Annotated in this window: 56 protein-coding genes, 4 tRNA genes and 1 pseudogene (1 of these 61 running past the window's edge); 20 read left to right on the plus strand and 41 right to left on the minus strand. The window is 59.6% G+C overall.

Features of this window, described 5'->3' with window-relative positions; all coding sequences use genetic code 11:
- Nucleotides 1-218: 218 nt before the first annotated feature.
- The 11 genes from AKL25_RS07280 to AKL25_RS07330 all read right to left on the minus strand — a co-directional run bounded on the left by AKL25_RS07280 (nt 219) and on the right by AKL25_RS07330 (nt 9,866).
- Nucleotides 219-295 (minus strand) — tRNA-Asp (locus AKL25_RS07280).
- A gap of 27 nt (nt 296-322) precedes the next feature.
- Nucleotides 323-398 (minus strand) — tRNA-Val (locus tag AKL25_RS07285).
- 48 nt (nt 399-446) lie between these two features.
- Entirely contained in the window at nt 447-719 is a 273-nt protein-coding gene (locus AKL25_RS07290) for an HU family DNA-binding protein (protein WP_050476996.1), read from the minus strand.
- Nucleotides 720-1,004: 285 nt separating this feature from the next.
- Entirely contained in the window at nt 1,005-3,413 is a 2,409-nt protein-coding gene (gene lon / locus AKL25_RS07295; protein WP_050476997.1) for an endopeptidase La, read from the minus strand.
- A gap of 297 nt (nt 3,414-3,710) precedes the next feature.
- The gene (gene clpX / locus AKL25_RS07300; RefSeq protein ID WP_050476998.1) at nt 3,711-4,976 is read right to left on the minus strand and encodes an ATP-dependent Clp protease ATP-binding subunit ClpX; all 1,266 of its coding nucleotides are present in this window, start codon (nt 4,974-4,976) and stop codon (nt 3,711-3,713) included.
- A gap of 332 nt (nt 4,977-5,308) precedes the next feature.
- Nucleotides 5,309-5,935: an ATP-dependent Clp endopeptidase proteolytic subunit ClpP gene (gene clpP, locus AKL25_RS07305; protein ID WP_050476999.1), complete on the minus strand. Its 627-nt coding sequence runs from the start codon at nt 5,933-5,935 to the stop codon at nt 5,309-5,311.
- Between the two features lie 53 nt (nt 5,936-5,988).
- On the minus strand, nt 5,989-7,335 hold the full coding sequence (gene tig / locus AKL25_RS07310) for a trigger factor (protein WP_050477000.1): 1,347 nt from the start codon (nt 7,333-7,335) through the stop codon (nt 5,989-5,991).
- Between the two features lie 208 nt (nt 7,336-7,543).
- Nucleotides 7,544-8,887, minus strand: coding sequence for an amidase (locus AKL25_RS07315; RefSeq protein ID WP_050477001.1), 1,344 nt, complete (start codon nt 8,885-8,887; stop codon nt 7,544-7,546).
- Nucleotides 8,888-8,890: 3 nt separating this feature from the next.
- Complete coding sequence (locus tag AKL25_RS07320; RefSeq protein ID WP_420840708.1) at nt 8,891-9,337, minus strand: CreA family protein; 447 nt, start codon at nt 9,335-9,337, stop codon at nt 8,891-8,893.
- A gap of 132 nt (nt 9,338-9,469) precedes the next feature.
- Nucleotides 9,470-9,667 (minus strand): DUF1653 domain-containing protein, encoded by a 198-nt coding sequence (locus AKL25_RS07325; RefSeq protein ID WP_050477003.1) that lies wholly within the window; start codon nt 9,665-9,667, stop codon nt 9,470-9,472.
- A 112-nt stretch (nt 9,668-9,779) separates the two neighbouring features.
- Nucleotides 9,780-9,866: transfer RNA gene (locus AKL25_RS07330), tRNA-Leu, on the minus strand.
- Nucleotides 9,867-10,228: 362 nt separating this feature from the next.
- Here AKL25_RS07330 and hpnC point away from each other — a divergent pair.
- A complete protein-coding gene (hpnC, locus tag AKL25_RS07335; RefSeq protein WP_050477004.1) occupies nt 10,229-11,038 on the plus strand; it encodes a squalene synthase HpnC in 810 nt (269 codons plus the stop codon).
- Between the two features lie 105 nt (nt 11,039-11,143).
- On the opposite strand, the gene AKL25_RS07340 is transcribed toward hpnC, so the two are convergent.
- Together AKL25_RS07340 and AKL25_RS07345 are read right to left on the minus strand one after the other, a co-directional pair.
- Nucleotides 11,144-11,488: a hypothetical protein gene (locus AKL25_RS07340; protein WP_050477005.1), complete on the minus strand. Its 345-nt coding sequence runs from the start codon at nt 11,486-11,488 to the stop codon at nt 11,144-11,146.
- A 240-nt stretch (nt 11,489-11,728) separates the two neighbouring features.
- Nucleotides 11,729-11,935: a hypothetical protein gene (locus AKL25_RS07345; RefSeq protein WP_050477006.1), complete on the minus strand. Its 207-nt coding sequence runs from the start codon at nt 11,933-11,935 to the stop codon at nt 11,729-11,731.
- 172 nt (nt 11,936-12,107) lie between these two features.
- Between AKL25_RS07345 and AKL25_RS07350 the strand changes: the two genes are divergently transcribed.
- Nucleotides 12,108-12,184, plus strand: a tRNA-Met gene (locus AKL25_RS07350).
- A gap of 175 nt (nt 12,185-12,359) precedes the next feature.
- Complete coding sequence (gene dbpA / locus AKL25_RS07355) at nt 12,360-13,766, plus strand: ATP-dependent RNA helicase DbpA (protein ID WP_050477007.1); 1,407 nt, start codon at nt 12,360-12,362, stop codon at nt 13,764-13,766.
- Nucleotides 13,767-13,849: 83 nt separating this feature from the next.
- Here dbpA and AKL25_RS07360 read toward each other — a convergent pair whose 3' ends face one another.
- A complete protein-coding gene (locus AKL25_RS07360) occupies nt 13,850-14,686 on the minus strand; it encodes an HDOD domain-containing protein (protein ID WP_050477008.1) in 837 nt (278 codons plus the stop codon).
- A gap of 390 nt (nt 14,687-15,076) precedes the next feature.
- On the opposite strand from AKL25_RS07360, the gene hpnD reads away from it, so the two are divergent.
- The 4 genes from hpnD (at nt 15,077) to AKL25_RS07380 (ending at nt 18,984) form a co-directional block, all read left to right on the plus strand.
- A complete protein-coding gene (gene hpnD, locus AKL25_RS07365) occupies nt 15,077-15,910 on the plus strand; it encodes a presqualene diphosphate synthase HpnD (RefSeq protein WP_050477009.1) in 834 nt (277 codons plus the stop codon).
- Between the two features lie 85 nt (nt 15,911-15,995).
- Nucleotides 15,996-16,355 carry a YxeA family protein gene (locus AKL25_RS07370; protein WP_050477010.1) on the plus strand — a complete coding sequence of 120 codons (360 nt, stop codon included), beginning with the start codon at nt 15,996-15,998 and terminating at the stop codon, nt 16,353-16,355.
- Complete coding sequence (gene hpnE, locus AKL25_RS07375) at nt 16,339-17,691, plus strand: hydroxysqualene dehydroxylase HpnE (RefSeq protein ID WP_050477011.1); 1,353 nt, start codon at nt 16,339-16,341, stop codon at nt 17,689-17,691. The genes AKL25_RS07370 and hpnE overlap by 17 nt, the downstream gene beginning before the upstream one ends.
- A gap of 150 nt (nt 17,692-17,841) precedes the next feature.
- Nucleotides 17,842-18,984 (plus strand): alpha-hydroxy acid oxidase, encoded by a 1,143-nt coding sequence (locus AKL25_RS07380; protein WP_050477012.1) that lies wholly within the window; start codon nt 17,842-17,844, stop codon nt 18,982-18,984.
- An 87-nt stretch (nt 18,985-19,071) separates the two neighbouring features.
- On the opposite strand, the gene AKL25_RS07385 is transcribed toward AKL25_RS07380, so the two are convergent.
- The 8 genes from AKL25_RS07385 to mltG all read right to left on the minus strand — a co-directional run bounded on the left by AKL25_RS07385 (nt 19,072) and on the right by mltG (nt 25,814).
- Nucleotides 19,072-19,755: an ankyrin repeat domain-containing protein gene (locus AKL25_RS07385; protein ID WP_050477013.1), complete on the minus strand. Its 684-nt coding sequence runs from the start codon at nt 19,753-19,755 to the stop codon at nt 19,072-19,074.
- A gap of 10 nt (nt 19,756-19,765) precedes the next feature.
- The gene (locus AKL25_RS07390) at nt 19,766-20,545 is read right to left on the minus strand and encodes a TatD family hydrolase (RefSeq protein WP_050477014.1); all 780 of its coding nucleotides are present in this window, start codon (nt 20,543-20,545) and stop codon (nt 19,766-19,768) included.
- A gap of 83 nt (nt 20,546-20,628) precedes the next feature.
- Complete coding sequence (locus AKL25_RS07395; RefSeq protein ID WP_050477015.1) at nt 20,629-21,165, minus strand: response regulator transcription factor; 537 nt, start codon at nt 21,163-21,165, stop codon at nt 20,629-20,631.
- 25 nt (nt 21,166-21,190) lie between these two features.
- A complete protein-coding gene (locus AKL25_RS07400; protein ID WP_050477016.1) occupies nt 21,191-22,447 on the minus strand; it encodes an ATP-binding protein in 1,257 nt (418 codons plus the stop codon).
- Between the two features lie 76 nt (nt 22,448-22,523).
- Nucleotides 22,524-23,027 (minus strand): GNAT family N-acetyltransferase, encoded by a 504-nt coding sequence (locus AKL25_RS07405; protein WP_050477017.1) that lies wholly within the window; start codon nt 23,025-23,027, stop codon nt 22,524-22,526.
- 57 nt (nt 23,028-23,084) lie between these two features.
- Complete coding sequence (locus AKL25_RS07410; protein WP_050477018.1) at nt 23,085-24,113, minus strand: DNA polymerase III subunit delta'; 1,029 nt, start codon at nt 24,111-24,113, stop codon at nt 23,085-23,087.
- A 45-nt stretch (nt 24,114-24,158) separates the two neighbouring features.
- Entirely contained in the window at nt 24,159-24,767 is a 609-nt protein-coding gene (gene tmk / locus AKL25_RS07415) for a dTMP kinase (protein WP_050477019.1), read from the minus strand.
- A 66-nt stretch (nt 24,768-24,833) separates the two neighbouring features.
- Nucleotides 24,834-25,814: an endolytic transglycosylase MltG gene (mltG, locus tag AKL25_RS07420; protein ID WP_050477020.1), complete on the minus strand. Its 981-nt coding sequence runs from the start codon at nt 25,812-25,814 to the stop codon at nt 24,834-24,836.
- 97 nt (nt 25,815-25,911) lie between these two features.
- Here mltG and ygfZ point away from each other — a divergent pair, with 97 nt between their 5' ends.
- From ygfZ to AKL25_RS07435, 3 genes are read left to right on the plus strand one after another with little or no spacing between them, the layout of a single operon-like run.
- A complete protein-coding gene (gene ygfZ / locus AKL25_RS07425; RefSeq protein WP_050477021.1) occupies nt 25,912-26,979 on the plus strand; it encodes a CAF17-like 4Fe-4S cluster assembly/insertion protein YgfZ in 1,068 nt (355 codons plus the stop codon).
- Between the two features lie 16 nt (nt 26,980-26,995).
- Complete coding sequence (locus AKL25_RS07430) at nt 26,996-27,283, plus strand: DUF4936 family protein (RefSeq protein WP_050477022.1); 288 nt, start codon at nt 26,996-26,998, stop codon at nt 27,281-27,283.
- Nucleotides 27,274-28,095: an NRDE family protein gene (locus tag AKL25_RS07435; RefSeq protein ID WP_050477023.1), complete on the plus strand. Its 822-nt coding sequence runs from the start codon at nt 27,274-27,276 to the stop codon at nt 28,093-28,095. The genes AKL25_RS07430 and AKL25_RS07435 overlap by 10 nt, the downstream gene beginning before the upstream one ends.
- A 513-nt stretch (nt 28,096-28,608) precedes the next feature.
- On the opposite strand, the gene AKL25_RS07440 is transcribed toward AKL25_RS07435, so the two are convergent.
- The 4 genes from AKL25_RS07440 to AKL25_RS07455 form a co-directional block, all read right to left on the minus strand.
- A complete protein-coding gene (locus AKL25_RS07440; protein ID WP_050477024.1) occupies nt 28,609-29,928 on the minus strand; it encodes a dicarboxylate/amino acid:cation symporter in 1,320 nt (439 codons plus the stop codon).
- A 350-nt stretch (nt 29,929-30,278) separates the two neighbouring features.
- Complete coding sequence (locus tag AKL25_RS07445) at nt 30,279-30,704, minus strand: GNAT family N-acetyltransferase (protein WP_050477025.1); 426 nt, start codon at nt 30,702-30,704, stop codon at nt 30,279-30,281.
- 2 nt (nt 30,705-30,706) lie between these two features.
- Nucleotides 30,707-31,201, minus strand: coding sequence for a PaaI family thioesterase (locus AKL25_RS07450; protein WP_050477026.1), 495 nt, complete (start codon nt 31,199-31,201; stop codon nt 30,707-30,709).
- 11 nt (nt 31,202-31,212) lie between these two features.
- On the minus strand, nt 31,213-31,515 hold the full coding sequence (locus AKL25_RS07455) for a Dabb family protein (RefSeq protein ID WP_050477027.1): 303 nt from the start codon (nt 31,513-31,515) through the stop codon (nt 31,213-31,215).
- A 187-nt stretch (nt 31,516-31,702) separates the two neighbouring features.
- On the opposite strand from AKL25_RS07455, the gene AKL25_RS07460 reads away from it, so the two are divergent.
- Together AKL25_RS07460 and AKL25_RS07465 are read left to right on the plus strand one after the other, a co-directional pair.
- Nucleotides 31,703-32,320 carry a 3'-5' exonuclease gene (locus AKL25_RS07460; RefSeq protein WP_050477028.1) on the plus strand — a complete coding sequence of 206 codons (618 nt, stop codon included), beginning with the start codon at nt 31,703-31,705 and terminating at the stop codon, nt 32,318-32,320.
- A 193-nt stretch (nt 32,321-32,513) separates the two neighbouring features.
- Complete coding sequence (locus AKL25_RS07465; protein ID WP_050477029.1) at nt 32,514-34,172, plus strand: MFS transporter; 1,659 nt, start codon at nt 32,514-32,516, stop codon at nt 34,170-34,172.
- Nucleotides 34,173-34,253: 81 nt separating this feature from the next.
- On the opposite strand, the pseudogene AKL25_RS07470 reads toward AKL25_RS07465, so the two are convergent.
- A pseudogene (locus tag AKL25_RS07470) lies at nt 34,254-35,160 on the minus strand (LysR family transcriptional regulator).
- A 191-nt stretch (nt 35,161-35,351) separates the two neighbouring features.
- Between AKL25_RS07470 and AKL25_RS07475 the strand changes: the two are divergent.
- Genes AKL25_RS07475 through AKL25_RS07485 form a run of 3 tightly spaced genes read left to right on the plus strand, consistent with a single transcriptional unit; the run spans nt 35,352 to nt 38,316 of the window.
- Nucleotides 35,352-36,653 (plus strand): CitMHS family transporter, encoded by a 1,302-nt coding sequence (locus tag AKL25_RS07475; protein WP_050477030.1) that lies wholly within the window; start codon nt 35,352-35,354, stop codon nt 36,651-36,653.
- Nucleotides 36,654-36,662: 9 nt separating this feature from the next.
- Complete coding sequence (locus AKL25_RS07480) at nt 36,663-38,003, plus strand: acyclic terpene utilization AtuA family protein (protein ID WP_050477031.1); 1,341 nt, start codon at nt 36,663-36,665, stop codon at nt 38,001-38,003.
- 1 nt (nt 38,004) lies between these two features.
- Nucleotides 38,005-38,316: an AtuA-related protein gene (locus tag AKL25_RS07485; RefSeq protein ID WP_050477032.1), complete on the plus strand. Its 312-nt coding sequence runs from the start codon at nt 38,005-38,007 to the stop codon at nt 38,314-38,316.
- Nucleotides 38,317-38,367: 51 nt separating this feature from the next.
- Here the strand turns inward: AKL25_RS07485 and mchS3 are convergent, their stop codons facing one another.
- The 5 genes from mchS3 to AKL25_RS24140 form a co-directional block, all read right to left on the minus strand.
- Nucleotides 38,368-39,114 carry an MchS3 family protein gene (gene mchS3, locus AKL25_RS23685; RefSeq protein WP_083444609.1) on the minus strand — a complete coding sequence of 249 codons (747 nt, stop codon included), beginning with the start codon at nt 39,112-39,114 and terminating at the stop codon, nt 38,368-38,370.
- An 85-nt stretch (nt 39,115-39,199) separates the two neighbouring features.
- Nucleotides 39,200-39,457, minus strand: coding sequence for a hypothetical protein (locus AKL25_RS07495; protein ID WP_050477033.1), 258 nt, complete (start codon nt 39,455-39,457; stop codon nt 39,200-39,202).
- A 1-nt stretch (nt 39,458) separates the two neighbouring features.
- Nucleotides 39,459-39,716: a hypothetical protein gene (locus tag AKL25_RS07500; RefSeq protein ID WP_050477034.1), complete on the minus strand. Its 258-nt coding sequence runs from the start codon at nt 39,714-39,716 to the stop codon at nt 39,459-39,461.
- Nucleotides 39,713-39,916, minus strand: coding sequence for a hypothetical protein (locus AKL25_RS07505; protein ID WP_050477035.1), 204 nt, complete (start codon nt 39,914-39,916; stop codon nt 39,713-39,715). The genes AKL25_RS07500 and AKL25_RS07505 overlap by 4 nt, the downstream gene beginning before the upstream one ends.
- A 220-nt stretch (nt 39,917-40,136) precedes the next feature.
- A complete protein-coding gene (locus AKL25_RS24140; protein ID WP_157050538.1) occupies nt 40,137-40,292 on the minus strand; it encodes a hypothetical protein in 156 nt (51 codons plus the stop codon).
- On the opposite strand from AKL25_RS24140, the gene purT reads away from it, so the two are divergent.
- The 4 genes from purT to AKL25_RS07525 all read left to right on the plus strand — a co-directional run bounded on the left by purT (nt 40,291) and on the right by AKL25_RS07525 (nt 46,111).
- On the plus strand, nt 40,291-41,502 hold the full coding sequence (gene purT / locus AKL25_RS07510) for a formate-dependent phosphoribosylglycinamide formyltransferase (RefSeq protein WP_050477036.1): 1,212 nt from the start codon (nt 40,291-40,293) through the stop codon (nt 41,500-41,502). The genes AKL25_RS24140 and purT overlap by 2 nt on opposite strands.
- 160 nt (nt 41,503-41,662) lie before the next feature.
- Nucleotides 41,663-43,264 (plus strand): L-aspartate oxidase, encoded by a 1,602-nt coding sequence (nadB, locus tag AKL25_RS07515; protein ID WP_050477037.1) that lies wholly within the window; start codon nt 41,663-41,665, stop codon nt 43,262-43,264.
- A 94-nt stretch (nt 43,265-43,358) separates the two neighbouring features.
- Complete coding sequence (locus AKL25_RS07520; RefSeq protein WP_050477038.1) at nt 43,359-43,637, plus strand: putative quinol monooxygenase; 279 nt, start codon at nt 43,359-43,361, stop codon at nt 43,635-43,637.
- A gap of 146 nt (nt 43,638-43,783) precedes the next feature.
- Nucleotides 43,784-46,111 (plus strand): patatin-like phospholipase family protein, encoded by a 2,328-nt coding sequence (locus tag AKL25_RS07525; protein WP_420840704.1) that lies wholly within the window; start codon nt 43,784-43,786, stop codon nt 46,109-46,111.
- A gap of 24 nt (nt 46,112-46,135) precedes the next feature.
- On the opposite strand, the gene AKL25_RS07530 is transcribed toward AKL25_RS07525, so the two are convergent.
- The 5 genes from AKL25_RS07530 to AKL25_RS07550 form a co-directional block, all read right to left on the minus strand.
- Nucleotides 46,136-46,963 carry an alpha/beta hydrolase gene (locus AKL25_RS07530; RefSeq protein ID WP_050477040.1) on the minus strand — a complete coding sequence of 276 codons (828 nt, stop codon included), beginning with the start codon at nt 46,961-46,963 and terminating at the stop codon, nt 46,136-46,138.
- On the minus strand, nt 46,960-48,264 hold the full coding sequence (locus AKL25_RS07535; RefSeq protein WP_240475676.1) for an MASE1 domain-containing protein: 1,305 nt from the start codon (nt 48,262-48,264) through the stop codon (nt 46,960-46,962). The genes AKL25_RS07530 and AKL25_RS07535 overlap by 4 nt, the downstream gene beginning before the upstream one ends.
- A gap of 210 nt (nt 48,265-48,474) precedes the next feature.
- On the minus strand, nt 48,475-49,362 hold the full coding sequence (gene nadC / locus AKL25_RS07540; RefSeq protein WP_050477042.1) for a carboxylating nicotinate-nucleotide diphosphorylase: 888 nt from the start codon (nt 49,360-49,362) through the stop codon (nt 48,475-48,477).
- On the minus strand, nt 49,359-50,498 hold the full coding sequence (nadA, locus tag AKL25_RS07545; protein ID WP_205627224.1) for a quinolinate synthase NadA: 1,140 nt from the start codon (nt 50,496-50,498) through the stop codon (nt 49,359-49,361). Before nadA ends, nadC begins: the two co-directional genes overlap by 4 nt.
- A gap of 34 nt (nt 50,499-50,532) precedes the next feature.
- The gene (locus AKL25_RS07550; RefSeq protein WP_083444610.1) at nt 50,533-52,131 is read right to left on the minus strand and encodes an ABC-F family ATPase; all 1,599 of its coding nucleotides are present in this window, start codon (nt 52,129-52,131) and stop codon (nt 50,533-50,535) included.
- Between the two features lie 184 nt (nt 52,132-52,315).
- Here AKL25_RS07550 and AKL25_RS07555 point away from each other — a divergent pair, with 184 nt between their 5' ends.
- The gene (locus tag AKL25_RS07555; RefSeq protein ID WP_050477045.1) at nt 52,316-52,912 is read left to right on the plus strand and encodes a DUF1439 domain-containing protein; all 597 of its coding nucleotides are present in this window, start codon (nt 52,316-52,318) and stop codon (nt 52,910-52,912) included.
- Here AKL25_RS07555 and ldcA read toward each other — a convergent pair.
- The 4 genes from ldcA to queE form a co-directional block, all read right to left on the minus strand.
- The gene (ldcA, locus tag AKL25_RS07560; protein WP_240475677.1) at nt 52,899-53,909 is read right to left on the minus strand and encodes a muramoyltetrapeptide carboxypeptidase; all 1,011 of its coding nucleotides are present in this window, start codon (nt 53,907-53,909) and stop codon (nt 52,899-52,901) included. The two genes, AKL25_RS07555 and ldcA, sit on opposite strands and share 14 nt — an antisense overlap.
- Nucleotides 53,902-54,441 carry a tRNA adenosine(34) deaminase TadA gene (tadA, locus tag AKL25_RS07565; protein WP_050477047.1) on the minus strand — a complete coding sequence of 180 codons (540 nt, stop codon included), beginning with the start codon at nt 54,439-54,441 and terminating at the stop codon, nt 53,902-53,904. The genes ldcA and tadA overlap by 8 nt, the downstream gene beginning before the upstream one ends.
- Nucleotides 54,442-54,473: 32 nt before the next feature.
- The gene (gene queD, locus AKL25_RS07570) at nt 54,474-54,920 is read right to left on the minus strand and encodes a 6-carboxytetrahydropterin synthase QueD (RefSeq protein WP_050477048.1); all 447 of its coding nucleotides are present in this window, start codon (nt 54,918-54,920) and stop codon (nt 54,474-54,476) included.
- 125 nt (nt 54,921-55,045) lie between these two features.
- Nucleotides 55,046-55,529, minus strand: the 3' portion of a protein-coding gene (queE, locus tag AKL25_RS07575) for a 7-carboxy-7-deazaguanine synthase (RefSeq protein WP_050477049.1). It continues 152 nt past the right edge of the window; 484 of the gene's 636 nt are visible here — the last part of the coding sequence; its start codon lies beyond the right edge, outside the window — the gene reads right to left on this strand; the stop codon is at nt 55,046-55,048.

Raw genomic sequence — 55,529 nt, forward strand, 5'->3', positions numbered from 1 at the left:
GCTTAGTTTCCTAAGCAGGTTTTTGTATTTTGGCGGAGTGGACGGGCTCGCCTACATGCTGCAGGCCGCTGATGCGCTTGCAAGCGCATCCCTTCGAGCCCCGCCGAGAGCCGCGCAGGCGGCTCTCTCCACTCCGCTGGTGAGACATGCCCGATGGGCATGAAATGGAAATACAAATAAAAAAACCTGCTTAGTTTCCTAAGCAGGTTTTTGTATTTTGGCGGAGTGGACGGGGCTCGAACCCGCGACCCCCGGCGTGACAGGCCGGTATTCTAACCAACTGAACTACCACTCCTAAACTATTGCTGACCGTTTGAGATTCTGGTGGGTGCTGAGAGGCTCGAACTCCCGACCCGCGCCTTGTAAGGGCGCTGCTCTACCAACTGAGCTAAGCACCCGCACCTAACTCAAACAATCACTCGCCATCTGTCAATGACGAAAGACCGCTAGTTTAGCGCATCTTTCAAAGCTTTGCCAGGTTTAAATTTGGGTACTTTCGCTGCCTTGATCTTGATCGCGTCGCCGGTACGCGGATTTCGGCCGGTACGCGCCGCGCGCTTGCCGACGGAAAAGGTACCGAAGCCAACCAGCGTGACGCTGCCGTTCTTTTTCAATGTGGTTTTCACTGCGCCGATGACGGCATCAAGCGCTCGGGCCGACGCTGCTTTGGAGATATCCGCAGACTTGGCAATGTGATCGATCAATTCGGTTTTGTTCACTTACGCCCCTTTAGACAAAGATTGGATTTCGCAACGGCGTCTTCCTCTGTGAATGAAGCCAGACGCTCATCACACGCAATGCAGAAAAATCTGCAGAAGGTATTAAACAAGCCGCAAATCCTTGTGTCAAGCGGTTTACAGAGGAATGACGCAGTGTAAAAAACCGGTCTTAACAAATACGTAAAACATTTTTATCTTTTGCCAACGACATAAAAAAAGCGCTCCGGAGAGCGCTTTTTCAGCTTGCCCGGCAAACCATCGGTTTGCCGGGCAATCAGGACAACATCAGTGTTTCACGACGCTGGGATCTGTCGATTCTTCCTTCGGCGTCACCGCCGCGACAACCGCTTCCTCTTCAGCCAAAGGGGTCGGCTCACGCTCCAGGGCAATTTCCAGCACCTTGTCGATCCAGCGTACCGGCACGATTTCCAACTTGTTTTTCACATTGTCGGGAATCTCGGTCAGATCCTTGACGTTTTGCTCAGGGATCAGGACCGTCTTGATGCCACCGCGATGCGCCGCCAGCAGTTTTTCCTTCAGGCCGCCGATCGGCAACACTTCGCCGCGCAAGGTGATTTCGCCGGTCATCGCCACGTCGGCGCGAACCGGGATGCCGGTAAACACCGACACCATCGCCGTCGTCATCGCAATACCTGCCGAAGGACCGTCTTTCGGTGTGGCGCCTTCGGGAACGTGAATGTGGATGTCGCGCTTCTCGAACACGTCGCTCTTGATGCCAAGCTTCTGCGCGCGGCTGCGCACGACGGTACGCGCTGCTTCGATCGACTCTTTCATCACGTCGCCCAGAGTACCGGTGCGAATCACGCCGCCCTTGCCCGGCATGGTCACGGCTTCGATGGTCAGCAAATCGCCGCCCACTTCGGTCCATGCCAGACCAACGACCTGGCCGACCTGGTTGTCTTTTTCGGCGATGCCAAAATCGAAACGACGCACGCCGAGGAATTTGTCCAGATTGCGCGAAGTCACGGTGACCTTCTTTTCCTGTTTCTTCAGCAGCAGCATCTTCACGACCTTGCGGCAGATCTTGGACACTTCGCGTTCCAGCGAACGTACGCCGGCTTCGCGGGTGTAGTAGCGAATGATGTCGCGGATCGCCGATTCGGCCACGGTGATTTCGCCTTCTTTCAGACCATTGTTCTTGATCTGTTTCGGCATCAGGTAGCGTTGCGCAATGCTGGTCTTTTCATCTTCGGTGTAACCCGACAGGCGAATGACTTCCATCCGGTCCAGCAGCGCCGGCGGGATGTTGAAGGAGTTCGACGTCGCCACGAACATCACATCCGACAAGTCGAAATCGACTTCGATGTAATGGTCGGAGAAGGTGTGGTTCTGTTCCGGATCCAGCACTTCGAGCAAGGCCGACGACGGGTCGCCACGGAAGTCCATGCCGAGCTTGTCGATCTCGTCCAGCAGGAACAGCGGGTTGCGCACGCCGACCTTGGCCAGGCTTTGCAGAATCTTGCCCGGCATGGAGCCGATGTAGGTACGACGATGGCCGCGAATCTCGGCTTCGTCGCGCACGCCGCCCAAGGCCATGCGCACGAACTTGCGGTTCGTTGCACGGGCGATCGATTGCCCCAGCGAGGTCTTACCCACGCCCGGAGGACCGACGAAGCACAGGATCGGCGCTTTCAGCTTGTCGACGCGCTGTTGCACGGCAAGGTATTCCAGAATGCGTTCTTTGACCTTGTCGAGGCCGTAATGGTCGCCTTCGAGGACTTTCTCGGCGTTCGGCAAGTCGTTGTTGACCTTGGATTTCTTCTTCCATGGCAAACCGACCAGCGTGTCGATGTAGTTGCGCACGACGGTGGCTTCAGCGGACATCGGCGACATCAGCTTGAGTTTCTTCAGCTCGGATTGCGCCTTTTCCAGCGCTTCCTTCGGCATCTTGGCGGAGAGGATCTTCTTCTCCAGCTCTTCCAGATCGGCGCCGTCTTCGCCTTCGCCCAGTTCCTTCTGGATGGCCTTGACCTGTTCGTTCAGGTAGTACTCGCGCTGCGACTTTTCCATCTGGCGCTTGACGCGGCCGCGAATGCGCTTTTCAACCTGCAGGATGTCCAGTTCGCCTTCCAGCTGGCCGAGCAGATGCTCATGGCGCTTGGCGACGTTGAAGATTTCCAGGATGACTTGTTTTTGCTCGAGCTTGAGCGGCAGGTGCGCGGCGATGGTGTCGGCCAGGCGGCCGGCGTCGTCGATGCCTGCCAGCGAGCTCAGGATCTCGGGCGGGATTTTCTTGTTCAGTTTGACGTACTGGTCGAACTGCTGAACGATGGTGCGGCGCATGGCTTCCACTTCGGCCTCGTCGCCCAGTTCGGATTCGACTGGTGTCAGATCGGCAACAAAATGGGTGTCCAGCTCGCTGATGTGGTGAATGCGTGCACGCTGTGCGCCTTCGACCAGCACTTTGACAGTGCCGTCAGGCAATTTCAGCATTTGCAGGATATTGGCAACGCAGCCGATTTCGTAGATGTCGTCAGCCGACGGCTCATCCTTGGCGGCGGCTTTCTGGGCGGCAAGCATGATGCTCTTGCCCTGCTCCATTGCGGCTTCCAGAGCCTTGATAGACTTTGGACGACCGACGAATAAAGGGATCACCATATGCGGGAAGACAACAACATCCCGCAACGGCAACAGAGGCAATTGCGTTTGTTCTGTGAGAGTAGAAGTCGTCATGGCGAGCCTTATCAAAAGTTACTGTTAGTGATGTTGGCGCGAGCTGCTAAAACACAAGCCCAAACTGAAATAAAAACACGACAACTTTTTGGCGTAATGCACTTGGCAAAGTAAAAACTGCGGTTGATAAAGTAATAAAAAGACAAGGATTCCGCAAACAAAAAAAGCCACACACGAAGTCGCCCTCGGGTGGCTTTACGATGGAAGCCGAAGTGATGTTCGCGGTTTATTGTACCGCTTTTAGTTGCAACGGATTCCATCCGGTATTTTTTGCTCCCGGATGGCTTCCGCCTGTGATCAGCCTCCCGAAACCTTGGGCTGTTCGTGGTAGATCAGCAAAGGCTTGGCGCCGTTGGTGATGGTGTTTTCGTCGATGACTACCTTGGCGACATTCTGCTGGCTTGGCAGCTCGTACATCACGTCCAGCAGCGCATGTTCAAGGATGGAGCGCAGACCCCGCGCACCGGTCTTGCGCGCCAGCGCCTTCTTGGCGATGGCTTGCAAGGCGGCCGGGCGAATCTCAAGCTCGGCGCCTTCCATTTGCAGCAGCTTGGAATATTGCTTGATCAGCGCATTCTTCGGCTCCAGCAAAATCTGGATCAGTGCTTCTTCGTTCAACTCGTTCAACGCTGCGATCACCGGCAAACGGCCGACCAGTTCCGGAATCAGGCCGAACTTGACCAGATCGTCCGGCTCCGCATGCAGCAGCACTTCGCTGGCGGTCTTCTGGGTCTGGCTCTTGACGCTGGCGCCAAAACCGATGCCGCTCTTTTCGGAGCGTTCGGAAATGATTTTCGTCAAACCATCAAATGCGCCGCCGCAGATGAACATGATGTTGGTGGTGTCGATCTGCACGAAGTCCTGGTTAGGATGCTTGCGGCCGCCTTGCGGCGGCACCGACGCCATGGTGCCTTCGATCAGCTTCAGCAGCGCCTGCTGCACGCCTTCGCCGGACACGTCGCGGGTAATCGACGGGTTGTCGGACTTGCGCGAGATCTTGTCGATTTCATCGATGTAGACGATGCCCTTCTGGGCCTTCTCGACTTCGTAATTGCAGTTCTGCAGCAGCTTCTGGATGATGTTCTCGACGTCTTCGCCGACATAGCCGGCTTCGGTCAGCGTGGTCGCATCGGCGATCACGAACGGCACGTTCAGCATGCGTGCGAGCGTCTGCGCCAGCAAGGTCTTGCCGGAGCCGGTTGGACCGACCAGCAGGATGTTGCTCTTGGCCAGTTCGACATCGTCCTTCTTGCCGAGATGCTTCAGACGCTTGTAGTGGTTGTACACGGCAACCGACAGAATGCGCTTGGCAGTCTGCTGACCGATCACGTACTGGTCGAGCAATTCGGAAATTTCTTGCGGCGTCGGCAAATCCGATTTGGCACCGGCAACCGACTCGACGCTGGAAGCTTCGTCGCGAATGATGTCATTGCACAGATCGATACATTCGTCGCAAATGAAGACCGACGGACCTGCGATCAGTTTCTTGACTTCATGCTGACTTTTGCCGCAAAACGAGCAATAAAGCAGCTTTTCGCCACTGGAAGATTTTTTCTCGGACATATAGGGCAAATGTGAATAGAGTTCGGCTTGATCATACCTGCGATTTCATGATTCGTCACGGAATCGCCATATTTGCGCGCCAGTAAAAGCAGGTTCTAGCCTACTCCATATGCGTCCGCAAACAAAAAAAGCAATGAGGTGGAAATCCGGCCTTAATCTCGGCATTGATACGCACCATCGACACACGGCATTGACAGTGTTTACATGACGGGCGTTGATGCAGTGCAAAAAGAAAATGCCCGAACCGAAGTTCGGGCATTTGCTGAAAACACAAGAAACAAGGCGGTCAGGAAAGGACGGAAACCGTCCATTCAAAACCGCTCATGACGCCATTACGCGCGCTTTTCCAATACCTGATCGATCAGACCATATTCAGCGGCAGCAGCAGCCGACATGAAATTGTCGCGATCGGTATCCTTGCCGATCTGATCGATCGTACGACCGGTCTTCTCGGCCAGGATGGCATTCAGACGTTCACGCAGGTACAGAATTTCGCGTGCCTGGATCTCGATGTCCGATGCCTGACCTTGCGCGCCGCCCAGAGGCTGGTGAATCATGATGCGCGAGTTCGGCAGCGAGAAACGCTTGCCCTTGGCGCCGGCGGCCAGCAGGAAAGCGCCCATCGAGGCAGCCAGACCGGTACACAGCGTGGAGACGTCCGGCTTGATGAATTGCATCGTGTCGAAAATCGCCATGCCGGCCGAAACCGAGCCACCCGGGGAGTTGATGTACAGCGAAATATCCTTGTCGGGATTTTCGCTTTCCAGGAACAGCAGCTGCGCCACCACCAGATTGGCGGTCGCATCATTGACCGGGCCAACCAGGAAAATGATGCGCTCTTTCAGCAGGCGCGAATAAATATCGTACGCACGCTCGCCGCGGCCGCTCTGCTCGATCACCATCGGGACCATGCCGAGCATTTCTGTATCCAGTGCAGACTGCTTGATGAAACCTGTCATGTGCATTTCCTTATGCGTAGTAGTCTTCTCTGATGTTACCCGAGAAGGTCGAATTACGCTTGCGGCTGATTGCCCATCAAGGCGTCGAACGCGACCGATGTCTCGGAAACTTTGGATTTACCCAACACGTAATTGACGACGTTTTCTTCCAAAACAAGAGCTTCGACTTCAGCCAGACGGCGACGGTCGCTGAAGTAGTACTTCAGGACTTGTTGCGGGTCTTCGTAGCTTTGTGCGAAGTCTTCGACTTGCGCCTTGACTTGTTCTTCAGTGGCTTCCAGCTTGTTGACCTTGACGACTTCAGCCAGGATCAGACCCAGGCGAACGCGACGCTCAGCTTGTGCAGCGAACAGTTCGCGCGGCAGTTGCATGCCCTTCGGATCCATGCCGCGTTGCGCCATGTCTTGATGCGCCATTTCAACCAGACGCTCGATGTCTTGCTCGACCAGCGCCTTCGGCACTTCCAGTTCGCTGACCTTGATCAGGGCGTCCATGACGCTGTCTTTGGTCTTGGCCTTGGTACGGGCGCTGACTTCACGTTCCAGATTGCGCTTGATGTCTTCACGCATCTTGGTCAGGTCGCCGTCTTCAATGCCCAGCGACTTTGCGAAGTCTGCGTCGACTTCCGGCATGTGCGCCCATTCCAGCTTCTTCAGCGTGATGGTGAATTCTGCAGTTTTGCCTGCCACGTCCTTGCCGTGGTAGTCAGCCGGGAATGCCAGCGGGAAAGTCTTGGACTCGCCGACCTTCAGGCCGATTGTCGCTGCTTCGAATTCCGGCAGCATGCGACCTTCGCCCAGCACGAACGGGAAGGCATCAGCCTTGCCGCCCTGGAATTCAACACCGTCGATCTTGCCGACGAAGTCAACCGTGGCGCGGTCGCCGTTTTGTGCAACCGGCTCGCCGCCGTCGCCGTGCGCGCCTTGCTCGCCCTTGACGTGGTAGTGCACGCGTTGCTTGCGCAGGATGTCCAGCGTCTTGTCGATCTCGACGTCGGAAACAGCGGAAGTTGTCTTCTCGACTTCAGCCGCGGACAGATCGCCGACCACGACTTCAGGATAGATTTCGAATGTTGCGTCAAATGCCAGCGAACCTTCAGCCACGCCTTCGCTGGTCTTCGGTTCGATCTTCGGATAGCCGGCAACGCGTAAATTATTTTCAACTGCGATGTCGTTGAATGCGCGACCGACCTTGTCGTTCAGCACTTCGGTTTCGACTTGGTAGCCGAATTGAGCGGCGACCATCTTCATTGGCACTTTGCCTGGGCGGAAGCCTGGCGCCTTGGCGGTGCGAGCGCGCACTTTCAGGCGTTTTTCAACTTCAGCCTGCACGTCGGCCAGTGGGAATGTCAGGGTGATACGGCGCTCAAGTTTGCTCAGAGTTTCGACTGCAGTTGCCATGTGAATCGTCCAAAAATTAATAAATTCCGTGGTGCGGCCCGGAAAGAACAAGCATGAAAATCATGCCTTTTGCCCTGCCCGGCCGCGCTAAAGTCCGCTATTTTATACGGAAAAGATGCCGTTGCGCCAAAACGCCCCGGTTCTGTTAATAAAAACGGCCGGCGCCGCCTGCAAAGCGTGCGCCGCCCCTGCCTGCGCGCCTTGCCTGTCAACCCTGCGCCGCGGAGAAAAGCGCCTCTACCGCGCGGCCGATTGCCAGCACGCGCGCATCGTCGCCATGCTGGCCGCAAATGCTGATGCCTACCGGCAATCCGCTTTCAGACGGACACGGCAGATTCAAGGCGCAACCATCCAGGAAATTGATCACGCTCGGATTGCGCAATACCAATCCATTGGTTGCAAAGAAAGTGTCGTCGCTGTCTTGCAAAGCCTGCACCAGCGGCGGCACCACCGGCACGGTCGGCATCAGCCACGCATCGAATACCGACAGACGACGCTGCGCCTGGGCAATGATGCGCCGGCGCGCCGCAAGCAGATCGAGATAATCGGCGGCCGTCTGCTGGGCGCCGCGGCGGATGCGCACCGCCACGCGCTGGTCGTACTGGCCGGCCGAACTCTCCAGCAACTGACGATGCCAGGCCCAGGATTCGGCCGCGCTGAAGCCGCCGCCGGCGTTGATCGCCGGCAACTCTTTCAATTCAGGAAAGGAAAAGCGCTGGATCAACGCGCCGGCACTTTGCAATCGTGACAAGGCCGCATCGAAAGCGGCGCGTACGGTGGCATCCATGCCGTCGCCGACGAAATCATCCGTGACGCCAAACCGCAATCCCGCCAGCGGCACAGCATCCGTTTCCAGAGTCTCGCCCGACAAAATGGCGTCGACGATGGCGCAGCAATCCACGCTGCGCGACAAGGGGCCCGCCGAATCCAAGGTCGTCGACAACGGCACCGCCCCCTGCAGGCTCACGCGCCGCGCGGTCGGCTTGAAGCCCGTCAAGCCGCAAAACGCAGACGGAATACGGATCGAACCGCCGGTATCCGTACCCAGCGCCGCCACAGCCATATCCAGCGCCACCGTCACCGCGCCGCCGGAAGTCGAACCGCCGCTCACCCGCTGCGCGTCCAGGGGATTGCGCGGCGTGCCGTAATGCGGATTCAGGCCGAGACCGGAGAAAGCGAACTCACTCATATTGGTGCGACCGAGCAAAATCGCGCCGGCCTGCCGCAAACGCGCCACCGCAGGCGCATCGGCCTTGGCCGCCGGGGCGTTCGCCAGCGCTTTCGATCCCGCCGCAGTAACCTGCCCCTGCACGTCGAACAGATCCTTGATCGACACCGGCAAACCTGCCAGCAACGACGACACATTGCCGGCGGCCCGCGCAGCATCGCTGGCGCGCGCCGATGCCAGCGCCCGGTCGGCGTCGACACTGATGTAAGCGGCGCCGCCCTGATCGCGATACGAGGCGATGCGTTCCAGCGCCAGCTCCACCAGCTTGACGCTGGTGGTCTGCCCTGCCTGCAATTCTGCTGCGAGTGCCCTGATTGTCTTCATTTCTTATTTCACCGGAATAGGAGTGGATGCGGCGACAGGAACGGCGGTAATCGCATTCATCGGACTACCGTCGATCAGCTTGTCGGAATAGGTCAAATATACCAAGGTGTTGCGCTTGACATCGACCAGCCGCACGATATGCAGACGCTTGAACAGGATCGACATCCGCTCGGAGAATACGTCTTCCTGCTGCGGCACCGTTCCCTTGAACGTCACCGTCGCCGCCACCTGGCGGCAGGCGATGGAAGCCTCCGACTTGTCCTCGGCCAGGCCGACCGTGCCCTTGACGCCGCCGGTGCGAGCACGCGAGACGTAGCACGTCACACCGACTACCTTCGGGTCGTCGTAAGCCTCGACGGCGATGCGATCGTTCTTTCCCAACCAGCGAAACGCCGTGCTGACGTCGCCCAGTTCTTGCGCCCGTGCCGGCAAGACGATAAACGCGGACATCAACGACGCCGCAACGGCCAGATTCAATACTTTACGCATAAGCTTTCCTGCCTGAAGAAGAAATCGACGAAGCCAAGACATTAACAGATGGCGCGCATCCGCCGCATCGAAGAATCACCGGATTCGCAGGTATCAGCCGGCCTCATCCATCGGCGCAAAACGCGGCACGCACTTGCCGTCGACTTCGATGATTTCGTGAAATACCTCTTTCGGACGAATCCAGACCGTACCGTTGGCGGCGCGATAAACAACCATCGGCGTCAGATCCGATTCCAGCGTCGCGTCATGGAGAAACTCGTAAATACCGCCCTTGTAATGCTGGTAGCGCATGCGAACCTCAACAGAAAATTGAATGACCAAAATGAAAACGCCCGGAACAAGATGCGACCGAAGTCAGTACATTCTTGCCGGGCGAACATCACAACATAAACAAAGGGAATGTTGGTGCGAGGGAGGGGACTCGAACCCCTACACCATTGCTGGCGTCAGGACCTAAACCTGGTGCGTCTACCAATTTCGCCACCCTCGCTGAAAGGTGCATCACCGACCGGACTGCGTTGGGACTTTTCAGCGTATTTGCCGGAAAACCAAGCCCTGTCAATGAGGTAGCATTTTTATTGCAGCCCGCTATTCTACTGCAAGCTTGGCAGACTGTCTGCGTTTTTTATACGGCCGTGACGCAATTTTCACGCGGCCGCCGGCGCTTGCTTTGCTGCCAAAACCGGCATGTCGAATCCGCATCGACACGCGCCATCAGCAGATATACAACTCTTCGGAAATCGGCGCCGGCAGATTTTTCCATTACTATTCGGGACAGAAAAAGTCGGCAGCAAGCGCATCGTCTTCGCATCGCTGCGCCCGCCCTCACCTACTCCACCGGATATCCGTTGCATGGCCGTTGACCATTACGAAAATTTCCCCGTCGCTTCGATCCTGCTGCCGGCCCGTCTGCGCCCCGCCGTCAAAGCCATCTATGCCTTCGCGCGCAGCGCCGACGACATCGCCGATGAAGGCGACGCCGAACCGGCGCAACGGATTGCCGCGCTGACCGCCTATGAAGAACAACTGGACCGGATCGAAGCGGGCCAGCCCAGCGTCGCCCCCTTGTTTGCCGCGCTGGCGCATGTCATCCACGAATATGCGCTGCCGCTGACGCCATTTCGCGACCTGCTGTCCGCATTCAAGCAAGACGTGACGACCACCCGCTATCCACACTTCGACGCTCTGCTGGATTACTGCCGTCGCTCCGCCAACCCGGTCGGCACGCTGATGCTGCATCTCTATAAGGCGGCCACGCCTGAGAATGTGCGGGATTCGGACTCCATTTGCTCGTCGCTGCAACTGATCAATTTTTGGCAGGACGTCGCCATCGATTGGAACAAGCAACGAATTTACCTTCCGCTCGACGATCTGCAAAGCCATGGCGTCAGCGAGCAGGATATAGCCGATGCCACCAGCAGCCCGGCCTGGCGCGCATTGATGCAATTTGAAATCGCACGCGCTCGCAGCATGATGATCAAGGGCGCGCCGCTGGCCAAGCGCTTGCCGGGACGCGTGGGTTGGGAGCTGCGCCTGGTGGTGCAAGGCGGCCTGCGTATTCTGGAACGCCTGGAACAAACGCAAGGCGATGTCTTCAGGCACAGGCCGCAACTGCGAGCCTGGGATTGGTGGCTGGTGTTGTCGCGTGCAGTCTGCATGTAGTCGACGCTGGCACGAGTGCCGGGAACGCAAAAAAGCCTCTTCATGGAAGAGGCTTTTTTACGTCGGCGCAACGAGATTTCGTGCTCGCCGCGCCGGAAAGGGAAATTACGAACCCTTGTTCAGATCACTCTTGGGCTGAGGCTGAGACAACTGGGCGTTGCGCTCTGCCGTGGCATCCTTCTTTTCCTGCTTCAGGGCCTGCTTCGCGGCCTTCTTGTCGGCGCGGGCTTGCTGATTGGCGGCCTTCTTTTGCGCCTTGTAATCGGCCTTGGCATCGGCATCAGACTGACGCTTCTGTACATAGGGGTCGCCGGAGACGCCGTTGGCCGTCGAGGCCGGGGCGACCATGCCAGGCGAAGCAGGCACTTGCGTGGTGTTCGCGGTTTGCGCCATGGCGCCGCCGGTCATGGCGAGGAATGCAGCAGCGATAGCGAGTTGACGTGTTTTCATAGGTGAATCTCCTTATTGTGGTTTCAAAATAATTCCGCCGCCCGGCCAGTACCGGAGAGATGCTTCACAATGTCTGTCAGACATCGCCGGACACCGCTCCCACACTGGCTTTGCGAGGGGCATGCAGTAATAGAAACCGGAAATTCAGCTTGGTTCGCCGCCATTTGAAAGCGAATGTTAAAGCGCTTGCATAAAGCACTTTTCACGCGTTCGCGTTGCGCAACCGGATCAGGCTCGTGCTCAACGCTTTTGATGTCTTTTCTTGTAAATCATCTTGGCATCCGCCAGTGCGCGCTCCTGCGTACGCATTGCTTCGTGATCGTCATGCGCAACGAAAAAATCGTTGGCTTGCGCCTTCACCACCATCTTGATCGCATCGGCGTCGTCGACGTCGTACAGTTCCGCGATGAGCGTCGTCACTTCGTCCAGATATTCTTCGTAAGTCATTGCTTGCCTCTCTCTTTGATTGCTCGTGCGCATTGCCCTTGCCCTGCCCGAAGCGCGCAGTGTATGCGCCCCACCCCGCACAAGTCTATCGCTGCGCACAAAATATTTACAGCAAGATCGGGATGAGCGCTTGCTATTCAAATTGATACTCTGTAGACTTCGGCCTCTCAGACGCGGGGTGGAGCAGTCTGGCAGCTCGTCGGGCTCATAACCCGAAGGTCGTAGGTTCAAATCCTGCCCCCGCAACCAATACCGCAACAAGGGCTTGCACATCGTGCAGGCCCTTTTGCTTTGCTTCCGGCCTTTGTGCCGTTGCTGTTGATTCTTTATATCGCGGATGCTGTCGCTGATCGCCTGACTCAAGGCTGCTGACCATGCCGCTCTGTTAGACTTCCCTCACTTCCGTTAGCGCTCAGGTCCAATCATGGTGAACACGACACCCTCGCCCTCCCTTCCTTTTTCGAACCTGGCGCTCATGCCCGCCATGCTCGCCAATCTGGACGCCCTCGGCTATCGCGAGATGACCACGATCCAAGCGGAGAGCTTGCCCACGGCGCTGGAAGGCCGCGACCTGATTGCCCAGGCCAAGACCGGCAGCGGCAAGACCGCCGCATTCGGCATTGCCATGCTGCATCGGCTGAATCCGGCCTATTTTGCAATCCAGGGCCTGGTCGTCTGCCCGACGCGGGAACTGGCCGACCAGGTGTCGAATGAATTGCGCCGCCTCGCGCGCTTCACCGAAAACATCAAGATCCTGACCCTGTGCGGCGGCACCGCCATGCGTCCGCAAATTGCATCGCTGGAACACGGCTGCCATATCGTCGTCGGCACGCCCGGCCGCATCCGCGATCACATCGGGCGCGCCACCATCAACCTCAAAGCCGTCCAGACGCTGGTGCTCGACGAAGCCGACCGCATGGTCGACATGGGATTCTACGAAGACATCGAAGGCATCGTCAGCGCCTGTCCTTCGCGCCGCCAGACGCTGCTGTTTTCGGCGACCTATCCGGACGATATTCGCAAAGCCAGCGCGCGCTTCCTGCACGAGCCGGTCGAGATCAAGGTGGAAGCCCAGCACGACGGTGAAAAAATCGAACAACGCTTCTTCGAAGTCTCGGCCGAACAGCGCAATTTTGCCGTCGCGCGCCTGCTCCAGCACTATCAGCCGGTCTCGACGCTGGCCTTCTGCAACACCAAGATCCATTGCCGCGAGCTGGCGGAAGAATTGCGCGCGCAAGGGTTCAGCGCACTGGCCCTGTACGGCGACCTGGAACAGCGCGAACGCGATGAAATCCTGGTGCAATTCGCCAATCAAAGCTGCTCGGTGCTGGTCGCCACGGACGTGGCCGCGCGCGGGCTCGACATCGCCAACCTGAGCGCAGTCATCAACGTCGACGTCACGCGCGACACGGAAGTCCACATCCACCGCATCGGCCGCACCGGTCGCGGCCAGGACAAGGGCCTGGCGCTGAATCTGTGCATCCCGACCGAAAAGCGCTGGGTGAAACTGATCGAGGAATATCAGAAGGCGCCGGTGCAGTGGTTTGACCTCAATGCGCTGGACACCAATGAAGACAAAGTGCTGCGCGCGCCGATGCGGACCTTGTGCATTCAGGGCGGCAAGAAGGACAAGCTGCGCCCCGGCGACTTGCTTGGTGCGCTGACCGGCGATGTCGGCCTGACCAAGGAACAAGTCGGCAAGATCAACGTATTCGAATTCTCAACTTATGTGGCGCTGGATTACCGCATTGCCGAGAAAGCCTATGCACGCCTGAGCGAAGGCAACATCAAGGGCCGCAACTTCAAGATGCGCCTGATGCGCAGCGCCTGAAGGCAGCCCGAGCGCCAACCTGCAGCAAATAAAAAAAGCAGCCTCGCAGGCTGCTTTTTTATTTTCCCACCGGCGCGATGGCGTCAGATCAGCAACGCCTGCGTCAGCGAGCGGATTTCGTCGGCGGAATCGTCCAGCACTTCGCGCAGCGACTCGTCGCCGATGAATTCGTCGACGATCGTATCCGGCGCACGGCCTGCTTCCAGCAAACTCTTCTGGAACGGCGACGGCACCGGCGACAACTCCTTGGCCAGCAGCAGCACGTCGCCCAGGGTTTCCGGCGGCAACACGCGAATGCCATGCCACAACGACTCCACCGCCGCCACGACGGCTTCCGGAATGCCGAGCTTCTTCAGCACCGCGCGACCGATCATCTTTTCGCCGTATTCCGCCCAGTCTTCGGAATTGCCGTCGAGCAGTCCCGGGAATTCATCCGTGCGCGACAGCAGGTAAAACCCGCCGACTTCATGGACGATGCCGGCGAACATGGCGGTTTCCGGATCCAGTCGCGTCAGCTTCAGTGCAATCACCTGAGCGATCGCGGCGACGTTGGCCGTGTGCTCCCACAATTGCGCCGCCTTGACGCGCATTTCCGGATCGGAGATGTTGCGGCCCAGCTGACGCACGATGACGGCGGTCGTAATCGCGTTCAGGGTTTTGAAGCCGAGACGCATGACCGCCGTGCGAACGTTGTTGATTTCACCGCCGGAGCGGTTGTATGCGGCCGAATTGGCGATCGCCACGGTACGCGCCGACAGCAGCGGCTCGGCCATCACCAGTTTGGCGGCGGCCTCGAGATGGCAATTCGGATCGTTAAGCGCTTGCTGCAGTTTGATCGATGCATTGACGTTGGTAGGGAATACCAGTTCGCCGCGACCGGCCTGCGTTGCAATGCTTCTGAAAGCTTCCAGTCTGTTCATGAAGAATTAGTCTCCTCGCCTTGATATAAGCTACTCACCCCCGCCGCATCCGGCAATCTTCCTGTGAAGAAGCTTGCGCCGGTCCGGCCTCGTGTCTTTTCTGTCGCCTGTCTGCGGATCCGCCGCTGCGACACCGTTGGTATTTTGTGTTTTTATCAACAGCATCCGGATACCTGTCGCAGCAATAAAAGCAATTGCCGCCAGTCATGCCTCGTTGCCCCCAGCTTAATGTACAAAGTCGGCTGCTGCAACCAGATATATCGGGGTCTTTCCCCTCTGTTTTCCGCGTTTAAAACGCGCCCGGCGCGCGAAGCAGATTGCCCTTCGCCCCTCAGTCGGCTAGCATAGCGGCTTCGCGCATTGCGCCCGCTTTCATCGCCATCCCACTTCATGTCTCCTGACGACTATTGCCAGCAAAAAGCTGCCCAGAGCGGTTCCAGCTTTTACTACAGTTTCTTGTTCCTGCCGCCTGAGCGCCGACGCGCCATTACTGCACTGTACGCCTTCTGCCGCGAAGTGGACGATACCGTCGATGAAATAGAAGACGCCGGCGTGGCCCGCACCAAGCTGATGTGGTGGCGCAAGGAAATCGCGGCGATGCTCAACGGAAATCCCAGCCATCCGGTCACGCTGGCGCTGCAGCCGCACGTGGCGACCTACGGCCTCAAAGGCGAGCACCTGCAGGCCATCATCGACGGCATGGAAATGGATCTGGACCAGACCCGCTACCTCGACTTCCCCGGCCTGCAGCGTTATTGCTGGCACGTCGCCAGCGTGGTGGGCATTTTGTCGGCCAGCATCTTCGGCGTCACCCAGGGCGGCACGCTGCTGTTTGCGGAAAAACTCGGACTCGCGTTCCAGTTGACCAATATCATCCGCGACGTCGGCGAAGACGGACGCAAGGGCCGCATTTATTTGCCGGTCAATGAATTGCAGCAATTCAACGTTACCGCGGCCGATATTCTTAATGCTCGCCACAGCGAAAATTTCGAGAAACTGATGCTTTTTCAAGTCGAGCGCGCCCAGCGCGTATATGACGAGGCGTTCGCACTGCTTCCCAAACAAGACCGCCGCGCCCAGCGCCCCGGCCTGATGATGGCGGCGATATACCGCACGCTGCTCAATGAAATCGAACGCGACGGCTTCCATGTCTTGAATCAGCGCATTTCGCTCACGCCGATACGCAAGCTCTGGCTGGCCTGGAAAACCTACATCCGCGGCTGAAATCGCAGCAAATATTGCCCGCCGGGCGACTGAACTTTCAACCTGTCGAAACGTCAATTTACTTTCCGAAATTGGCAGACAGAAGATGAAACGCATTTATGTACTATCCCTGCTCGCGGGCGTCGCTTTTGCCGTTTGCGTCTTGATGAGCCCGGGTTTCAACGCGCTGCTCAAGCGCGTGGGCAAAGACGAGTTTTACGTATACGTGGTAAATCCGGGAAAAAAGATGCTGCCGGATGCCCATGCCGGGGAGCACTATGAATACCGCCTCCCGGCCGTCGAAGAAAACGGCATGCAAAAGACGCTGACGTTCACGGCGACCAAGCAGTTGTCGCTCGACACCTATCTGCGGCTCTATGTGTCCTCGGCCGACCAAGTCACCGCCTGGGAAGAAGTCCCGCTGCAAGAATTACCGGACCGGATCAAGAATGGGAACATCCCCTGATAACAATAAGCAGGATCACATCGCCGTCATCGGCGGCGGCTGGGCCGGCTGCGCCGCTGCCGTCAGACTGGCGCAAGCAGGACGACGCGTCAGCCTGTTTGAAGCCGGCCGCACCCTCGGCGGCCGCGCACGCCGCGTCGACATCGACGGCCGCACGCTGGACAACGGTCAGCACATCTTGCTCGGCGCCTATCGCACCACACTGAAACTGATGAAAACCGTCGGCATCGATGCCGGCCAGACCTTGCTGCGCCTGCCGCTGCAAATGCGTTATCCCGCACATACGGACGGCATGGACTTCATCGCCCCACGCCTGCCCGCTCCCCTGCATGTATTGCTTGCGCTGATCCGGGCCAAAGGACTGACGCGCGACGACAAAATGGCGCTGGCGCGTTTTTCCACCACTGCGCGCTGGATGGGCTGGCAGCTGTACGAAGACTGCAGCGTCGCCGAATTGCTGGAGCGCTATGAACAGACCGAGCGCCTGACCCGGCTGATGTGGACGCCGCTCTGCATCGCCGCGCTGAACACGCCGCCGCAGCGTGCCTCGGCGCAGGTCTTCCTGAACGTGCTGCGCGATAGCCTGGGAGCACGCCGCGCCGCATCGGACATGCTGATTCCGCGCACCGACCTGACCTCGCTGTTTCCCCAACAAGCTGCCGCGTTTGTCGAGCAGCGCGGCGGCGAGGTCCATTGCGGCCACGCCGTTGATGCAATCGCGGCCTTGCAAGAAGGCTGGCAGATCCGTTTCAGGCAAAGCGGGCAGACCGCATCGTTCGACGGCGTCGTCATTGCCGCCGGCCCGGAAGCCGCAGCCGATCTGCTGGAAGGGATCAGCGACACGACCGCGCTGCGCGCCCTGAACTACGAACCGATCACCACCTGCTATTTGCAATACCCGCCGCAGGTCCGCCTCGATCAGGCCTTCTACGCGTTGCTGGACGATCCGCAGCAAGCGGCATGGGGCCAATTCGTCTTCGATCGCGGCCAGCTCGGCGCCGGCGACTCCGCCGACTCCACCGACTCCGGCCTGCTCGCCGTAGTGGTCAGCGCCGCCGGCGATGCGCTCGCGCAGGGCCATGCCGCATTGACCGCAGGCATCACTTCGCAACTCGCGCAACAGTTGCAAAATCCGCTTCTGGAAACGCCGCTGTGGAGCAAGGTCATCTCCGAAAAACGCGCCACGTTCTCCTGCACGCCGGGCCTGTTACGCCCGGACAATAGCGCCATGCCGCCCGGGCTGGCGCTGGCCGGCGACTATGTTGCCGGCGACTATCCCGCCACGCTGGAAGCTGCCGCGCAAAGCGGCATCAAGGCCGCCGAACTGTTTTTATAAGCAGCCGGGCCGTCGCGGCAATGTAAGCGGAGTTTGATTCAGCGAAACTTTTCATCTTTGGCGCCAAAGGGATTCACCCCATGACCGCGTGGTTTGTTCTACGATACGGTCAAAATTCATATTTACGGATTCCATTTTCGGAGAATAAACATGCCCGTCATCACCTGTGTCGAAGATTTACGCGTTCTGGCAAAAAAACGGGTACCCAAGGCGTTTTACGACTATGCCGACAGCGGCTCCTATACCGAAAGCACCTACCGCGCCAACACCGACGACCTCGCTGCGCTGAAGCTGCGCCAGCGCGTCGCCATCAACGTTGACCAACGTTCCACCCGCACCACCATGATCGGCCACGACGTCACCATGCCGGTGGCGATCGCCCCGACCGGCCTGACCGGCATGCAATGGGCCAACGGCGAAATGCTGGGCGCGATCGCGGCGGAAAAATTCGGCATTCCTTTCACTCTGTCGACCATGAGTATCTGCTCGATCGAGGACGTCGCCAGCGTGACCACCAAGCCGTTCTGGTTTCAGCTCTATGTGATGCGCGACCGCGGTTTCGTGAAGTCGATGATCGATCGCGCCAAGGCCGCCAAGTGCTCGGCGCTGGTGCTGACGCTGGACTTGCAGATCCTCGGCCAACGCCACAAGGATCTGAAAAACGGCATGTCGGTGCCGCCGAAACTGACGCTGGACACGCTCATGGATCTGGCAGGCAAGCCGGGCTGGGCGCTGCGCGCGCTGACCGGCCGCAAGACCTTCGGCAACCTGGCCGGCCATATCACCGGCGGCGGCAGCGGTATCCAGACGCTGAGCCAATGGACCGCCAGCCAGTTCGATCCGACCCTGAACTGGGACGACGTCGCCTGGATCAAGGAACAATGGGGCGGCAAGCTGATCCTCAAGGGCATCCTCGACGTCGAAGACGCCAAAATCGCCGCACAAACCGGCGCCGATGCGCTGGTCGTCAGCAACCACGGCGGCCGCCAGCTGGACGGCGCGATGTCTTCCATCGAAGCGCTGCCGGCGATTGCCGAAGCGGTCGGCGACCAGATCGAAGTCTGGTTCGACGGCGGCATCCGCACCGGCCAGGACATCCTGAAGGCCACCGCGCTGGGCGCCAAGGGCACCATGATCGGCCGCGCCTTCCTGTACAGCCTGGGCGCCATGGGCGGCGAAGGCGTGACCAAGATGCTGCAAATCCTGCAGAAGGAACTGGATGTGAGCATGGCGCTGACCGGCACCAGGGACATCAAGGATGTCGGCCCGCAGATTCTGATTCCGCGCCGCTGACAGCAACACTCGCAGCAAAGAAAAATCCCGGCCCACGTCAGACGCGGCCGGGATTTTTTATGACTGCCGGAATGATGGCGATACGGTTTACTGTCCTGGCCGCTGTTGCGACCATGGCGTGTGCTGACCGGTCAATTCCTCGACGACCTCTTTCTGATCGAAATGACGCGCCAGATCCAGCGCGGTCATGCCGTCAACATTCTTCAGGGTGATATCCGCGCCCTCTTCCTTCAGCAACCGCACCGCGAACAAACGGCCGCGCACTGCCGCCAGCATGATCGGCGTCATCTTGTCGTCGGGCGACTCGGCGTCGATGTAGGCGGATGCGTCGAGCAGTTGCTTGATGATGTTGGGATTGCCGTTGATGGCGGCGTAGTGCAAGGCCGCCCAGCCGGGGCGGTTGACTTCCACTTCCTTGTCCAGCAACAGTTTCACCACGCGCTGATTGCCGTAAAACGCGGCGATCATCAGGGCGGTGTCGCCATTCTTCGCCTTGACTTCCAGATCGATGCCCGGCGTATTGAACAGCACGTCGAAGGCTTTCATCGAATCCTCGCGGATGGACAAGGTCAGCGCCGAATAGCCACGCTGCGGCTCGATCACGTTGGGGCCGAGGCCGCGCTTGATCAGCTCCTGCAATTCGCGCGGCGCGTCCATCTTGACGGCAGTGATGTAATCCTCATAAGAACCGGCCTGCGCGGCAGGCGAGACCAGTACGGCTGCCGCCAGTGAGGCAATCGCGAGAAAACGGGTAAGGAGCGACTTCAGCATGCAGCGTCTTTCATTTGGCCATCTTGAACAAAGTGAAAAAGTTCTCGCTGGTGTGACGCGCGACTTCTTCCACCGGGATACCGCGCAAGTCGGCGATGAATTCTGCAACGTGGCGCACCAGTCCCGGCTCGTTGGTCTTGCCGCGGAACGGCACCGGCGCCAGATAGGGCGAATCGGTTTCGATCAGCATGCGTTCCAGCGGAATGGTGCGCGCCACTTCCTGCAAGGCCTTGGCGCTCTTGAAAGTGACGATGCCGGAGAAGGAAATATAAAACCCGAGCTCAATGGCGGCGTCGGCCACTTCCTGCGACTCCGTGAAGCAATGCATGACGCCGGCAACGCCGCCGGCGGCCGGACTGGCGCCCTCTTCGCGCAGGATGCGGATGGTGTCTTCCGAGGCCGAGCGGGTATGGATGATCAGCGGCTTGCCGGTGATGCGCGAAGCACGGATATGTGTGCGAAAACGTTCGCGCTGCCATTCAAGATCGCCTTGCAGGCGGAAATAGTCGAGGCCGGTTTCGCCGATGGCGACGATGCGCGGATTGTCGGCCAGTTCGACCAGTTTCTCGACGCTGGGCTCCGGCGTGTCTTCATAGTCGGGATGCACGCCGACTGAAGCGTAGATGTGTGGATGCTGTTCCGCCAGCGCCAGGACTTGCGGAAATTCAGGAAGGTTCACCGATACGCACAAGGCGTGGCTGACGCGGTTCTCGGCCATCTTGCCGAGAATATCCGGCAGACGGGCGACGAGTTCGGGAAAATTGATATGGCAGTGGGAATCGATATACATGATGGGCGCTATTTTACGCCATCACCCCGGCACAGTCCCTGCGGCGTCCCGGTTCGGCGATGCCTGCCCGTTCTCAGGGCGGGCTACTTCGCCACCGGGCGCTTGGCCAGCTTGCGCTGCAGCGTACGGCGATGCATGTTGAGCGCGCGCGCGGTGGAAGAGATATTGCCCTGATGTTCGGTCAGCACGCGCTGAATGTGTTCCCACTCGAGACGCTCGACTGATAATGGCGCAGCGCTGTCGGCGATGTCGCTGCCGACATCGTTGGCGCTGTGCTCCAGCGCTGAAAGGATGGAGTCGAGATTGGCCGGCTTGGCCAGATAATTGTCGGCGCCCGCCTTGATGGCCTGCACCGTGGTGGCGATGCTGGCGTAGCCGGTCAGCACCAGCAGACGCGCATGCGGCAGTTGCTGCCGCAGCGATGCAATCCACTGCAAGCCCGAATCCTGCTGCAATTGCAGATCGATCGTGGCGTAGGCGAAATCGGTGGTTGCTGCAGCCTTCATCGCCTCTTCGCCGCTATGCGCCACCGTCGCCGTGAAGCCCCGGCGCGACAGCGAACGCGCCAGCGTCGAGGCAAAGACGTCGTTGTCGTCCAGGATCAGGAAGGCTGTGCTCATTGTCTGTTTTCCTGCGAAGGCCGGTTTATAAAGAAATCGTCAAGGTCGCGCTGACGCCGCGCATGCCGTCGGAAGCCAGCGCCAGCTTCGCACCGAGCTGCCGCGCCGTGGCAAAGGCCAGCATCAGTCCTATCCCCTTGCCGCCGGTGCTGCTGCGCACCGGCTCATAGCCGAGCCGTTTGAGCAGGTCAGGCGCAATGCCCGGCCCGTCGTCAACGACGCGAATCATTGCTTCACCGCGCTGCATGCTCAGCGTCATGTCGATTTTCCCACCTTCATTGACGGCTTGCGCGGCGTTGTCCAGCAGTGTCAGCAAGATCTGTCCGACCAGTTGCTGGTTGTTCACCGGTCCCGTTTCGGCGGGCAAAGACAGATGTATCGACACGGCCGGATGGCGCAAGCGCCAGGCATCGACGAAATGCCGCAGCCAATCCGTCAGCCGCACCGGCGCCGAGATGTCGGCATGCCGCACCTGTACGTCCATGCCCATGCGATCAAGTGCGGTTTTGCAGGCAGCGATCTGTTCTTCCACAATGGCCAGATCGTCGCGGTACATCGTCAAGGCGCCGTTACGCCCTGCCTCAATCCTCAACTCTCCCGCGATCACCGCGACTGTCGCCAGCGGCGTACTCATTTCATGCGCGGCGCTGGCAGCCTGCGTTCCCAGCGCGACGATGCGCTCATCCTGCAATTGCTGCTCGCGCGCCTGCGCCAGTTGCGCGTCGCGGGCGCGCACCGTCGCCGACATGCGCGTCACGAACCAGGTGATCAGCGCCGCCGACACCAGAAAATTCACCCACATGCCCGCCAGGTGATACGCCATCGCCTGATCGTGGTCGTGGATGTGCAGCGGCTGATACAGATAAGTCAGCCCGGAATAACAGGTAAAAGAATACAGCGCCAGCATGAAGGCGTAACGCGGAGCGAGGATCGCCGCGGCAACCGCCAGCGCAGGCAGATAAAAGGAAACGAAAGGATTGGTCGCCCCGCCCGTGAAGTACAGCAAGGCCGACAAGCCGCTGACATCGACGAAAAGCTGAAAAAACAGCTCCGGCTCGCGCACCGGATACGCCAGACGCATGCGCCACCAGGTCAGGCCGTTGAACGCCAGCATCAGCGCCAGCACCGCACATAGCGGCGTCAGCGGCAGACTCAGTTCCATCCCCAGATACGCGCCGGCAACCAGCAAAACCTGCGCCAGCGTCGCGATGCAACGCATCCAGAACAGGCGCAGCAAGATTTGGTGCTGCGGCAAGGGGCGGGAAAGGGAAAGTATCGGCATGAGGGAATTATATGTCGCCCTGCTCGCGATGCGGTTTGCACCTGCCGGCAGGAAACTTGCCAGCTGTCATCTTCTGCTAGGCCACGCGCTTGCCCAGAATCACCAGATCCCGCTCGATGCCATCCAGCGTCGCCACGCGCGGCATGTCGGCCCAGCGCTCAAACGAAAATGCTTCAAACAGCTTCAGGCTGGGCTGGTTGTGCCCGAACACGAAACCCAGCAGCGTATGCACCTTGATCGACGGCGCAAAAGCGATCGCCTGTTCGAGGAAATAACTTCCCAGCCCCTGGCCGCGCGCTTTTTCGTGGAGATAAACCGACAGCTCGGCGGTGCCGGAATACGCCGGACGGCCGTAGAAGTTGGAATACGACAGCCAGCCGATGATCTCGCCGTCGCGCTCGGCCACCCACAGCGGGCGCTTGTCGGGCGTATGTTCGTCGAACCAGGCCTGGCGGGATTCCACGGACACAGGTTCGGTGTCGGCGGTGACTTCGCGCGAGGCGACGGTGCTGTTGTAGATGGCGACGATGGCGTTCAGGTCTTCCTGGCGCGCCAGGCGATGGGTGTAGGTAAAGCGCATGGTGAAAACGTAGTGAATGAATCGGTTGCTCGGTTTGACGGTACCGAACGCCGCGCCTCAGGCAAACAGCGTCGAATACTCGATCAGCATTTCTTCGATGAACAGTCTCGCCGACAAAGGATGGTCGGCAATCGCACGGCGCTCATTGGCGGCCTTCAGCGCAGCGGCAATCGTCACGGTATCGACGCGGCCGCCCAGCGCGCCCAGCTCTTTGCCGTAGCGCGGATAGTAGCGAATCGGGCCGCCCGACTTCAGCGAGAACAGATCGTAGAGCCAGCGCTGTTGCCAGCCCACCAGATCGGCGACCGGGATTTTTTGCAGCCGCTCGGCGGTCTTCAGCGCGACGTCGATGCCGGGATGACACAGCGCGCGCAGGAACTCGTCCATGGTCTCGCGACCGTCGCCTTGCGAGGCGTTGAACGCTGCCAGCGGCGCGCCGCCCTGCTCCGACAGCCAGACGTCGGCGTCTTTCACATTCTGCTGCTTCAGCCAGGCCAGGCCGTCCTCGTGCGACGGCAATGCCAGCGCGAATTTGCGGCAGCGCGACAGGATGGTCGGCAGCAAGCGGTCGAGGCGATTGGACACCAGCAGGAACATGGTGCTCGGCGGCGGCTCTTCCAGGGTTTTCAGCAAGGAATTGGCGGCAGCGGTATTGAGCGCCTCCGCCGGATACAGCACGACGACGCGCATGCCCGAGCGATGCGTCGACACGTTCATGAAATCGGACAAGGCGCGGATCTGGTCGATCTTGATTTCCTTGGAAGGCGTCTTGCTGGCCTTGGCAGTCTTCTTCTCTTCGCCTTCGCCGTCATCGGCAGCATCCTCGCCGTCGAGGATTTCGGGACGCACGCGCCGGTAATCGGGATGGTTGTATTGCGAGAACCAGCCGCAGGAAGCGCAGGCGCCGCAGGCATGGCCGTCAGGCTGCACGTCTTCGCACAGCAGCGATTGCGCAAACGACTCGACGAAATCGGTCTTGCCGATGCCTTCCGGCCCATAAAACAAAATGGCGTGCGGCAAGCGGGCCCGCAACTGCTGGAGTTGCAGCCAGCTGTCCTGCAGCCAGGGGAAAACGGTATTGCTCATGCGTGATCAATCATGGATAAAGCGTTGATCGGAAAAAAGTGCATCTCAGACATCCGCCAGCAATTGCGCGATTTCTTGCTGAATGTCGGCGATGGGACGGGTCGAGTCGATGACGCGGAAACGCTGCGGAAACTGCTTCGCCCGGCGCAGATATTCGGCGCGCGTGGCGGCGAAGAAATCGGCTTTTTCCTGCTCGAACTTGTCCAGGGTGCGCTCGGCATCCAGGCGCGCGCGCGCCACTTCCAGCGGCACGTCGAACAGCAGCGTCAGATCCGGCTGCAGATGCGGATGCACCCATTGCTCCAGGGCGTCGAGCTTGTCCAGCGACAGATGGCGGCCGCCGCCCTGATAGGCGAAAGTGGCGTCGGTAAAACGGTCGGAGATCACCCAGTCGCCGCGCGCCAGGGCCGGTTCGATGACCTGGGCCAGATGCTCGCGGCGGCCGGCGAACATCAGCAGCGCCTCGGTCTCCAGATGCATCTTCTGATGCAGCACCATGGAACGCAGGCTTTCGCCCAGTTCGGTGCCGCCCGGTTCGCGCGTGGCGACGACCGTCAGTCCGCGTGTGCGCAGCAGGTCGGCGACGAAAGCGATGTGCGTCGACTTGCCCGCGCCGTCGATGCCTTCAAAGGTGATGAATTTGCCTGATGCCATGTGGTCTGTCTTCGTCAGATAAAAAATGATGCAGCGTGAAGTTCTTGCGATACAGGTCAGCGCCGATCAGCGTTGATATTTGTTGACCGCCTGATTGTGCTCGCTCAGGTTGCTGGAAAAATGGCTGGTGCCGTCGCCGCGCGCGACGAAGTACAGCGCGTCGGTCTTGTCCGGATTCATCGCCGCCGCCAGCGAGGCCGCGCCCGGCAAGGCGATCGGCGTCGGCGGCATGCCCTTGCGGGTGTAGGTATTGTACGGCGTGTCGGTCAGCAGGTCGCTCTTGCGGATCACGCCCTGGTAGCGCTCGCCCATGCCATAGATGACGGTCGGATCGGTTTGCAGCAACATGCCGGTTTTCAGGCGATTGACGAATACGCCTGCCACCAAGCCGCGCTCGGACTTCTGCCCAGTTTCCTTTTCGACAATGGATGCCATGATCAGGGCGTCGTACGGCGTTTTGTAAGGCAGCGACAGGTCGCGCTTGCTCCAGGCTTCGGCGAGACGCTTGTTCATCAGCGCAAACGCCTGGCGGTAGATCTGCATGTCGCTGGCGCCTTTGGCGAACAGATAGGTATCCGGGAAGAACAAGCCCTCCGGCGCTGCGAATTCGGTGGTCAGCCTGGCCAGCAGCTCGCTGTTGGAAAGCGCGGCCGTATCGTGTTTGAGTCCCTTGTGCTCGGCGATGGCCTGGCGCATCTGCCTGAAGCTCCAGCCTTCGATGATGGTCAGCGACTCCTGCGCGAACTCGCCGCGGACCAGTTGTTCCAGCAGGCGCAACGGCGTGGCGCCCGGCTTCAGCTCATAGCTGCCGGCCTTGATGCGACTGCCCTTGCCGCTGCCGCGCGCCAGCAAGGCGAACAGGATAGGGTTGACCGGCGCGCCGGCGTCCGCGATCTGCTGGGCGGCGCCATTGATGCCCGCGCCCGGCGTGATGGTGAATTCGACCGGCTTCTGCCCTTCTTCAATGATCGGCTGGCTCAGCCAATAGGCGCCCCCGCAGGCAAGGGCGACACACAGCAACAGGAGAGTGTTAAATATTTTTTTCATTGTTGAGGCAAAATCCGGCGCAATCAGACGCGTTTTTCCAGCGCCACTATAATCGAGGCATCAATGATAATCGCTGTATAGCCCAGTAACCTAATTTATGACCGAATCGACTCAAGCATCCACGCCCTGGCAGGCATTTCTCGAACAGCAAGGCGCCCACATCGAGGCCGCAAACGGCCCGGAAGTCGCCTATTTCGGCGCGGCTGCCACGGCAGAGTTGCCCGACAACTTCGTTGCCCCGCTGACCGATCTCGGCCTGATCTCCCTGAGCGGCGACGATGCCGCCAGTTTCCTGCATAACCAGATTACCAACGATGTCGAAAAACTCGACCTCGCCACCGCCCGCCTGGCCGGCTATTGCACACCCAAGGGCCGTCTGCTGGCGACCTTCCTGATGTGGAAGGATGCCGGCCAGATCGTATTGCAATTACCGCGCGCCCTGCAGCCGGCGATCCAGAAGCGCCTGCAGATGTTTGTGATGCGTTCCAAGGCCAAGCTGGCCGATGTCAGCGAACAGTACGTCGCGCTCGGCCTGGCCGGCAACGCGGCCGCCGAGGCCCTGCAGCAATGGTTTCCGCAATTGCCGGCGCAAGCCTATGCCAAGACCGACAACGACAACGGCACGCTGGTGCGCGTCGCGGACAGCCGTCAGGCCCCGCGCTATCAATGGATCACCTCGGTTGAGCAGGCGATTGCCGCCTGGCCGGCGTTGACGCAAAAACTGAACGCCGTCGGCACCCACGCCTGGCGCCTGACCGATATCTATGCCGGCGTGCCGGTCATTACGCAGCCGACGCAGGAGCAATTCGTGCCGCAGATGATCAATTTCGAGCTGATCGGCGGCGTCAACTTCAAAAAAGGCTGCTATCCCGGCCAGGAAATCGTCGCGCGCAGCCAGTATCTGGGCAAGCTGAAGCGCCGCAGCGTGCTGGCGCTGGTCGACGCGACCGATGTGCGCGCCGGCGCCGAAGTATTTTCCAGCGAAGATCCGGGCCAGCCGTGCGGCATGGTCGTCAATGCAGAAGCGGCAGGCGCGGGCAAGTCCGCCTGCCTGGTGGAAATCAAACTGGCGGCCAGCGACAGCGGCACCATCCATCTCGGCGCCGTCGATGGTCCTGTGCTGCAATTGCAGCCTCTCCCTTACGAACTGGCGGAACCGCAGTAAGCGCCCGGGATTGCCGATGGATCTGTATATCTATTACCGTGTGCTGCTGAGCGATAGCGAACAGTTGCAAAAGCAGGCCGGCGCCATGCAGGCGCAGTTGTCGCAGCAATACAAGGTCGCCACGGAACTGAAGCGCCGCCCGCAGGAGCAGGATGGCAAGCACACCTGGATGGAGGTTTATCTGGATGTGCCCGACGGTTTTGAGTCGGTGCTGAAGCAAAGTATCGCCGCCAGTCAGCTGGACAAGCTGATCGACGGCCCGCGCCACACCGAACACTTTCTGGACTTTTCACCATGTGTCTGATCATTTTTGCGTGGAAAGTCATTCCCGGCATGCCGCTGATCGCCGCCGCCAACCGCGACGAGTTTTATCAGCGCCCGGCCAGCGCCGCAGGCTGGTGGGAAGACCGCCCGGACGTCTTTGCCGGCCGCGACCTTCAAGCAGGCGGCACCTGGCTAGGCGTGACCCGCGACGGCCGCTTTGCGGCGCTGACCAATGTGCGTGCGCCGTCGGAAAAGCGGCCCGATGCGCCGACCCGCGGCAAGCTGGTCTCCGATTATCTGTCCGGCGCATTCACGCCGGAACAATATGTCGAACACATCCGCCCCGGCGCAGCGGAATATAACGGTTTCAACCTGATCGTCGGCGATCGCGAAACCCTGCTGTGGTATTCCAACAAGGGCGACGACGACCCGCGCAACGGCAAGCCGCTCGGTTACGGCGTCTACGGTTTGTCTAATGCCCTGCTCGACACGCCCTGGCCCAAGGTGACGCGCGCCAAAGCGCAGTTCGCCAGCCTGCTGTGCCAGGGCGCGCCGGAAGAAACCTTCTTCGAACTGCTCAGCGACAGCACGCGCGCCAACGATTGCCGCCTGCCGAGCACCGGCGTCAGCCTGGAATGGGAGCGCACGCTGTCGTCGATCTTCATCTGCTCGCCCGACTACGGCACACGGGCATCGACTGTCGTGCGCGTGCCCATCATCGGCGAACCGGTATTGAGCGAACACGTCGTCGATCCCATCACCTCCTGCCAGGCCGCACCTGCCACCGAGACGCAGAAGAAGACTTCGCCATGCAAGCCGAAGATCAGACCGGATGCCGAAAGCCCGAGCTGACGATCGGATTAATGACAGTTATATGACAAGATATAAACAAAACGGATAACTGATATTTGAGAAATAAAGTAGTCGGATTTTGTGCGGAGCATTAAAGTTACACCTGTCTCCTCCAATTTCCTCCTTAAAGAATTGGATTTAAGCCCGCGCCGCAAGGCCGCGGGCTTTTTTTTCGCCTTCCGACATCCGGCTGCTGCAGCCACTTCCGCCTGCGGCCTCGCCTCATCCGCAATCGCTGCGCACTCCCCGCCCACCGACAAATCTTATCGAAAAAACATGCTGCACCGCAGAATGACTATTGTGCGCAAAGGGAACACAATAGCTCGAAATAAATCCAGTCCTTGAGAGGCTGTGAGGAGACCAAGACCCGTAACGTTCCCCCCTTCGTTATGGGTCTTTTCTTTTGTGCGCGCACTTTGCATCTGCTTCGGCAAATAAAAAACGGCGGCAGGACAATCAAGTCCCGCCGCCGTTTTTTTACGTCCTCCTGCAAGCCGGAGGACGCCTCAATCATCAGTGATGAATCTTGGCTTCCGTGCGATCCAGCACGGCTTCCGGCGAGTTCGCCTCTTCCGACGTTTCGTTGTTCAGCTGCGCATGCAGACGCTTTTCGTCCAGTTCATTGCTCCACTTCGCGACGATGATGGTTGCCACGCCGTTGCCGATGGTGTTGGTCAGGGCGCGCGCTTCGGACATGAAGCGGTCGATGCCGAGAATCAGGGCCAGGCCGGCGACAGGCACATGGCCCACCGCAGACAAGGTCGCTGCCAGCACGATGAAACCGCTGCCGGTGATGCCGGCGGCGCCCTTCGATGTCAGCAGCAAGACCGCCAGCAAGGTCAGCTCCTGCGTCAGCGTCATCGGCGTATTGGTTGCCTGCGCGATAAACACGGCCGCCATGGTCAGGTAGATCGCCGTGCCGTCCAGATTGAACGAATAACCGGTAGGAATCACCAGGCCGACGACCGTCTTCTTCGCGCCCAGGTTTTCCATCTTGGCCAGCATGCGCGGCAGCACCGATTCCGAAGACGAGGTGCCCAGCACGATCAGCAGTTCTTCCTTGATGTACTTGACGAACTTCCAGACGCTGAAGCCGTGCAGACGGGTGATGATGCCCAGCACGACGAAGATGAAGATCAGGCAGGTCAGGTAGAACGTGCCCATCAGCTTGCCCAGCGACAGCAGCGAACCGACGCCGTATTTGCCGATGGTGAACGCCATCGCACCGAACGCGCCGACAGGAGCGGCCTTCATGATGGTGCCGACAACGGCGAACAGGACGTGGGAGATTTTTTCGATGAAATCAAAAATCATCGTGCCGCGGCCGCCGAAGCGATGCAGCGCAAAGCCGAACAGCACCGAGATCAGCAACACCTGCAACACGTCGCCCTTGGCGAACGCGTCCACCATGCTGACCGGGATGATATTCATCACGAAATCGATCGTGCTGGTCATCTTGCCCGGGCCGGTGTAAGCCGTGATGCTCTTGGTATCGATGGTGTTCGGATCGATGTTCATGCCGGCGCCCGGCTGCAGCACATTGACCAGCACCAGGCCGACGATCAGCGCCAGCGTGCTGACGACTTCAAAGTACAACAGCGCCAGGCCGCCGGTCTTGCCGACCTTCTTCATGTCTTCCATGCCGGCGATGCCGAGCACGACCGTGCAGAAGATCACCGGTGCGATGATCATCTTGATCAATTTGATGAAGCCGTCGCCGAGCGGCTTCATTGCCTCGCCGGAGGACGGGTAGAAATGGCCCAGCAGGACGCCGATGACAATTGCCACCAACACCTGAAAGTAGAGTGATTTATAAAGTGGCGTCTTGCCCATGCGGTTCTCCGTTTATTCTAGGATCTCAGAAAGCTTACACAGTCGACATTGCCAAAGAATAAAGCCGCAACTGTCACTGCGGGCGCAAGTATGCATTAGCAGCATACCCCTAGATATTGTGGGAAACCACAACAAAACAACGAAACATAGCCAGAAGACAACGAAAAGTTTTCTGGCCGTCGGCAGTCGCCATCGCGGCAAAACAAGCACGCGGAAATTGCTGCAATGCAGAAAACTGCTGACAGTTACCTGCCATGGAGGCCGGCGGTGAATCCCGTAGACGATCAGGCAAGCCGCAACTCGCCGCGATCGCCCCACTACTTCGGTCCGTCGGACAGACGCTGGCCCGATCAGGCCAGCGTCGCCCGCATGTGAATATGCGGAATACCCGCCTCCATGAACTCGTCGCCCTCCTGCGCAAAACCGTGGCTGCCATAGAAAGACGCCGCATGCGTCTGTGCATTCAGCGCAACTTCATGATCGCCGCGTTGGCGCGCCGCCGCCATCAGCGCCTGCAATACCGCGCCGCCGACACCCTGGCCGCGGCCGGGCTTGCGCACCGCCATGCGGCCGATGTGACCGTCGGGGAGCAAGCGTCCGGTGGCGACCGGTGTGCCGCTTTCGTCGTAAGCGACAGCATGCACGCAGACGGCGTCCATCTCGTCCATTTCCAGTTCCGCCGGCACGTTTTGCTCGACGACAAAAACTTCATTGCGGATCAATGCCGCATCTTCGCGCAGATCGTTCCACGCAGCGATTTTGATGTTGTGTTTCATGTTCAGTCCTGTTGCGATGATGCCGGAGCAGCCGCGGCAGCTTGTCTATCATGCGCTTCGTGCGCTTCGTGCGTCAGCTTCTTGGCGATGTCGACGCGTTTGATGGCCTTGAATGTCCCCAGCGCCTTGGCGACCAACTGGTCGCCGTTCCACAGTTCGGCTTCGCAAAAACACATGGTGGTGGAACGGTGATAGGCCTTGCCGCGCGCGACGATGGTTTCACCGGCCTTTCCGGCCGGCTGCAGAAAGCTGGTGCTCATGTCGACCGTCGCCGACGACTTGGCGTCCGGGATGGCGGTGCGTGCCGCCAGCCCCATGGCGACATCCATCAATGTCATGGAAATGCCGCCTTGCGCGACATGCCAGCTGTTCATGAATTCAGGCTGCAGCTTGAGCGCCATGACCGCCTTGCCGTCGCCGTATTCCACGACTTCGACGCCGAGGCTTTCCAGATAAGGATTGCCGTTGGTGAAAACTTCAGAGAGTGAATAAGCCATGTCGCGCGAACTCAGACCAGGTAGTCCATGCATTGGCGTCCTTCGCGGATCGCGCCGATGAAAGGCTTGATGGCGATGTGATCCGGATGATCCTGATAAGCATCCAGCGCAGCTTTGGATTCGAACTCGGAATACAGCACGACATCGTAAGTGGCTTCCAGACCGGGCTGCGCCAGTGCCGCTTCGAACTTCAGGATGCCCGGCACCAGATTGGCGCAACCATCCAGCAAGTCCTTCATCTTGCGCGCGTTGGCGGCCTTGTCGGCGCCTTCGGCCTGATCTTTGAGTTTCCACATGACGATATGTTTGAGCACGGTATTTCTCCTGACTGCAAATGAGTAAAGGGTGAATGGTGAATCGCAAAGCCGTAATGATAAGCGAAGGCGGCCAGGCAAGCAGGCGATGCCGCCGCCCTGTTTTCGAAGGAGAAGCCGGCGCGTATTAAAATGACGCCCTTGTGCTGTCATTCGTTGTCATTTTCTTTTCTGGATTAGCGTTACCGTGATCAATCAACCTGTCGTCATGCTGGACTTCGAAACCACCGGCCTGAGCCCCGCGCAAGGCGCTCGCATCACCGAAGTCGCCGCACTGCGCATCGTCGACGGACGGATCGTCGATCGTTTCGTGTCGCTGATCAATTGCGACGTCGAGGTTCCTTACGAAATCACCGCGCTGACCGGCATCACGCAGGAAATGGTCGATTCGGCGCCATCGGTGGAGCGCGTCCTGCCGGAACTGCTGCGCTTCATCGGCAGCGATGCCCTTGCAGCGCACAACGCCAGTTTCGACTCCAAATTCCTGACGGCCGAAGCCGAACGCCTGGACATGCAGGCGAGCTATTCCGAACTGGTCTGCTCGCTGCTGCTGTCGCGCCGCTTGCTCCCGGGGCTGCCCAGCTACCGCCTGTCGAGCCTGGCCGACAATCTTGGCATCCGCTTCAGCGGCCACGCCCACCGGGCCGAAGCCGATGCCGAAGTCTCTGCCGAATTGCTGCTGCACCTGAGCGACCGTTTGCGCGGCCACTACAAATGCCCGCACATCGATCCTGGTCTGCTGGCCGCGATCAATCGCCTCCCCGCCGCCAAAGTCCCGGGATTCCTGCAAGAACAAACCGTCTGATTTTTGCTGCACCGCACCTGCCATACGCCTGCGCATCCGCTCCGGATCCCGGATTGCGCCTGTAAGCTTATGTAAGTTTCAAGCAAGTCCTGCGTAAGTTTCGCGTCGCACACTCCATGCGTGCACAAATGGCGCCTGCGCAGTTTGAGTCGCCCGTTTGTACATCCACATTAATAAAATCAAGGAGACAAGCATGGCGACAGCTTCCACTGCGCACACCATTACGCCTGAAGAGCGCAAAGTTATTTTTGCCTCTTCGCTGGGCACTGTGTTTGAATGGTACGACTTCTATCTGTACGGCTCGCTGGCAGCAATCATCGCCAAGCAATTCTTTGCCGGCACAGATCCCAACACCGCATTCATTTTCGCCTTGCTGGCATTCGCCGCAGGCTTCATCGTGCGTCCTTTCGGCGCGCTGGTGTTCGGCCGCCTGGGTGACCTGGTCGGGCGTAAATACACCTTCCTGGTGACCATCCTGATCATGGGTGCGTCGACCTTCATCGTCGGCATCCTGCCGAACTACAACTCCATCGGCATTGCCGCACCGGTGATCCTGATCATTCTGCGCATTCTGCAAGGCCTGGCGCTGGGCGGTGAGTACGGCGGTGCAGCGACCTACGTCGCCGAGCACGCACCGGAAGGCAAACGCGGCTCCTTCACTGCGTGGATTCAAACGACAGCAACTTTGGGCCTGTTCCTGTCGCTGCTGGTGATCCTGGGTGTGCGTACCGCCGTCGGCGAAGCCGCATTCGCAGACTGGGGCTGGCGCATTCCTTTCCTGGTGTCGATCATCCTGCTGGGCATTTCCGTCTGGATCCGCCTGTCGATGAATGAATCGCCGGCTTTCCTGAAGATGAAATCCGAAGGCAAGATTTCCAAGGCGCCGCTGACCGAAGCATTCGGCCGCTGGAAAAACCTGAAGCTGGTCATCCTGGCGCTGATCGGCATGACCGCAGGTCAAGCCGTGGTCTGGTACGCAGGTCAGTTCTACTCGCTGTTCTTCCTGACGCAAACGCTGAAGGTTGACGGTCCGCTGGCCAACATCCTGATCGCACTGGCGCTGCTGCTGGCGACACCGTTCTTCCTGATCTTCGGTTCGCTGTCCGACAAGATCGGCCGCAAGCCGATCATCCTGGGTGGCTGCCTGATCGCTGCCGTGACTTACTTCCCGATCTTCCAGGGTCTGACCCACTACGCCAACCCGGCATTGGAAGCCGCACTGCAAAAAGCACCGGTGATCGTCACTGCCGATCCTGCCACTTGCCAATTCCAGTTCAACCCGACCGGCACCAAGAAGTTCACTTCGTCTTGTGATATCGCCAAGGCCAAGCTGTCGGCCGCTTCGGTGAACTACGAAAACGTGGCTGCGGCGCCTGGCACGGTGGCCACCATCAAGATCGGCGACAAGATCATCACCTCGTATGACGCCGCCGGCCTGTCCAAGGAAGACGCTGCTGCTAAAGACAAGGCGCTTTCCAAGGAATTGGCTGACGATATCAAACTGGCCGGTTACCCAACCAAAGCTGATCCGGATCAGATGAACAAGCCGATGGTTCTGCTGTTGCTGTTCATCCTGGTTCTCTATGTGACCATGGTCTACGGCCCGGTCGCTGCCGCGCTGGTTGAGATGTTCCCGACTCGCATCCGCTACACTTCGATGTCCATGCCTTACCACATCGGTAACGGCTGGTTCGGCGGCCTGCTGCCAACCACGGCGTTCGCACTGGTGGCCTACAAGGGCGATATCTACTACGGCCTGTGGTATCCGATCGTGATCGCCCTGGCGACTTTCGTCATCGGTCTGCTCTTTGTCAAGGAATCCAAAGACAACGACATCAACGCCGAAAACTGACAGTATCAAGAGGGGGAAGCCGGACGGCTCCCTCGCTTGCCAGGAGTCTGAAAGTACAAGTGAGAGAGTACGTCGAGCCGGTCAGGGTGCAAATCCTGACCGGCTTTTTTCTTGTATCAGTTCCAGCAAACCTTGCGCGGCAATCGACAGGCTGCGCTCCTTGGCTTTGACGATCAGCAGCGGCCGCACCAGATTGGGCGCGTTCAGCGGAATCGCCACCAGATTCGGATGACGGAACTGGAACAGCGTCAGCTCCGGCACCAGACTCACCCCCAGCCCGCTTTCAATCAGGCCGGCGACGGTCGCCAGATGCTCCACTTCCAATCCGGTATTGATCACGCCGACCGGTTGCAGCAGCGCGTCGAGATGCTGGCGCACGCTGGTCGAGCGCGCCAGGTGAATCAGTTCGCAACCTGCCAGTTGCGGAATCTGGATGATGCGTTTTTTGGCCAGCTTGTGATCGAAGCCGGCATACGAGATAAAAAGGGTCTTCACACAACGGCTGCGTGTCGAACTCCGTCAGGTTCGGCCCCGGTGCCGTCAACGCAATATCGGCTTTGCCCTGGCGCAGATAGTTCAGGCAATGATCTGAAATCGCATCGAACAACTCCACCGTCACCCCCGGATGCCGGGCGCGATAAGCCGCCAGCACCGGCGGCAGCCAGCCCGCCGCCAGCGACGGCAAGGCAGCGATCGACACCCGCCCCTTGCGGCGCGCGACATAGTCGCTCATGTCCGCAAACGCGGCCTCGATATCGCTCATCAATTGCCGCGCCACTTCGACAAACAATTCCCCTTCCGGCGTCAGCGTGACATTACGGGTATCGCGTTCAAACAGCCGGGCGCCGGCGGCGGCTTCCAGTTTTTGGATCATCACGCTGAAGGCCGATTGCGACACGTGGCAGCGCTCGGCCGCGTGGCCGAAATGACGGCAATCGTTGAGCGCCAGAAACCCTTGCAACAGCTTGGTCGAGATATTTGCTTGCATGGCAATTCATTCATAAAACCGATTAATCAATCGGAAAAATGCACTTTACAACAAAATTGCGCGCCGCCTACACTCGCCCTGCAATCACATAGCGTCTGGACCAGACCTATATACCCATCCAGACGGATCGACAAGAATCCTCGGAAACCGCCAAGCGGTATTCCGCCAAACAAAAAACACCGGAGACACGCATGCTCGCCCTGCTCGGCTTTATCACGATCGTTTTGCTATTCACGGCCATCCTCACCAAGAAGATGTCGCCGCTGGTCGCCCTCATCGCCATCCCTATCGCTGCCGCCCTGATCGGCGGCTTCGGCATGCAGACGTCCAAATTCATCGTCTCCGGCGTCACCTCGATTGCACCGGTGGCCGGCATGTTCGTGTTCGCGATCCTGTTCTTCGGCATCGTCACCGATGCCGGCATGCTGGACCCGATCATCAGTCGCATCCTGCGCACCGTCGGCAGCCGCCCCAGCCGCATCGTGCCGGGCACGGCCTTGCTGGCGCTGCTGATCCATCTGGACGGCTCCGGCGCCGTGACCTTCCTGATCACCATCCCCGCGATGCTGCCGCTGTACAACCGCCTCGGCATCGACAAACGCATCCTCGCCTGCGTGGCCTCGCTGGCGGCCGGCGTCAACTTCCTGCCGTGGACCGGGCCGATGATTCGCGCGTCGGCGGCGTTGCACATCCCTGTCAGCGACATCTTTACGCCGCTGATTCCGGTACAACTGGTCGGCCTGGCATTCGTCTTCATCACCTCGTACGTACTCGGCCTGCGTGAAGAAAAACGCCTAGGCCTGAGCAGCGGCGCTGCTGCCGGCGTGGTGCAGGAACACGTGTTGAACGAAGAAGAAAAGAAGATCCGCCGTCCGCGCAATTTCTGGATCAACATCATCCTGACCGTGTTCGTACTGGGCGTGATGATCAGCGGCAAGGTCGACCCGGTCGTGATGTTCATGATCGGCGTGGTGCTGGCGCTGATGATCAACTATCCCGACGTCAATATGCAGCGCGCCCGCATCGATGCGCATGCCAAGGCTGCGCTGCTGATGGCCAGCATCCTGTTCGCGGCAGGCGTGTTCACCGGCATCATGACCAAGTCCGGCATGCTGACGGCGATGGCGAAGATGGCGGTCGGCTTCGTGCCGCCGTCGATGGCCTCGCATATCCCGGTCGTGCTCGGTCTGCTGTCGATGCCGCTGAGCCTGCTGTTCGATCCCGACTCGTTCTACTTCGGCGTGCTGCCGGTAATTGCCGAAGTCAGCCACCTGCTCGGCGTGCCGTCGATCCAGGTTGCACAGGCTGCGTTGCTGGGCCAGATGACCACCGGTTTCCCGGTCAGCCCGCTGACGCCGGCAACCTTCCTGGTGTGCGGCCTGGCCGGCATCGAACTGGCCGATCATCAGAAGTACACGATTCCCTTCCTGTTCGGCGCCTCGGTGATCATGACGATTGCCTGCGTGCTGCTCGGATTGTTTCCCTTGCTGTAAAGACTTGCCATGAAAATCATCCGCATCGGCGCGGGCGCAGGCTATTCCGGCGACCGCATTGAACCCGCCGTCGAACTCGCAGAAAAAGGCGAGCTCGATTACCTGATCTTCGAATGCCTGGCCGAACGCACCATCGCCATCGGTCAGCAGGCGCGCCGCGCCGATCCGACAAAAGGCTACGACCCACTGCTGGCCGAGCGCATGTATGCGGTGCTCAAATTGTGCGCCGACAAGGGCATCAGGATCATCACCAACATGGGCGCCGCCAATCCGCTGGCCGGCGCCGCCAGGATCCGCGACATCGCGAAGGAACTCGGCCTGCCGCAATTGAAGATTGCCGCCGTCGGCGGCGACGACGTGCTCGACATCTTGCAGAGCGGCGACTACCGCATCGAAGACAACGGCCTTCCGGTCAAGTCGCTCGGCGACAAATTGATCTCCGCCAACGCTTATCTCGGCGCGCAGCCGATTGTCGACGCGCTGAAAGCCGGTGCAGATGTCGTCATCACCGGCCGCATCGCCGATCCGGCACTGGCACTGGGACCGCTGATCCATGAATTCGGCTGGGCTACGGACGACTGGCAACGACTCGGCCAAGGCACCGTGGTCGGCCATCTGCTCGAATGTGCCGGCCAGATCACCGGCGGCTACTTCGCCGATCCCGGCGTGAAAGATGTCAAGGATCTGGCGCGCCTGGGCTTCCCCATCGGCGAAGTCAGCGAAGACGGCAGCGTCGTCATCACCAAGGTGGCAGGCTCGGGCGGACAAGTCACCGCCGCCACCTGCAAGGAACAATTGCTGTACGAAATCCACGATCCGCGCAGCTACTTCACGCCCGACGTGATCGCCGATTTTTCGCAAATCGTCATCACCGAAATCGGTCCCGACCGCGTCGCCGTCAGCGGCGGCAGCGGACGCGCCCGGCCCGACACGCTCAAGACCACGCTCGGCTATGTCGACAGCTATATCGGCGAAGGCCAGATTTCCTACGCCGGCCCCGGTGCGCAGGCACGCGGGCAACTGGCGCTCGATATCGTGAAGGAGCGCCTCGCCATCATGGGCCTGCAAAGCGATGAAATGCGCTACGACCTGATCGGCGTCAACGCCATCCACGGTGCGCAACTGTCTGCCGCAGCCGGCGAGCCATACGAAGTACGCGCACGCGTGGCGGGCCGCACAGCCAGCATGCGCGAAGCCGTACGCATCGGCAATGAGGTCGAGACGCTCTACACCTGCGGTCCCGCCGGCGGCGGCGGCGCTACCAAATCGGCGAAGGAAATCATCGCCGTGCTCTCGGCGCTGGTGCCGCGCGACCTGATCAAACCGACCATCCATTTCGAGGAGAGCTGACATGCTACTGCGTGACATCGCGCATGCGCGCGCGGGCGACAAGGGCGACATCTCCAACATTTCCGTGATCGCCTATGACATCGACGACTATTCCATGCTGGAAAAGCATTTGACGGCGGAGCGCGTGAAGGCGCATTTTGCCGGCGTGGTGCATGGCGAGGTCGTACGCTACACATTGCCGCATCTGGGTGCACTCAACTTTGTGATGCAGCAGGCGCTGGGCGGCGGCGTGACGCGTTCGCTGGCGCTGGATGCGCATGGGAAGAGTTTGAGCGGGGGGATATTGGGGATCGATATTTCGGACTGGTCTTGAGCGAGATACATTTTAGTAGCAGAGGTGCCTTGCCTGAGCGTACTGATGGTCCTACTGTGCGATGAGACCCTCATTGCAGCCGGCATTTTCAATAAACACCAACACGTCGGATATTTTCTCCTTGTTTAAAACATCAGCGCGCAGCACGGAAATAGTTTTATTTGTCTGCCGGAGACTGCGGACTGCTCCTGCAAAACTCGCTGGGGAAAGTTTCTTCAAGCCGCAAGCGGCATACATCTTCGCTTCATTTGTGGAAGATGTTGAGTGAAGAATTCTTTCAAAAATCTCGTGCGCATTTTTTGCGTTACGTATTCTTCTGTATAGATTTTCCCCGGTGCTGATGTGCCCCACGAAACCGACCATACCGATGGCAAAGGTATTGATTTTCTTGAGTTGCTCGACATCCTCTTGCAAGGAAGATTCTTCAACATCGACGGGACCGAATACACGTGTTTCAGCGCTTCCGAATCCACCTTGTGCAACAAGGTAGTAGCGTGCCGAAGAAGAACACACATAACAATCCACACCAAACAATTGATAGAAGTAATGCTGTGGATATGCCGGTAGTTGTGCCCCGAACGGAGCGATAACGCGAGACGAGTTCGCCAGAACATGCGTCGCCTCTTCTTCAGCGATTTCAGGAAAAGGAATCTTGCTGAGCGTGCTCAGATCTTTCACGAAAGCGTAGCGCTTGGCAAATTGTTTTCCGATACGGCCCGGCTCTTGCGCCGAAGAGAACGGTGTTGCGCCTGCGTACCAGATACAGGCAATTAGAATGTTTTTTTGGAAGATGGACATAGACAAAAAATATTGTTCAGCTTGAAATTAATACCGCTTCGTCGGTAGCAGTGACTCTTCCATCGTCAATATCGCTTGCCATCCATCAATCATCCAGCTGAGGCCAAAGCTTCACCAGCAACAACGGAACGAATATCGTCAACAAACTGCACAGTCCCAAACCCGCCCATGTCGACAGCAGCACCAGCATGCCCCCGATTGCTTCGGTAGATGAGGCAAGATGTCGAAACACCATGTAACCCATTGCGGCAGCCACGCTATAGCCAGTCAGAGCAATGGTGACCTGGAACCAACGCCGGTTTTCCAGAAGTTTTTTCTTCACCGACACAGTTTTCATATTCACGTCACATCTCAACGGGAGGTGTTTTATAAATCAACGAGGGAAACAGCTTTCCAACACTGATCTCAAGCATCCCGTTCAGGGCATCCCGGATTCCCCAGCTGGAGGCAAGAAATATGAAAATTCTGCCGAAGCCACTTCCATCGGCCGAACCGAAGAACGGACCGGGAAGTCCTCCCCATTCAAACAATGGATTGACCAGCAACATCGGCAGAAGCGTTAGGCAAGCTACGTACCATTGATTTTTATCGCGAAGATTCATATTGAGTCATCTTTCAAATGATTTTCAGCCAGCGTCATAAAGCCGTAGAAAATCCCAAACATATCGCCACGCATAGCAAAATATTTCTTGCCCGGCTGTGCACCGTCGCAGTGGATTTGCTGTACTTTTTTGGAAATAACAATAGAAAAAGAAATCGCAACTAGCCCGACCAAAACGAGATATGGCTGCGGGTCAGTCACCGCATTAATTCCTTCTACTTAATACAAATTTTTAAGAACTGGAATTGGAAAACAGGCGTGACAATTGGCTAGCCGATGCGAGTCCTATCAGATGTTTTGTTGACGGAGAACATTTACTCCGATCTGACAAGGACATCGATTGAACCAGAAACAGACGTCCGTTGACCGTGATGGCAAGTGATACCTGTCACTTTTCAGATTTCTTCTGCCGCAGCCTCATTCAAGCACCGACGTAAAAAGTTGATAAATCTGAAACATACAAAACATCAGGCGAGCCAAAATCACTCCCAGCATCACCACTTTTGGCTGTCCAAAACCCCCAAGATTTGGTATCGTCGCGCGATTCCTCGACTTTCCTATCTGCATTGACCTCCATGAAGACACCTGTCCGCCTCGGCACTCCGCTTTCCCCTTCCGCCACCAAAGTCATGCTGCTCGGCTCCGGCGAGCTTGGCAAAGAAGTGATCATTGCCCTGCAACGCCTGGGGGTGGAAGTGATTGCCGTGGACCGCTACGCCGATGCGCCAGGCCATCAGGTCGCGCATCGCGCGCATGTCATCAACATGACCGACGGTGCAGCGCTGGCGGCGCTGATCGAAAAGGAACAGCCTGATCTGGTCGTGCCGGAAATCGAAGCCATCGCTACCGAAACCCTGGTCGAACTCGAAAAAGCCGGTAAGGCGCGCGTCATCCCGACCGCCCGCGCCGCCTGGCTGACCATGAACCGCGAAGGCATCCGCCGTCTGGCCGGTGAAACGCTGAGCCTGGCGACTTCGCCTTACCGCTTTGCCGACAGCCTCGAAGAATTGAAAGCCGCCACCGAACAGATCGGTTTCCCGTGCGTGATCAAGCCGGTCATGTCGTCCTCCGGCAAGGGCCAGTCGAAGATCGACAGCGCCGCCGAAGTCGAAGCGGCATGGAACTACGCGGCCGCCGGCGGCCGTGTCGACTCCGGTCGCGTGATCGTTGAAGGCTTCATCGACTTCGATTATGAGATCACCCTGTTGACCGTGCGCTCGCTCAACGAAAACGGCGACACCATCACCAGCTTCTGCGAACCGATCGGCCATGTGCAGGTCAAGGGCGACTATGTCGAATCGTGGCAACCGCATCCCATGCACCCGACCGCGCTGGACAAGGCGCGCGACATCGCTCGCAAAGTCACCGAAAACCTTGGCGGGCTAGGCCTGTTCGGCGTGGAGTTGTTCGTCAAGGGCGAGATGGTCTGGTTCTCCGAAGTCAGCCCGCGTCCGCACGACACCGGCATGGTCACCATGGTCAGCCAGATCCAGAGCGAATTCGAACTGCACGCCAAGGCCATCCTCGGCCTGCCGGTCAACGTCGCGCTGCGCACGCCGGGCGCCTCTGCGGTGATCTACGGCCAGCACGACGCCAAGGCCATCGCCTTTGAAGGCGTGGCCGATGCGCTGCGCATCCCCGGCGCGGACATTCGCCTGTTCGGCAAGCCTGAATCGTTTGAGCGCCGCCGCATGGGCGTGGCGCTGGCTGCTGCGGACACCGTCAACGATGCACGCATCCGCGCCAAGCAGGCTGCCGCCAAGGTCAAGCCGGTCAAGACCAGCTAATCCGCCGTATCGGCATCGCTGCGCGCTCGCGCGGCGATGCATCCCTCCTGCTGTTCCCCCTGCTTCCCCGCTGACATCGACCTGTGCGATTGCCGACCACGATCCGCAACTGATTGGCGGCTATAATCGTGCATTCCTTTCAACATCTTCCTCAGCTCCCATGAAATTCGATGTCGCCATCATCGGCAGCGGACTTGCCGGTTTGTCGGTTGCCCTGCATCTTGCCGAAAAGAAAAACGTAGTCGTGATCTCCAAGGGCGAACTGCTCGACGGCGCCAGCAACTGGGCGCAAGGCGGCATCGCTGCGGTGCTCGATTCGGGCGACAGCCATGAACAGCACATCGACGACACGCTGATCGCCGGCGCCGGGCTGTGCGACGAAGCCTCGACCCGTTTCATCGTCGAGCACGGCCGCGCAGCGATCGAATGGCTGATCGAACAAGGCGTGCCTTTCACCCGCGACGACAGCGCCGAGCTGGGCTATCACCTGACGCGTGAAGGCGGCCACAGCCAGCGCCGCATCATCCACGCCGCCGACGCCACCGGCCATGCGGTGCAGGTCACGCTGGAGCAACGCGTGCGCGCCCATCCCAACATCACGCTGCTGGAGCATCACTGCGCCATCGACGTCATCACGACGAAGAAACTCGATCCCGCCGCCAAAGGCACGCCGCGCTGCGTCGGCGTCTATGTACAAGACATCAGGCAGGGCAAGGTCGTCACCATCGCCGCCGATCACACCGTGCTGGCCACCGGCGGCGCGGGCAAGGTGTATCTCTATACCTCCAATCCGGATTCCGCCACCGGCGACGGCATTGCGATGGCGTCGCGCGCCGGCTGCCGTGTGGCCAACATGGAATTCATCCAGTTCCACCCGACCTGCCTGTATCACCCTTACGCCAAGTCCTTCCTGATCAGCGAAGCGCTGCGCGGCGAAGGCGCCCTGCTGAAGCTGCCGGCCGGCGCCGGTGCAGCTGCGGGCACCCGGTTCATGCCTGAGCACGACGCGCGCGCCGAACTCGCGCCGCGCGACATCGTCGCCCGCAGCATCGACTTTGAAATGAAGAAACGCGGCCTCGATCACGTCGACCTCGACATCAGCCATCAGCCGCCGGAATTCATCAAGGAACATTTCCCGACCATCCAGGCGCGCTGCCTGGAGTTCGGCATCGACATCACCAGACAGCCGATCCCGGTCGTGCCGGCCGCGCATTACACCTGCGGCGGCGTCGTCACCGACATGTCGGGCCGCACCGATCTGCCCGGCCTGTACGCCGTCGGCGAGACTGCCTACACCGGCCTGCACGGCGCCAACCGCCTGGCCAGCAATTCGCTGCTGGAATGCCTGGTGCTGGGACGCGCCGCTGCGCACTACATCGAGCAACAGGCTGCCGCGCCTGAACTGGCCTTGCCGGCCTGGGACGAAAGCCGCGTCACCAACGCCGACGAAGAGGTCGTGATCTCGCACAACTGGGACGAGTTGCGCCGCTTCATGTGGAATTACGTCAGCATCGTGCGCACCAACAAGCGCCTGGAACGCGCACAGCATCGCATCCGCCTGCTGCGCGAAGAGATCGACGAGTACTACGCCAACTTCCGCATCACGCGCGACCTGCTCGAACTGCGCAATCTGGTGGAGGTGGCGTCACTGATCGTCAACAGCGCGCTGGCGCGCAAGGAAAGCCGCGGCCTGCATTACAGCCTGGACTATCCGGACACGCTGGCGAAGGCCTTGCCGACGGTGTTGTCGCCGCAAAAATAAATGCAGCGGCCCGGGGTTCGGGATAATAATAGGAAAGAACTGGCAGAAAAAGCAGCGGCAGCCGCACCAACCAGACTCGCAGAAGGAGGAGATGATGAGCATCACGCGTATCAATACATTCCGGGCGCTCGACGATCATGTCGATGAATTGAAAAAATTCCTGCTGGCGCTGCTGCCGACCATCCGCACATCGTCCGGTTGCCAGTCCTGCCAATTGCTGCAAGACCAGACCATCCCGTCGCGCATGGTCATCATAGAAATCTGGGACACCATCGAAGCCCATCACGACTCCTTGCAGCATGTCTCGCAAGCCAGCATCGACGAAGTGAAAACCATGCTGGCCGCACCGCCGGTCGGCGGCTACTACCAGTAAAATTCCTGCTGTACGATCAAGCCGGAACCGGTTGCCGGCTCCTGGCACGTGAAGACGGCGAGACGATCCGACTCGCGCATGGAGCATTCACCCTGCAAGTTTTCTGCTTTTCATATTTTCCCTGCTTATCACGTTGCCGATACCGCATGGCGCGATTTACCATTGCAGCATCGCCATTCTTCCCTCCCATCGTGATACGCACGCCCTTCCTCACCCTGCCCCGCCTTGTCGCGGGAGTCGCACTGGCTGCCTTGCTCATACAATCGGCCATGTCTGCCGAGAACATCGACACCGCCATCAAGGAACCCGCCGCCAAGCCGCGCCCACGGATCGGCCTGGTGCTGTCCGGTGGCGGCGCGCGCGGCTATGCCCATCTGGGCGTACTGCAATATCTGGAAAAGCTGCACATCCCGGTGGATTACATTGCCGCCACCAGCATGGGCGCGCTGGTCGGCGGCCTTTACGCCAGCGGCATCTCGGCGGAAGAACTGGAACACCGCCTGGCGCAAACCAACCTCAGCGACATCGCCTTCGACCGCAACGAACGCGCCAAACTGCCGCAGTCGCAACGCGAGGATGATTTCCAGTATCCGATATCGGTTGCCGTGGGTTACGACGACGGCAAGCTGAAGCTGGCGCCCGGTCTCGTGCAAGGCAACAACCTCCTGACGCTGCTGCAAAACTGGACCGCGCAATTACCCGGCAATATTTCCTTCGACCGCCTGCCGATTCCATTCCGCGCCGTCGCCACCGACCTCGGCAGGGGCACCGCCGTGATTCTCGACCACGGCTCGCTGCCGCGCGCGATGCGGGCCAGCATGGCCGTCCCGGGACTCTTTGCGCCGTATCAGATCGACGGCCGCACGCTGGTCGACGGCGGCCTGGTCAGCAACCTGCCGGTGCAGGAGGCGCGCGACATGGGCGCCGACATCATCATCGCCGTCAACATCGCCACGCCGCTGCAGGATCCAGCCAACCTGCAATCGCCGACGGCCGTGGCGCAACAGATGGTCGGCATCCTGATCCAGCAAAACGTCAAATCGCAGAAAGCATTGCTCGGCAAAAACGACATCCTGATCGAACCTGAACTGACCGGCATGTCCTTCACCGATTTTGCGCGCGGCCGGGACGGCGTCAATGCCGGCTGGGATGCCGCCCAGGCGCAAAGCCGGCGGCTGACCGAACTGTCGCTGCCGCCGGAACAATGGCAAGCCTATCTGGCGACGCGCCACACCGACATGGCGCTGGCCAAAGGCACGCGCGTCGACACCATTGAAATCAAGACCACCGGCCGCATTCCGGCCGCCTACGTGCGCAACCGCCTGAGCGTCAAGGAAGGCGACGTCTACGACGCCGACCAGATCAACCAGCAGTTATCGCAACTCTCGACCAACGGCGACTTCAATGCATTGACGCAGGAAATGGTAAGCAAGGACGGTAAGAACGTCTTGCTGATCGACGCCGAAGAAAAATCCTGGGGTCCGCAATATCTGCTGTTCGGCCTGGGCATCTCCAACACCTTCGACGGTCGCGGCAGCGTCAACCTGCAAATCGGCCATCGCTATCCCTGGATGAATCAAAGTGGACTGGAGTGGCGCAACGACCTTGTCCTGGGCAACAAGCGCGCGAGCCTGCACAGCGAGTTGCGCCAGCCGGTCTTCGGCGCTTCGGGCCTGTACGTTTCGCCCTATGTCGATATCGGCCGCCGTTATGTCGATGTTTATCCGGACGGCAGCGACGCCAAGGCGTCGCCCATCACCCAATATCGCATCGATACTGCTATTGCCGGCGTCGACCTCGGCATGCCGCTGGACCGCCTGGGAGACCTGCGGCTGGGCGTCAGCTATCAGCACACCAAGTACACGCCGACCTATAACGTCTCTCTGGACAGCTTCGGATCGCTGTTCAATGCCAGCCAGTCCAGCCAGCCGGTGGCGCGTGCACGCCTGACGATCGACCAGCTCGACGACCCGCTGTTCCCGCGCAAGGGCTACTACATCTATTCGGAAGTCAATCGCGGTTTCGGCAATGTAGACAATCGCTACAGCGACGCGCAACTCAAGACGCTATGGGCCTTCAGCCGGGACCGCAACACGTTTAACGTCGCTGTGGAAGCCGCCAGCACCCTGTCCAGCAACAATGCGGGGCCAGGATTTTTCCTCGGGGGATTTCAACGCCTGTCGGCGTATGCCTCGGACCAGTTCTACGGCAATTATCTGCTGTACAGCCGCCTGACTTATCTGCGCGACCTGACCGACTACAGCCTGCTCGGTCTGCGCAACCCGGTGCTGGGCACCAGCCTGGAAGCCGGCAATGTCTGGCAGACGCGCGACGCTTTCGGCGACGGCCCGTACAAGAAAAGCCTGAGCCTTTTCCTGGGAGGGAACAGCCCTGTCGGCCCGGTCTATTTCGGGGCCGCGCTCGGCCAGCAAGGCGTGTGGAATTTGTATCTGCAACTGGGCCGCGTGTTCTGAGCGGAAGCTGAGGCGACGCCCGAATTACGCGTCGTCGTTTTTTTCTTCCGCGACTGCACCACGCATGCGCTTGCGCTCCGGCATCGGGGGAAAACCGAAAAACGCCAGCACGCTGTTGGCGACCTGATCGCGGTCGTTGTCGACGCAGATCATGTGGTAGCTGTTTTCCAGCACCACGGTGCGGGCATCGGGTATCGTCGCCTGCAGATATTCCGCCGAGCGCAGGCTGGTCAGTTCATCTTCGCGTGCATGCACGATCAGCGTCGGCGCCTTGATGTTCTTTGCGCCGGCGCTCACCCATTTCCGCAAACGGTCGACCTGACGAATGCAGGCCATCGGCACCCAGCGATAATGGAAATTGTCGCCGCGCTCGAACTTGGCTTTCACCACGGCGCGCACCAGCGTGTTCTTGATGCCGAACGGTTCGCCCTCTTCCACCTTCATGCGCGAAGCAACGCCGGGAATCAGGTAGAACAAGGGCCGCAGGCCGGCATACCAGGGCGTCGACCAGCCGTCGATATAGATAGGCGGCGCCAGCGTGACCAGCTTGCCCTGCTGCGCCGTGTGACCGACGCGCTCGCACACCGCCAGCGCCAGCAACGCGCCCATGCACATGCCCATGACATGCAATTGCTCGTACTGAGGCTGCAATTCGCGGTACTGCGCAACGACCATATCCATCCATTGCTCGGCGCGGATCGGGATGAGGTCCTCAGGCCTGGTGCCGTGTCCGGGCAAGGTCACGGCATGGGTATCGGCGCCAGCTTTTTGCAGGATCCTGTGCATCGATCCCAGATCGTATTGCGTGCCGCCCAGCCCGTGAATCAGCATCACGCCAACCTTGGCAGTCATTTTGCACTCCGGCCCTGTGCGAGATCGGCTGCATCGAAATGCCAGGCGCCCGCGACCATGACCAGACTGCCGTCCGGATCGCGCAGGCTGCGGCTCATGTCGGTCGCCCCGACGATGCGTCCATCGGCCAGCAACAGGCGGAACGGCATGTCTTCCCGCACATCGTCGCCATCATCGCCGTCGCTGTGTTGATCTTCCAGCCAGCGCTGGCGCAGGCGATGCTGATCCAGCGGGTGCACCAGCCTGAGCGCGTCATCCAGTGTCGAGAGCTGCTCCGGCGACAGGCCCAGCAGGCTCTGCGCGTCGCCGCTCCAGGCGATGGTTTTCTTTTCGGGGTTGATGCTATAGACCAGTTGGCGGCTCACCGTCAGCGCCAGTTCGACCTCATTCTTCCAGCGCGCCACCTCTTCATGCAACTGTTCGCGCGTGGTCTTCAGGGCGCTTATCAGCAACGACAGCAGCGAAGCCACCGCCAGGTAGACCTGCAATTCGAGCAAGGCATTGCTGGAATTCAGTCGGACCAGTTCGACGAAAGGCCCGCGCCCCAGCGAATTGTAGACAAAGGCCATCAGCGACAATACCGCCACCGACAAGGCGCCGCCGCGACCGCCCCACAGCAGGGCGACCAGCGCGATGAAGAACAACGGCAGATAGGTCGAGGAAAAATCGATATCGAAGATGATGCGGTCAAGATCGCTGTCGAAGGCGATGTAAGCAGTTGCAATCACCGCGATGAAGGCCGCCAGTCCCAGCAGAAATTCGGTTCGTGCAATACCGCCAGAACGCGTCGCGCGGAACTGCGACCAGCTCGCCAGCACCGGCGTCATGATCAGCATGCCGACCAGATCGGACATCGCCCAGACACGCAGGGTCGGCCAGAACGGCGTTCCTTGCGTCGTCACGAACCAGGCCGCGCCGAAGATCCCGCTGACCACGCTGGCGCCGACGCCGACCATCAGCAGGCCGCGAACGAAGTACAAGCCCTCCATCGGGAAAGGCGCGCGCCTGACCAGCCACACCGCGACCGCGGCAACGCCGATTTCGTCGAGGCAGAACAAGGCCATGCGCCAGAGTTCGCGATGCTCCAGCCAGCCCAGCAGAATCTGCGCCGCGAACAACAGCACCAGCAGCGGAAACCAGCGCGCCGTCGGCGTCAGCAGCAAGGCGCTGACCGTGATCCCGGCCGGCAGCCAGATGTATCCCGTCGCGACGAAAGAGCCGTTCAATGCATGCGACACATAGCCGAACACGAAGTACAGTGCAGCCCACAACAAAGGTGCGACGAGATTGTTTGATTTCACGATGGGTTCCCCGGAGACGCGGCATGCTGTTGCCCGCCGGGACGTTCCCGGGCAAGCGGATGCGGCATTTTAGCAGGCGACCGGAGCATTCCGGATGCCGGAAAAAAACAACCCGCAGGCCTCGACGGCGATGCAGGTCGTTCTTTAAAAACAGCGAGGTGCGAGATCTATGCGGCTTTCCGAAGAAAACGGGCAAGATCGCCCACTCGCTCAGCCGGTGATGCGCAGCGAATAGTCGATCGCCTGGATGTCCTTGGTAAGACTGCCGACGGAGATGCGGTCCACGCCGGTCTCGGCAATCGCACGCACGGTTTCCATGTTGATGCCGCCCGATGCTTCCAGTACGGCGCGGCGCGCCGTGATCATGACGGCTTCGCGCATCATGTCCAGCGTGAAGTTGTCCAGCAGGATGGAGGTCGCGCCGGCAGCCAGGGCTTCGCCCAGTTCGTCGATGCTTTCCACTTCGACCTGGATGGTGACACCTGCGTTGAGCTTGATGGCGGCAGTGACTGCCGCCGTGATGCCGCCGGCTGCGGCGATGTGGTTTTCCTTGATCAGGATGCCGTCGTACAGCGCCAGGCGCTGGTTCATGCCGCCGCCCACGCGCACCGCGTACTTCTGCGCCAGGCGCAAGCCCGGCAAGGTTTTGCGGGTATCGAGGATGCGTGCACGGGTGTCGCGGATCAGGTCGACATAACGGCGCGTCGCGGTCGACACGCCGGACAAGAGTTGCAGGAAATTCAAGGCGCCGCGTTCTGCCGTGAGCAAGGCGCGTGCCGGACCTTCGATGCGGCAGACTTCATCGTTGGCTTGCATGAGATCGCCTTCGCCGAACTTCCACTCGACGCGCAGACGCGGATCCAGGCGCGCCATGACGGCTTCAAACCAGGGTGCACCGCACAGCACGGCTTGCTCGCGCACGATGACGCGCGCCTTGACGTGTTCGTTCTCCGGCACCAGCTTGCCGGTGTGATCGCCGTTGCCGACATCTTCGGCGATGGCCAGATTGACGTTGGCGTCGAACGCCGCCGACAAGGCCGGATCGAAAGGCGCAAACGGATTGCGCAGGTTGCTGGTGCTGCTGACGGTGAGACTCATGCTGGGCCGATTCCTGCAAACAGTTTTTGTTCGTTTTCCAATGCGCCGGTGGCGCGCACATTGGCTTTCTTCTGCGCCGCAAAGTCCAGCATGCGGTCGATGCATACCACGGCCTTCTTGCCGATAACGGGATCGACGTGGATTTCGTTGCTGCCGGTTTCCAATACCTGCAACAGGTTTTGCAAACCGTTCATGGCCATCCAGGGGCAATGCGCGCAGCTCTTGCAGGTGGCGCTGTTGCCGGCGGTCGGCGCATCGATGAACATCTTGCCCGGCGCGGCCATGCGCATCTTGTGCAGGATGCCGTTGTCGGTGGCGACGATGAATTCCTTCGCATCCGAAGACTGCACGGCAGCGATCAGTTGCGAGGTCGAGCCAATCACGTCGGCTTGCGCGACGACGGCTTCGGGCGACTCCGGATGAACCAGGATCAGCGCCTTGGGATATTCCTTGCGCAGCAGCTCCAGCTCGACGCCCTTGAACTCGTCGTGCACCAGGCAGGAGCCCTGCCACAGCAGCATGTCGGCGCCGGTTTGTTTCTGGATATAACCGCCCAGATGCTTGTCGGGCGCCCACAGGATTTTCTTGCCCTGCTCATGCAGGTGCTTGACGATGTCGAGACCGATCGACGATGTCACCATCCAGTCGGCGCGCGCTTTGACGGCGGCGCTGGTGTTGGCGTAGACCACCACGGTGCGGTCCGGGTTGGCATCGCAAAATGCGGTGAACTCGTCGGTCGGACAGCCCAGATCGAGCGAGCATGTCGCGTCGAGATCGGGCATGAGGATGCGTTTTTCGGGGCTCAGGATCTTGGCGGTTTCGCCCATGAAGCGCACGCCGGCAACCACCAGCGTCTGCGCCGCGTGACTGCGGCCGAAGCGCGCCATTTCCAGCGAATCGGAGACGCAGCCGCCGGTTTCTTCGGCGAGGTCTTGCAGGTCTCCATCCACGTAGTAATGGGCCACCAGCACCGCGTTCTTTTCCTTCAGCAATTGCCTGATGCGCGCCTTCAGTGCCTGGCGTTCATCTGCCGTCGGCGTGGCCGGAACCTTGGCCCACGCGTTGGCGGTGCAGCTGCTGCCTGTCTCCATCTGCGGCCGTTCAAATTCGACGACCTTCATTGCGGTTGCTTGCATGGCTTTTGTGTGGCGCCGAAGCGCCTGAAAAGATTTACTGAATGCCCTGGCTGGCCAGATAGTCTTCGTAGCTGCCCTGGAAGTCGACGATCTCGTTTTCCTTCACTTCCAGAACGCGCGTCGCCAGCGACGAAACGAATTCACGGTCGTGCGACACGAAGATCAGTGTGCCGGCATATTTATCAAGCGCGATGTTGAGCGACTCGATCGATTCCATATCCATATGGTTGGTCGGTTCGTCCATCAGCAGGACGTTATGGCGGCCCAGCATCAGCTTGCCGTACATCATGCGCCCCTTTTCACCGCCGGACAGTACATTGACCGATTTCTTGACGTCATCGCCGGAGAACAGCAGACGGCCGAGAATCGAGCGTACCGCCTGATCGTCGTCGCCTTCCTGGGTCCATTGGCCCATCCAGTCGGTCAGGGTCTCGCCCTTGGCGAATTCTTCGGTCGGATCCTGCGGCATGTAGCCGACGTTGGCGTTTTCCGCCCATTTGACCAGGCCGCTGTCCGGTTGCAGGCCGGCGATGTCGCCGCCGATGCTGCGCAACAGCGTGGTCTTGCCGACGCCGTTGGCGCCGATGATGGCGATGCGCTCGCCGGCTTCAACCATGATGCTGAAGTTCTTGAAAATCGGACGGTCGTAGGTCTTGCTGATGCCTTGCGTTTCCACAGCCAGACGATGCAGCTTCTTCTCGCCGTCGAAACGGACGAAAGGATTGGCGCGGCTCGACGGCTTGATGTCTTCGACCTTGATCTTGTCGATCTGCTTGGCGCGCGATGTGGCCTGGCGCGCCTTGGATTTGTTGGCCGAGAAGCGGCGCACGAAGTCTTGCAGCTCGGCGACTTTTTCCTTGGCCTTGGCGTTGACCGACAATTGCTGCGCACGCGCTTGCGAGGACGCCAGCATGTATTCGTCGTAGTTGCCCGGATAGACCTTCAGCGTGCCGTAGTCCATGTCGGCCATATGCGTACAGACCTGGTTCAGGAAGTGGCGATCATGGGAAATGATGATCATGGTGGAGTTGCGCTCGTTGAGCATGTCTTCCAGCCAGCGGATGGTGTTAATGTCGAGGTTATTGGTCGGTTCGTCGAGCAGCAGGATGTCCGGGTTCGAGAACAGCGCCTGCGCCAGCAAGACGCGCAGCTTCCAGCCCGGCGCGACGTTGCTCATCGGGCCCTGGTGCTGTTCGATCGCGACGCCCACACCCAGCAACAACTCGCCGGCGCGCGCTTCGGCGGTGTAGCCGTCGTATTCGGCAAACTTGGCTTCCAGGTCGGCGGCCTTCATGTAGTCGTCGTCGGTGGCTTCCGGATTGGCGTAAATCGCATCGCGCTCGGCCATTGCGGCCCACATCTCGGTATGCCCCATCATCACGACATCCAGCACGCGCATTTCTTCATACGCAAATTGATCCTGGCGCAGCTTGCCCAGACGCTCGTTGGTATCCAGGCTGACATTGCCGGCTGACGCCTCGAGATCGCCGCCGAGGATTTTCATGAACGTCGACTTGCCGCAACCGTTGGCGCCGATCAGGCCGTAGCGGTTGCCGTCGCCGAACTTGACGGAAATGTTTTCAAACAGCGGCTTCGGGCCGAACTGCATGGTGATGTTTGCTGTGGATAACACTGAAAAAAGCCTTTACGTATGGAAATTGCCTGAAGCCAGGTGTAAACGCGTGATTTTACCATTGCGGGCCAAGTCCCGCGTGACTCTGCCTCACTGCCGTGCCGCGCGGAAATGGTTTTGAATTATTTGCGCGCAGCCGGGCTCTAAGAGTTTCGGTAACAAATGAACAACAAACGGACAATCCATGATCATGACGACAACACGATCGCCGGCCAAAAGCTGGCGCCATGCTCTTGCCGCAGCCGCCCTGGCCTGCGGCGCACTGGCCGCAGCCGGCGCCAGCCGGGCCGCCTACAACATCTGGACCAGCGAATACACCTTCGCGCGCGCCGACCTGCAGACTGCCATCGCTACCCAGTTTCCGCGCAAGCTGCGCTATATGGAGATGTTCGACGTCAACCTGAGCAATCCGCGCCTGAGCCTGAACGAAAAGACCAATCGTCTGATCACCACCGTCGACGCCCAGATCGACAACAAGCTGCTGATGAACAAACCCGTGACCGGCACGCTGGCCATGAGCAGCGCGCTCAAGTACGATCCCGCCGCGCGCGCCGTCAAACTGGATGCGCCGGCGGTGGAGAAAGTCGACATCGCCGGCGTTCCGGCGCAATACGCGCCGCAATTGAACGCCATCGGCAATGCCGCTGCGGAACAGGTGCTCAAGGATTACCCGATCTACACCTTCAAGCCGGAGCAGTTGGAAATGAACGGCAAACGTTTCGAACCCGGCGCCATCACGGTCCTGAGCGACGGCGTCAAGGTGGAAATCAAGCCTCAGTAAATTTCGCCGGCGCAGATGCGGACGACAACGCGGACGTCACGGTTGGATAACCGCTGAGCGTCAACGTGAAACCGCCCTCATCCGCCTGCAGCTCGGCATGACCGCCCACCGGCAGCGTCACGCGATCGGGGATGTGCCCGAACGGCAGGCCGGTCACCAGCGGCGCCGACAGGTGCTGGCGCGCATAGGCCAGCATCTGCTCGAAGTTGTAGCCGTTGTCGTAGTCCGACAAGCGGTAATTGGAAAAATCCCCCAGCAAGACCGCCTTCTGGCGCGCCAGCACCCCGGCATGTTCCAGTTGCAGCAGCATGCGCTCGACGCGGTAAGGATGTTCGTTGACGTCTTCGATAAACAGGATGCCGCCGTCGACCTGCGGGAAATACGGCGTCCCCAGCAAGTGCACGATCATCGCCAGATTGCCGCCCCACAGCATGCCCGATGCCTTGAGCGTCGGATTGCCGGCAGATACGGCTTTGATGGTCTGGGTCGGCTGCGTCATGGTGCGCCAGAAACTGTTCATGGTCATCGCGCTCGGCGTCTCGGTGCCGAAATCGCTGCACAGCATCGGCCCGGCAAACCCAGGCGCGCCGGTCTGCGCCAGCAAGGCCAGATGCAAAGCGGTGATGTCGCTGTAACCGATGAACAATTTGCCGCTGGCAGCCAGCGCGCGATAGTTCAACGCAGGCAGGATGCGCGACACGCCATAGGCGCCGCGCAAGGCCATGACGATCTGTACTTCCGGATCCGCCGCCGCCTGCTGGATATGTGCAGCGCGGCCGATGTCGGTAGCGCCGAAGCGCTGATGGCGCGCCGCATGATCGTAGTAGCTTTTGACTTTGCACCCCTGCGCTTCCAGCAAGGCGATGCCGCGGCCGACTGCGGCTTCGTCAGGCGCATAGCCGCCCGGCGCGACGATGGCGACACAGGTGCCGGGAGGGATGCGGATATCGGCAGGAAGCATGGATTCAGTCACAGCGTCAGTCACTAATTCAGTCATTGAGTTCTTCATCGGTTAGCTGCGCATGGGCGATGGCCTGGCGCTGCAGTCGCTCCTGTTTCAGGCGCTCGCGTCGTTCGGCAAAAAAATCCTTGAGCAACTGCCCGCATGCATCGGCCATCACGCCGCCGACCAGCTCGGTGTGATGGTTCAATTGTTCCTGTTCGAACAGATTGACCACCGAACCGCCGGCGCCGGTCTTGGGATCGGCTGCGCCATAGACGACACGCGCCAGTCGCGCATGCATCATCGCTCCGGCACACATGATGCACGGCTCCAGCGTGACGTACAACTCGCAACCGGGCAAACGGTAGTTGCCGAGTTTTTCGGCGGCGGCGCGCAGGGCCATGATCTCGGCATGCGCTGTCGGATCGTGTTTGCCGATCGGCTGGTTGAAACCGGTTGCGATGACTTCACCGTCCTTCACCACCACGGCGCCCACCGGCACCTCGCCCAGGTCCCAGGCGTTTTGCGCCTGCGACAAAGCCAGGCGCATGTGCTGCATGTGCTGTAGCTCGATGGCGTCGCTCATGATCTGGGGTCAGTTATGCAGTCAGCGATGCTTCAGTCCGCCGTCACTTCGGCCCAGCAATTGGGCGTCTCGTGCAGCACCAGTTTTTGCAGATGCAAGCCCGTGCCGTAAGCGTCTTTGTAGGCAGCATTGAGGATATCGAACGCGGTGCGCGCCAGGTTTTCCACAGTCGGAATACGATCAATCACGACGGTCTTGTGATCCGGCAGGCTGGCCAGGAAGTCGCGCACCGGCTTGTCTTTTTCATACACCAGGAAAGCGTGGTCCCAGACATCGACCAGATACTGCTTGGCCAGTGTCTTGATGTCGGAGAAATCCATGATCATGCCGTTGTCGGAGCTGCCTTCGACTTCGATGACCTTGCCCACCAGCGTGATCTCCAGCGTATAGCGATGGCCGTGCAGATTGCGGCACTGGCTCTTGTGGTCGGGGATGCGGTGGCCTGCATCGAATTCGAGTTTACGTGTAATGGTCAGCATGAACGCTCGGTAATGTTGAAAACGGGGTCAGATTGTAAACAAACGCATGGCGCGACGGCGCCGCCGTCGGCTATAGCGGGTATACGTTTGCAGTGTAAGCCAATGTGCAGCGACAAATGATGCAATCAGGGAATCTGCAGCAACTTGTGGGTCTGGATGCTCAGCTTCCACCTGGGATTGCTCTTCACCAGTTCGATCGCCAGCTTGGTATTGCGCGCGGCGTCGGGGCCATCCATCGGTTGCAGCAGGAAGTGTTCAAAGTCCAGTTGTTCATAATCGGACAACACCTGCGCCTGCTGCGGAATGACGACCTTGAGTTCGCTGCCCTTGAACACCTTCAGCTCGGAACCCATCTTCGGGCTCACGCAGATCCAGTCGACGCCCGGCGGAACCGGGATCGTGCCGTTGGTTTCAATCGCGATCTCGAAACCGACTGCATGCATGCTCGTAATCAGCGCTTCGTCCAGCTGCAGCAGAGGCTCGCCGCCGGTGAACACCACATATTTGCTGGCGGCATACGTCGCCGGCCAGAGATTGTCGATGGTCTGCGCGAGCGCATCGCTGGTCTTGAACTTGCCGCCGCCCTCGCCGTCCGTACCGACAAAATCG

Source organism: Herbaspirillum rhizosphaerae, assembly GCF_001189965.1.
Lineage (GTDB): Bacteria > Pseudomonadota > Gammaproteobacteria > Burkholderiales > Burkholderiaceae_D > Herbaspirillum > Herbaspirillum rhizosphaerae.

Excerpts from the sequence above, each read along its gene's own strand:
- AKL25_RS07370 (WP_050477010.1), top strand. The coding sequence starts at position 15,996 with ATGAAACGCATTTATGTACTATCCCTGCTCGCGGGCGTCGCTTTTGCC.
- AKL25_RS07435 (WP_050477023.1), top strand. The coding sequence starts at position 27,274 with ATGTGTCTGATCATTTTTGCGTGGAAAGTCATTCCCGGCATGCCGCTG.
- dbpA (WP_050477007.1), top strand. The coding sequence starts at position 12,360 with ATGGTGAACACGACACCCTCGCCCTCCCTTCCTTTTTCGAACCTGGCG.
- hpnE (WP_050477011.1), top strand. The coding sequence starts at position 16,339 with ATGGGAACATCCCCTGATAACAATAAGCAGGATCACATCGCCGTCATC.
- AKL25_RS07430 (WP_050477022.1), top strand. The coding sequence starts at position 26,996 with ATGGATCTGTATATCTATTACCGTGTGCTGCTGAGCGATAGCGAACAG.
- AKL25_RS07400 (WP_050477016.1), bottom strand. The coding sequence starts at position 22,447 with ATGCCGATACTTTCCCTTTCCCGCCCCTTGCCGCAGCACCAAATCTTG.
- AKL25_RS07395 (WP_050477015.1), bottom strand. The coding sequence starts at position 21,165 with ATGAGCACAGCCTTCCTGATCCTGGACGACAACGACGTCTTTGCCTCG.
- ygfZ (WP_050477021.1), top strand. The coding sequence starts at position 25,912 with ATGACCGAATCGACTCAAGCATCCACGCCCTGGCAGGCATTTCTCGAA.
- hpnC (WP_050477004.1), top strand. The coding sequence starts at position 10,229 with ATGGCCGTTGACCATTACGAAAATTTCCCCGTCGCTTCGATCCTGCTG.
- tmk (WP_050477019.1), bottom strand. The coding sequence starts at position 24,767 with ATGGCATCAGGCAAATTCATCACCTTTGAAGGCATCGACGGCGCGGGC.
- AKL25_RS07340 (WP_050477005.1), bottom strand. The coding sequence starts at position 11,488 with ATGAAAACACGTCAACTCGCTATCGCTGCTGCATTCCTCGCCATGACC.
- hpnD (WP_050477009.1), top strand. The coding sequence starts at position 15,077 with ATGTCTCCTGACGACTATTGCCAGCAAAAAGCTGCCCAGAGCGGTTCC.
- AKL25_RS07530 (WP_050477040.1), bottom strand. The coding sequence starts at position 46,963 with ATGACTGCCAAGGTTGGCGTGATGCTGATTCACGGGCTGGGCGGCACG.
- AKL25_RS07520 (WP_050477038.1), top strand. The coding sequence starts at position 43,359 with ATGAGCATCACGCGTATCAATACATTCCGGGCGCTCGACGATCATGTC.
- AKL25_RS07440 (WP_050477024.1), bottom strand. The coding sequence starts at position 29,928 with ATGGGCAAGACGCCACTTTATAAATCACTCTACTTTCAGGTGTTGGTG.
- AKL25_RS07450 (WP_050477026.1), bottom strand. The coding sequence starts at position 31,201 with ATGGCTTATTCACTCTCTGAAGTTTTCACCAACGGCAATCCTTATCTG.
- lon (WP_050476997.1), bottom strand. The coding sequence starts at position 3,413 with ATGACGACTTCTACTCTCACAGAACAAACGCAATTGCCTCTGTTGCCG.
- AKL25_RS07500 (WP_050477034.1), bottom strand. The coding sequence starts at position 39,716 with ATGAATCTTCGCGATAAAAATCAATGGTACGTAGCTTGCCTAACGCTT.
- AKL25_RS07465 (WP_050477029.1), top strand. The coding sequence starts at position 32,514 with ATGGCGACAGCTTCCACTGCGCACACCATTACGCCTGAAGAGCGCAAA.
- nadC (WP_050477042.1), bottom strand. The coding sequence starts at position 49,362 with ATGAGTCTCACCGTCAGCAGCACCAGCAACCTGCGCAATCCGTTTGCG.
- nadA (WP_205627224.1), bottom strand. The coding sequence starts at position 50,498 with ATGCAAGCAACCGCAATGAAGGTCGTCGAATTTGAACGGCCGCAGATG.
- mchS3 (WP_083444609.1), bottom strand. The coding sequence starts at position 39,114 with ATGTCCATCTTCCAAAAAAACATTCTAATTGCCTGTATCTGGTACGCA.
- AKL25_RS07480 (WP_050477031.1), top strand. The coding sequence starts at position 36,663 with ATGAAAATCATCCGCATCGGCGCGGGCGCAGGCTATTCCGGCGACCGC.
- AKL25_RS07360 (WP_050477008.1), bottom strand. The coding sequence starts at position 14,686 with ATGAACAGACTGGAAGCTTTCAGAAGCATTGCAACGCAGGCCGGTCGC.
- AKL25_RS07385 (WP_050477013.1), bottom strand. The coding sequence starts at position 19,755 with ATGCTGAAGTCGCTCCTTACCCGTTTTCTCGCGATTGCCTCACTGGCG.
- AKL25_RS07410 (WP_050477018.1), bottom strand. The coding sequence starts at position 24,113 with ATGAGCAATACCGTTTTCCCCTGGCTGCAGGACAGCTGGCTGCAACTC.
- AKL25_RS07525 (WP_420840704.1), top strand. The coding sequence starts at position 43,784 with ATGGCGCGATTTACCATTGCAGCATCGCCATTCTTCCCTCCCATCGTG.
- AKL25_RS07325 (WP_050477003.1), bottom strand. The coding sequence starts at position 9,667 with ATGCGCTACCAGCATTACAAGGGCGGTATTTACGAGTTTCTCCATGAC.
- queD (WP_050477048.1), bottom strand. The coding sequence starts at position 54,920 with ATGCTGACCATTACACGTAAACTCGAATTCGATGCAGGCCACCGCATC.
- AKL25_RS07485 (WP_050477032.1), top strand. The coding sequence starts at position 38,005 with ATGCTACTGCGTGACATCGCGCATGCGCGCGCGGGCGACAAGGGCGAC.
- AKL25_RS07475 (WP_050477030.1), top strand. The coding sequence starts at position 35,352 with ATGCTCGCCCTGCTCGGCTTTATCACGATCGTTTTGCTATTCACGGCC.
- tadA (WP_050477047.1), bottom strand. The coding sequence starts at position 54,441 with ATGAGCGACGCCATCGAGCTACAGCACATGCAGCACATGCGCCTGGCT.
- AKL25_RS07390 (WP_050477014.1), bottom strand. The coding sequence starts at position 20,545 with ATGTATATCGATTCCCACTGCCATATCAATTTTCCCGAACTCGTCGCC.
- AKL25_RS07555 (WP_050477045.1), top strand. The coding sequence starts at position 52,316 with ATGATCATGACGACAACACGATCGCCGGCCAAAAGCTGGCGCCATGCT.
- AKL25_RS07405 (WP_050477017.1), bottom strand. The coding sequence starts at position 23,027 with ATGCGCTTTACCTACACCCATCGCCTGGCGCGCCAGGAAGACCTGAAC.
- tig (WP_050477000.1), bottom strand. The coding sequence starts at position 7,335 with ATGGCAACTGCAGTCGAAACTCTGAGCAAACTTGAGCGCCGTATCACC.
- ldcA (WP_240475677.1), bottom strand. The coding sequence starts at position 53,909 with ATGACTGAATTAGTGACTGACGCTGTGACTGAATCCATGCTTCCTGCC.
- mltG (WP_050477020.1), bottom strand. The coding sequence starts at position 25,814 with ATGAAAAAAATATTTAACACTCTCCTGTTGCTGTGTGTCGCCCTTGCC.
- AKL25_RS07380 (WP_050477012.1), top strand. The coding sequence starts at position 17,842 with ATGCCCGTCATCACCTGTGTCGAAGATTTACGCGTTCTGGCAAAAAAA.
- nadB (WP_050477037.1), top strand. The coding sequence starts at position 41,663 with ATGAAATTCGATGTCGCCATCATCGGCAGCGGACTTGCCGGTTTGTCG.
- clpP (WP_050476999.1), bottom strand. The coding sequence starts at position 5,935 with ATGACAGGTTTCATCAAGCAGTCTGCACTGGATACAGAAATGCTCGGC.
- clpX (WP_050476998.1), bottom strand. The coding sequence starts at position 4,976 with ATGTCCGAGAAAAAATCTTCCAGTGGCGAAAAGCTGCTTTATTGCTCG.
- AKL25_RS07445 (WP_050477025.1), bottom strand. The coding sequence starts at position 30,704 with ATGAAACACAACATCAAAATCGCTGCGTGGAACGATCTGCGCGAAGAT.
- purT (WP_050477036.1), top strand. The coding sequence starts at position 40,291 with ATGAAGACACCTGTCCGCCTCGGCACTCCGCTTTCCCCTTCCGCCACC.
- AKL25_RS07315 (WP_050477001.1), bottom strand. The coding sequence starts at position 8,887 with ATGAAGACAATCAGGGCACTCGCAGCAGAATTGCAGGCAGGGCAGACC.
- AKL25_RS24140 (WP_157050538.1), bottom strand. The coding sequence starts at position 40,292 with ATGGAGGTCAATGCAGATAGGAAAGTCGAGGAATCGCGCGACGATACC.
- AKL25_RS07320 (WP_420840708.1), bottom strand. The coding sequence starts at position 9,337 with ATGTCCGCGTTTATCGTCTTGCCGGCACGGGCGCAAGAACTGGGCGAC.
- AKL25_RS07345 (WP_050477006.1), bottom strand. The coding sequence starts at position 11,935 with ATGACTTACGAAGAATATCTGGACGAAGTGACGACGCTCATCGCGGAA.